At 44.8% G+C, this 57,671-nt stretch carries 52 protein-coding genes and 2 pseudogenes (1 of these 54 running past the window's edge); 25 read left to right on the forward strand and 29 right to left on the reverse strand.

Going from position 1 to position 57,671, the window contains the following annotated elements; all coding sequences use genetic code 11:
* Positions 1-151 precede the first annotated feature (151 nt).
* Together ACEW9J_RS00700 and ACEW9J_RS00705 are read right to left on the reverse strand one after the other, a co-directional pair.
* A complete protein-coding gene (locus tag ACEW9J_RS00700) occupies positions 152-310 on the reverse strand; it encodes an ADP-ribosylglycohydrolase family protein (protein WP_373543233.1) in 159 nt (52 codons plus the stop codon).
* A gap of 16 nt (positions 311-326) precedes the next feature.
* Complete coding sequence (locus tag ACEW9J_RS00705; RefSeq protein ID WP_373543234.1) at positions 327-1,133, reverse strand: Rpn family recombination-promoting nuclease/putative transposase; 807 nt, start codon at positions 1,131-1,133, stop codon at positions 327-329.
* A gap of 160 nt (positions 1,134-1,293) precedes the next feature.
* Between ACEW9J_RS00705 and ACEW9J_RS00710 the strand changes: the two genes are divergently transcribed.
* Together ACEW9J_RS00710 and ACEW9J_RS00715 are read left to right on the forward strand one after the other, a co-directional pair.
* Positions 1,294-2,685, forward strand: coding sequence for an NAD-dependent malic enzyme (locus tag ACEW9J_RS00710; RefSeq protein WP_373543283.1), 1,392 nt, complete (start codon positions 1,294-1,296; stop codon positions 2,683-2,685).
* Positions 2,686-2,874: 189 nt separating this feature from the next.
* Positions 2,875-3,099 (forward strand): ferredoxin-thioredoxin reductase variable chain, encoded by a 225-nt coding sequence (locus tag ACEW9J_RS00715; RefSeq protein ID WP_373543235.1) that lies wholly within the window; start codon positions 2,875-2,877, stop codon positions 3,097-3,099.
* Between the two features lie 140 nt (positions 3,100-3,239).
* Here ACEW9J_RS00715 and ACEW9J_RS00720 read toward each other — a convergent pair whose 3' ends face one another.
* Both ACEW9J_RS00720 and ACEW9J_RS00725 read right to left on the reverse strand, forming a co-directional pair.
* On the reverse strand, positions 3,240-4,331 hold the full coding sequence (locus ACEW9J_RS00720) for a glycosyltransferase family 4 protein (protein WP_373543284.1): 1,092 nt from the start codon (positions 4,329-4,331) through the stop codon (positions 3,240-3,242).
* A gap of 46 nt (positions 4,332-4,377) precedes the next feature.
* Positions 4,378-4,929 (reverse strand): hypothetical protein, encoded by a 552-nt coding sequence (locus ACEW9J_RS00725; protein ID WP_373543236.1) that lies wholly within the window; start codon positions 4,927-4,929, stop codon positions 4,378-4,380.
* A 278-nt stretch (positions 4,930-5,207) separates the two neighbouring features.
* Between ACEW9J_RS00725 and ACEW9J_RS00730 the strand changes: the two genes are divergently transcribed.
* A complete protein-coding gene (locus tag ACEW9J_RS00730; protein ID WP_373543237.1) occupies positions 5,208-5,894 on the forward strand; it encodes a response regulator in 687 nt (228 codons plus the stop codon).
* Between the two features lie 116 nt (positions 5,895-6,010).
* Here ACEW9J_RS00730 and ACEW9J_RS00735 read toward each other — a convergent pair whose 3' ends face one another.
* Positions 6,011-6,883 carry a Ycf66 family protein gene (locus ACEW9J_RS00735; protein ID WP_373543238.1) on the reverse strand — a complete coding sequence of 291 codons (873 nt, stop codon included), beginning with the start codon at positions 6,881-6,883 and terminating at the stop codon, positions 6,011-6,013.
* A 276-nt stretch (positions 6,884-7,159) separates the two neighbouring features.
* Here ACEW9J_RS00735 and ACEW9J_RS00740 point away from each other — a divergent pair, with 276 nt between their 5' ends.
* Together ACEW9J_RS00740 and ACEW9J_RS00745 are read left to right on the forward strand one after the other, a co-directional pair.
* Positions 7,160-8,824 carry an ABC1 kinase family protein gene (locus tag ACEW9J_RS00740; RefSeq protein ID WP_373543239.1) on the forward strand — a complete coding sequence of 555 codons (1,665 nt, stop codon included), beginning with the start codon at positions 7,160-7,162 and terminating at the stop codon, positions 8,822-8,824.
* A gap of 7 nt (positions 8,825-8,831) precedes the next feature.
* Positions 8,832-9,053, forward strand: coding sequence for a DUF433 domain-containing protein (locus ACEW9J_RS00745; protein ID WP_373543240.1), 222 nt, complete (start codon positions 8,832-8,834; stop codon positions 9,051-9,053).
* Positions 9,054-9,300: 247 nt separating this feature from the next.
* Here the strand turns inward: ACEW9J_RS00745 and ACEW9J_RS00750 are convergent, their stop codons facing one another.
* Positions 9,301-10,623 carry a leucine-rich repeat-containing protein kinase family protein gene (locus ACEW9J_RS00750; protein WP_373543285.1) on the reverse strand — a complete coding sequence of 441 codons (1,323 nt, stop codon included), beginning with the start codon at positions 10,621-10,623 and terminating at the stop codon, positions 9,301-9,303.
* Between the two features lie 208 nt (positions 10,624-10,831).
* On the opposite strand from ACEW9J_RS00750, the gene ACEW9J_RS00755 reads away from it, so the two are divergent.
* Positions 10,832-12,496 (forward strand): hypothetical protein, encoded by a 1,665-nt coding sequence (locus tag ACEW9J_RS00755; protein WP_373543241.1) that lies wholly within the window; start codon positions 10,832-10,834, stop codon positions 12,494-12,496.
* On the opposite strand, the gene ACEW9J_RS00760 is transcribed toward ACEW9J_RS00755, so the two are convergent.
* Both ACEW9J_RS00760 and ACEW9J_RS00765 read right to left on the reverse strand, forming a co-directional pair.
* A complete protein-coding gene (locus tag ACEW9J_RS00760) occupies positions 12,497-13,375 on the reverse strand; it encodes a DUF4351 domain-containing protein (RefSeq protein WP_373543242.1) in 879 nt (292 codons plus the stop codon).
* Between the two features lie 163 nt (positions 13,376-13,538).
* A complete protein-coding gene (locus ACEW9J_RS00765) occupies positions 13,539-16,007 on the reverse strand; it encodes a GH116 family glycosyl hydrolase (protein WP_373543243.1) in 2,469 nt (822 codons plus the stop codon).
* Positions 16,008-16,028: 21 nt separating this feature from the next.
* Here ACEW9J_RS00765 and ACEW9J_RS00770 point away from each other — a divergent pair, with 21 nt between their 5' ends.
* Positions 16,029-16,412, forward strand: a complete 384-nt coding sequence (locus ACEW9J_RS00770) for a PEP-CTERM sorting domain-containing protein (RefSeq protein ID WP_373543244.1) — start codon at positions 16,029-16,031, stop codon at positions 16,410-16,412.
* 385 nt (positions 16,413-16,797) lie between these two features.
* Here ACEW9J_RS00770 and ACEW9J_RS00775 read toward each other — a convergent pair whose 3' ends face one another.
* The 8 genes and pseudogenes from ACEW9J_RS00775 to ACEW9J_RS00810 form a co-directional block, all read right to left on the reverse strand.
* A complete protein-coding gene (locus ACEW9J_RS00775; protein WP_373543245.1) occupies positions 16,798-18,366 on the reverse strand; it encodes a phospholipase D-like domain-containing protein in 1,569 nt (522 codons plus the stop codon).
* 111 nt (positions 18,367-18,477) lie between these two features.
* Positions 18,478-21,576 carry a UPF0182 family protein gene (locus ACEW9J_RS00780; protein WP_373543246.1) on the reverse strand — a complete coding sequence of 1,033 codons (3,099 nt, stop codon included), beginning with the start codon at positions 21,574-21,576 and terminating at the stop codon, positions 18,478-18,480.
* Between the two features lie 100 nt (positions 21,577-21,676).
* Entirely contained in the window at positions 21,677-22,729 is a 1,053-nt protein-coding gene (locus ACEW9J_RS00785) for an anthranilate phosphoribosyltransferase family protein (protein ID WP_373543247.1), read from the reverse strand.
* Between the two features lie 10 nt (positions 22,730-22,739).
* Positions 22,740-23,198 (reverse strand): annotated as a pseudogene (locus ACEW9J_RS00790) (LysR family transcriptional regulator substrate-binding protein); the annotation flags it as partial.
* Positions 23,197-23,721 carry a phosphate-starvation-inducible PsiE family protein gene (locus ACEW9J_RS00795; protein ID WP_373543248.1) on the reverse strand — a complete coding sequence of 175 codons (525 nt, stop codon included), beginning with the start codon at positions 23,719-23,721 and terminating at the stop codon, positions 23,197-23,199. The gene ACEW9J_RS00795 and the pseudogene ACEW9J_RS00790, both read right to left, overlap by 2 nt.
* Positions 23,722-23,863: 142 nt before the next feature.
* Positions 23,864-24,040 (reverse strand): hypothetical protein, encoded by a 177-nt coding sequence (locus ACEW9J_RS00800; RefSeq protein ID WP_373543249.1) that lies wholly within the window; start codon positions 24,038-24,040, stop codon positions 23,864-23,866.
* A 114-nt stretch (positions 24,041-24,154) separates the two neighbouring features.
* Positions 24,155-25,459, reverse strand: a pseudogene (locus tag ACEW9J_RS00805) (NF041680 family putative transposase).
* A 349-nt stretch (positions 25,460-25,808) separates the two neighbouring features.
* The gene (locus ACEW9J_RS00810) at positions 25,809-27,368 is read right to left on the reverse strand and encodes a photosystem II high light acclimation radical SAM protein (RefSeq protein WP_373543250.1); all 1,560 of its coding nucleotides are present in this window, start codon (positions 27,366-27,368) and stop codon (positions 25,809-25,811) included.
* A gap of 353 nt (positions 27,369-27,721) precedes the next feature.
* On the opposite strand from ACEW9J_RS00810, the gene ACEW9J_RS00815 reads away from it, so the two are divergent.
* The 4 genes from ACEW9J_RS00815 (at position 27,722) to ACEW9J_RS00830 (ending at position 31,023) form a co-directional block, all read left to right on the forward strand.
* Positions 27,722-28,042: a DUF1830 domain-containing protein gene (locus ACEW9J_RS00815; protein ID WP_373543251.1), complete on the forward strand. Its 321-nt coding sequence runs from the start codon at positions 27,722-27,724 to the stop codon at positions 28,040-28,042.
* A 261-nt stretch (positions 28,043-28,303) separates the two neighbouring features.
* Positions 28,304-28,441 carry a photosystem II reaction center protein K gene (locus ACEW9J_RS00820; protein ID WP_373543252.1) on the forward strand — a complete coding sequence of 46 codons (138 nt, stop codon included), beginning with the start codon at positions 28,304-28,306 and terminating at the stop codon, positions 28,439-28,441.
* A 373-nt stretch (positions 28,442-28,814) separates the two neighbouring features.
* The gene (gltX, locus tag ACEW9J_RS00825; RefSeq protein WP_373543253.1) at positions 28,815-30,251 is read left to right on the forward strand and encodes a glutamate--tRNA ligase; all 1,437 of its coding nucleotides are present in this window, start codon (positions 28,815-28,817) and stop codon (positions 30,249-30,251) included.
* A gap of 262 nt (positions 30,252-30,513) precedes the next feature.
* Complete coding sequence (locus tag ACEW9J_RS00830) at positions 30,514-31,023, forward strand: hypothetical protein (RefSeq protein WP_373543254.1); 510 nt, start codon at positions 30,514-30,516, stop codon at positions 31,021-31,023.
* Positions 31,024-31,247: 224 nt separating this feature from the next.
* Here ACEW9J_RS00830 and menB read toward each other — a convergent pair whose 3' ends face one another.
* Positions 31,248-32,081: a 1,4-dihydroxy-2-naphthoyl-CoA synthase gene (gene menB / locus ACEW9J_RS00835; RefSeq protein ID WP_373543255.1), complete on the reverse strand. Its 834-nt coding sequence runs from the start codon at positions 32,079-32,081 to the stop codon at positions 31,248-31,250.
* 68 nt (positions 32,082-32,149) lie between these two features.
* Here menB and ACEW9J_RS00840 point away from each other — a divergent pair, with 68 nt between their 5' ends.
* The gene (locus ACEW9J_RS00840) at positions 32,150-32,965 is read left to right on the forward strand and encodes a Tab2 family RNA-binding protein (RefSeq protein ID WP_373543256.1); all 816 of its coding nucleotides are present in this window, start codon (positions 32,150-32,152) and stop codon (positions 32,963-32,965) included.
* Positions 32,966-33,262: 297 nt separating this feature from the next.
* Here ACEW9J_RS00840 and ACEW9J_RS00845 read toward each other — a convergent pair whose 3' ends face one another.
* Positions 33,263-34,693 (reverse strand): MlaD family protein, encoded by a 1,431-nt coding sequence (locus tag ACEW9J_RS00845; protein WP_373543257.1) that lies wholly within the window; start codon positions 34,691-34,693, stop codon positions 33,263-33,265.
* A 35-nt stretch (positions 34,694-34,728) separates the two neighbouring features.
* Here ACEW9J_RS00845 and ACEW9J_RS00850 point away from each other — a divergent pair, with 35 nt between their 5' ends.
* Both ACEW9J_RS00850 and ACEW9J_RS00855 read left to right on the forward strand, forming a co-directional pair.
* Entirely contained in the window at positions 34,729-34,935 is a 207-nt protein-coding gene (locus ACEW9J_RS00850; protein ID WP_373543258.1) for a hypothetical protein, read from the forward strand.
* Between the two features lie 5 nt (positions 34,936-34,940).
* Positions 34,941-36,239 (forward strand): chloride channel protein, encoded by a 1,299-nt coding sequence (locus ACEW9J_RS00855; RefSeq protein WP_373543259.1) that lies wholly within the window; start codon positions 34,941-34,943, stop codon positions 36,237-36,239.
* 100 nt (positions 36,240-36,339) lie between these two features.
* Here ACEW9J_RS00855 and ACEW9J_RS00860 read toward each other — a convergent pair whose 3' ends face one another.
* The gene (locus ACEW9J_RS00860; protein WP_373543260.1) at positions 36,340-36,807 is read right to left on the reverse strand and encodes a hypothetical protein; all 468 of its coding nucleotides are present in this window, start codon (positions 36,805-36,807) and stop codon (positions 36,340-36,342) included.
* A 120-nt stretch (positions 36,808-36,927) separates the two neighbouring features.
* Here ACEW9J_RS00860 and ACEW9J_RS00865 point away from each other — a divergent pair, with 120 nt between their 5' ends.
* From ACEW9J_RS00865 to ACEW9J_RS00885, 5 genes are all read left to right on the forward strand, one after another.
* On the forward strand, positions 36,928-37,065 hold the full coding sequence (locus ACEW9J_RS00865; RefSeq protein WP_373543261.1) for a hypothetical protein: 138 nt from the start codon (positions 36,928-36,930) through the stop codon (positions 37,063-37,065).
* Positions 37,062-39,149 (forward strand): AAA family ATPase, encoded by a 2,088-nt coding sequence (locus ACEW9J_RS00870; RefSeq protein ID WP_373543262.1) that lies wholly within the window; start codon positions 37,062-37,064, stop codon positions 39,147-39,149. Before ACEW9J_RS00865 ends, ACEW9J_RS00870 begins: the two co-directional genes overlap by 4 nt.
* A gap of 135 nt (positions 39,150-39,284) precedes the next feature.
* Complete coding sequence (locus tag ACEW9J_RS00875) at positions 39,285-40,067, forward strand: biotin--[acetyl-CoA-carboxylase] ligase (protein ID WP_373543263.1); 783 nt, start codon at positions 39,285-39,287, stop codon at positions 40,065-40,067.
* An 89-nt stretch (positions 40,068-40,156) separates the two neighbouring features.
* Positions 40,157-41,251, forward strand: a complete 1,095-nt coding sequence (locus tag ACEW9J_RS00880; protein ID WP_373543264.1) for a M23 family metallopeptidase — start codon at positions 40,157-40,159, stop codon at positions 41,249-41,251.
* A 333-nt stretch (positions 41,252-41,584) separates the two neighbouring features.
* A complete protein-coding gene (locus ACEW9J_RS00885) occupies positions 41,585-42,139 on the forward strand; it encodes a DEP domain-containing protein (RefSeq protein WP_373543265.1) in 555 nt (184 codons plus the stop codon).
* A 176-nt stretch (positions 42,140-42,315) separates the two neighbouring features.
* On the opposite strand, the gene ACEW9J_RS00890 is transcribed toward ACEW9J_RS00885, so the two are convergent.
* The 6 genes from ACEW9J_RS00890 to rpmG form a co-directional block, all read right to left on the reverse strand.
* Complete coding sequence (locus ACEW9J_RS00890) at positions 42,316-42,648, reverse strand: DUF760 domain-containing protein (RefSeq protein ID WP_373543266.1); 333 nt, start codon at positions 42,646-42,648, stop codon at positions 42,316-42,318.
* A 231-nt stretch (positions 42,649-42,879) separates the two neighbouring features.
* Entirely contained in the window at positions 42,880-43,425 is a 546-nt protein-coding gene (gene scpB / locus ACEW9J_RS00895) for an SMC-Scp complex subunit ScpB (protein WP_373543267.1), read from the reverse strand.
* A gap of 264 nt (positions 43,426-43,689) precedes the next feature.
* Positions 43,690-43,956, reverse strand: coding sequence for a TIGR02450 family Trp-rich protein (locus tag ACEW9J_RS00900; protein ID WP_373543268.1), 267 nt, complete (start codon positions 43,954-43,956; stop codon positions 43,690-43,692).
* A 198-nt stretch (positions 43,957-44,154) separates the two neighbouring features.
* Positions 44,155-46,173 carry a ribonuclease catalytic domain-containing protein gene (locus tag ACEW9J_RS00905; protein WP_373543269.1) on the reverse strand — a complete coding sequence of 673 codons (2,019 nt, stop codon included), beginning with the start codon at positions 46,171-46,173 and terminating at the stop codon, positions 44,155-44,157.
* A gap of 199 nt (positions 46,174-46,372) precedes the next feature.
* Positions 46,373-46,588, reverse strand: coding sequence for a 30S ribosomal protein S18 (gene rpsR / locus ACEW9J_RS00910; protein WP_310427686.1), 216 nt, complete (start codon positions 46,586-46,588; stop codon positions 46,373-46,375).
* A gap of 54 nt (positions 46,589-46,642) precedes the next feature.
* Positions 46,643-46,837: a 50S ribosomal protein L33 gene (gene rpmG / locus ACEW9J_RS00915; RefSeq protein ID WP_310427688.1), complete on the reverse strand. Its 195-nt coding sequence runs from the start codon at positions 46,835-46,837 to the stop codon at positions 46,643-46,645.
* A 127-nt stretch (positions 46,838-46,964) separates the two neighbouring features.
* Between rpmG and ACEW9J_RS00920 the strand changes: the two genes are divergently transcribed.
* The 4 genes from ACEW9J_RS00920 to ACEW9J_RS00935 all read left to right on the forward strand — a co-directional run bounded on the left by ACEW9J_RS00920 (position 46,965) and on the right by ACEW9J_RS00935 (position 51,835).
* Positions 46,965-47,696: a cytochrome c biogenesis protein CcdA gene (locus tag ACEW9J_RS00920; RefSeq protein ID WP_373543270.1), complete on the forward strand. Its 732-nt coding sequence runs from the start codon at positions 46,965-46,967 to the stop codon at positions 47,694-47,696.
* Positions 47,697-47,998: 302 nt separating this feature from the next.
* Positions 47,999-49,396, forward strand: a complete 1,398-nt coding sequence (locus tag ACEW9J_RS00925) for a cytochrome c biogenesis protein (RefSeq protein ID WP_373543271.1) — start codon at positions 47,999-48,001, stop codon at positions 49,394-49,396.
* A 547-nt stretch (positions 49,397-49,943) separates the two neighbouring features.
* Entirely contained in the window at positions 49,944-51,092 is a 1,149-nt protein-coding gene (locus tag ACEW9J_RS00930) for an AAA family ATPase (RefSeq protein WP_373543272.1), read from the forward strand.
* On the forward strand, positions 51,089-51,835 hold the full coding sequence (locus tag ACEW9J_RS00935) for a hypothetical protein (RefSeq protein ID WP_373543273.1): 747 nt from the start codon (positions 51,089-51,091) through the stop codon (positions 51,833-51,835). Before ACEW9J_RS00930 ends, ACEW9J_RS00935 begins: the two co-directional genes overlap by 4 nt.
* Positions 51,836-51,867: 32 nt before the next feature.
* Here ACEW9J_RS00935 and ACEW9J_RS00940 read toward each other — a convergent pair whose 3' ends face one another.
* Both ACEW9J_RS00940 and ACEW9J_RS00945 read right to left on the reverse strand, forming a co-directional pair.
* The gene (locus ACEW9J_RS00940) at positions 51,868-53,304 is read right to left on the reverse strand and encodes a carotenoid oxygenase family protein (protein WP_373543274.1); all 1,437 of its coding nucleotides are present in this window, start codon (positions 53,302-53,304) and stop codon (positions 51,868-51,870) included.
* Positions 53,273-53,437 (reverse strand): hypothetical protein, encoded by a 165-nt coding sequence (locus tag ACEW9J_RS00945; protein WP_373543275.1) that lies wholly within the window; start codon positions 53,435-53,437, stop codon positions 53,273-53,275. The genes ACEW9J_RS00940 and ACEW9J_RS00945 overlap by 32 nt, the downstream gene beginning before the upstream one ends.
* A 118-nt stretch (positions 53,438-53,555) precedes the next feature.
* Here ACEW9J_RS00945 and ACEW9J_RS00950 point away from each other — a divergent pair, with 118 nt between their 5' ends.
* Complete coding sequence (locus ACEW9J_RS00950; RefSeq protein WP_373543276.1) at positions 53,556-53,873, forward strand: hypothetical protein; 318 nt, start codon at positions 53,556-53,558, stop codon at positions 53,871-53,873.
* Positions 53,874-53,913: 40 nt separating this feature from the next.
* Positions 53,914-55,884, forward strand: a complete 1,971-nt coding sequence (acs, locus tag ACEW9J_RS00955) for an acetate--CoA ligase (RefSeq protein ID WP_373543277.1) — start codon at positions 53,914-53,916, stop codon at positions 55,882-55,884.
* Positions 55,885-56,013: 129 nt separating this feature from the next.
* Here the strand turns inward: acs and ACEW9J_RS00960 are convergent, their stop codons facing one another.
* Positions 56,014-57,531, reverse strand: coding sequence for a hypothetical protein (locus ACEW9J_RS00960; protein ID WP_373543278.1), 1,518 nt, complete (start codon positions 57,529-57,531; stop codon positions 56,014-56,016).
* Positions 57,492-57,671: the 3' end of a hypothetical protein gene (locus ACEW9J_RS00965; protein WP_373543279.1), read on the reverse strand. The gene runs 615 nt beyond the window's last position; 180 of the gene's 795 nt are visible here — the last part of the coding sequence; the start codon falls outside the window, past its right edge; it ends in the stop codon at positions 57,492-57,494. Before ACEW9J_RS00965 ends, ACEW9J_RS00960 begins: the two co-directional genes overlap by 40 nt.

The raw sequence follows: 57,671 nt of genomic DNA on the forward strand, positions 1-57,671 counted from the left end.
CAAAACTATCCGTAAACCCAATGTTAAGTTGATTATTGCCCCTTTTCCTGAACACAGGCATCCTGACGACCCGTTTTTCTTCCAACCAGCTTCTCAAACTCTCTTGACAGTTAGCTTACAGGCTTAACTTGTCACTGATGCTATCATCAGACTATGTGCCAGGTCGCTCACTCCAGCAATTTTGACCGTACATATCGACAACAGGCTTTTGGGCTAATTCTTCACGAGTTTGAAACTCAACTGGAACGCCCAGCGCATCTCCCACGCTTAGACCCATCAAACCAGCTAGTATTTTTGAAGATTTCATCATAATACAACTATAGGAATTACCCTAACCAAGATTCCAAATCTGTCACGCTGGTAAAATCTAGCAAAGCCTCACCCAAAGCTTCCAATCGATCGAGATTCAAGGCACTAACTCTTGAGATGAGTTCGGGTGACAAATTGCCGACTTTCAGGGTAAGCTGTTTGAGGACTAAAGCTTGTTCGCCTGCTGCTTGGCCTTCCCGTAAAATAGCCTGATACATCGTTGATTCTTGCATTCCAGGACTCCTTATTAATCGTTCGATTGTCTGCTCCCCCAATTGTAACCCCGCCAAGATACTTGTTGCTGCTATTAAATTACTCTGTTCGCGCCGATCTTCAATCCCTTCCAACTGTCCTACGACTTGAGACAAAACCTCTTCCTTATTTGACGCACGACTCAGAACCGCATAAGGTAGCAACCCTGGCGTACTCAAAAATACTTCTACTGGTTCTTCCCATAGCCGAATTACTCGAAACTGATGAGTCATCACAGGTGTTTCATATTTCGTCTGTCGGACTAAATCCGAACCTGTCGGTTTGAGGTAGATGACTACTTGTTGGATATCTCGCTCTGGAAACTTGCGTCTCAACCGCAGATAATAATCAGCCATCCGAAATGGCATGGTTTCATCGGCGACTGTCTGAAACTCAGTGTGTAAAATAACATCCCTAGATTTTAGCAACATCACCGAATCGGCTCGAATCGGTTCGACATTAAGTTCGGTGGGATTGATAGTTGTCAGAGCGATTGGTTCGCCCAGTAGCCAAGTAGCGAAAGCAGTCGAATATCGTTCGATGAGAAATTTGGAGATGTTATCAATTGCCATTTAGAGTCTAAAGTTGAGCATCTTCAATACTACATCCTACTGCGATTCTCGTTCCAAGAGGCTACGCCAACGAGTGAAGCTCATTTAATTATTGCCGATCGATCCCTAGCGCGAACCTTTATAATTAAGGCTGCTAGTTGTGGACGCTTCAAAAACTGAGATGGTAAATTTAAATCCTACTTCTTCCTTTAGTATTTCCATGCACTTGGAAGTGCCCAATCGATCGGGGATGCTGGCGAGTATCGCTCAGGGTATCGCTTCTGTCGGTGGGAATATCAGTTCCCTCGATATTACCGAGCAGACTCGGATCTTGTCCCAAATCGATGTCACTGTGGATGCTACTAGTACCGAACATGGCGACCAAATTGTCGAGGTAGTCAAGTCGATTCCTGAGGTGCGGCTGACAAGTACATTCGATCGAACGATGCAGCTTCATCGCGGTGGTAAAATTCGGATGGAGAGCAAGATTCCGCTCACGCGTCAGTCGGATTTGGCGATGGCATATACGCCAGGGGTGGGACGTGTGTGTATGGCGATTGCCAATGAACCGGAACGAGTTTATGAGCTAACTATTAAGTGTAATACGGTCGCGATCGTCACCGATGGTAGTGCGGTATTAGGATTGGGCAATTTAGGTGCAGCCGCTTCGATGCCAGTAATGGAAGGGAAGGCGATGTTATTTAAAGAATTTGCCGGACTTGACGCATTCCCAATCTGTCTAGATACGCAAGATACCGAAGAAATCATCAAAACAGTCAAACATCTCGCGCCTGTATTTGGCGGGATTAATCTCGAAGATATCGCCGCGCCGCGTTGTTTTGAAATCGAAGCGCGATTGCGGGCAGAATTGGATATTCCGGTTTTTCATGACGATCAACATGGTACCGCGATCGTCACCCTCGCGGCTTTGATGAACTCGCTCAAACTGGTTAAAAAATCCCTGAATACTGTCAAAGTTACCATTAATGGTGCGGGTGCTGCTGGGATAGCGATCGCTAAATTATTTACCACCGCTGGCGTGGAACATATTTGTATCTGTGACTCGAAGGGAATTATCTCCACTAGTCGCACTGATTTGAATCCTGAAAAGCTAGAATTTGCTGTCGAGCAAACTGGTACTCTGGCTGATGCGATGGTGGGTGCGGATGTCTTCCTCGGAGTCAGTGCGCCAGGAGTCGTCAGCGTTGAGATGGTGAAGTCGATGGCAAAAGATGCGATCGTATTTGCAATGGCGAATCCGATTCCTGAAATCCAACCAGAATTAATCAGCAGTGATGTGGCGGTGATGGCTACGGGACGAAGTGATTATCCTAACCAGATTAATAACGTCTTAGCCTTCCCTGGCGTATTTCGCGGCGCGATCGATTGTCGTGCCAACCAGATTACCATCAATATGTGTCTAGAAGCCGCCAAAGCGATCGCATCATTAATTAATCCCAACGAACTCAGCCGCGAATACATCGTTCCTTCGGTGTTCGACAAGCGCGTCGCTACAGCTGTTGCTTCGGCTGTACAGAAGGCGGCGCGAGAGGAGGGAATTGCTAAATATTAAGGTGAGAAGATAACGTTTGAACTGTGATTTTTTGGATTGACCGATCGGCGATGACTAGCTACTAGAGGCAATAGTAGTTTATCTTTCAGTTATTCTAATCACAGTTCAGACAGCCGCGTACTAAACCATGAGAGAATAGAAGGCTATTAGATAAATTTCGGCAATCGAAAACATAGGTATTTTAAGAACATGCAAGTAGGCGATCGCGTTCGTGTCAGTACATCCGTAGTTATTTATCATCACCCTAAAAATCGCGGTCAAGCTGTCGATATTATCAACCAAGAGGGGATCGTTGATAAAATTGCCACTGAATGGAAAGGTCGCCCTGTCAGTGCCAATTTTCCCCTAGTTGTTAAGTTCGACAATGACAAGCTCCGGGCACACATGCGGGAAGATGAGATCGAGATAATTTAGTTTGTGCTAAATGAGCCTGAGACTGGAAGTCTCGGCTCGGATTGCGAAGTCCGCCTTCGCGGACTGACATATTAGTCCGTGAAGGCGGACTTTGCATTATGAGCGGCGATTTCAATCGCTGTCCTAATCTTTGGCGGTTACTATAGCTCTACTAATCGATCGAACCAACTTTCCATCACATTTCCCCAAGCCGATTGAGAGAAAACTGTTTCGGCTGCATGGCGACAGTCAGCTCGATCGATCTCATCTAACCGATAGATCGCGGATACTAAGCCATCTACACTGTCCGGTTCGACCAAAAACCCTGTTTTATCCGTGATGATTTCAGCAGGCCCCCCGCGCCGATAAGCGATGACTGGGACACCACAAGCAAAGCTCTCTATTGCCACATTTCCAAAGGCTTCGATCCAGCGTGGAGTCATTAACATCCCCCGACAAGTACGAAGGGCTTGTTGTAGTTCATGAGTAGGCAGAAAGCCGAGATATTCGATCGGAGCCTGAGGATAATCGCGTTGGATTTGTTCCCAGTAGGCGAGATCCTGAATTTTGCCCATGATTTTGAGCTTGATACCAGTCCGCTCGGCTGCGGCGACAGCATCTTCGAGAGCTTTCTCTGGGGAAATCCTGCCCAACCAGGCTAGAGCGTCCTCTGGAGTGTCGCAGTACTGATAGACAGCCGGATCGACGCCACTACCACCCACCACGCAGCAGAGATCGGCAAAACTAAAAGTCTCAGCTTGAGTACGCGTACATACGCCAATCGTACCAGGAAAATCGATCGCGACACATTCGATCGCCGCATCGATCGCGGCGATTTGCGAACCCATACTGACGAAATGTGCGATCGGGAGATCGAAAAAAGGCGTGAGATAAAATGGTAGCCAATCAAAGGCAGTATTAAAAATAATGTCATAATCGGCTTGAATCGCTCTCGCTTTTGCCCACATATTGGCTAAAACTGGATTTCCAGGCATAACGATCGATGCGGCATTTTCCTGAGTTTGGGCGGTAAGCTGGAGTTCTCCAGGGATTTGAACGATCGATAGATCCCCCAACTCAGAACCCATCGGGGCAATAATATCGATCCGATGTCCTCGCGATTGCAGTTCGCGGGCGAGATTGGCGATCGTTAATTCTACCCCACCACCCAAGCCGGAACCCAGAGCACCAACTGGAGTAGAGAGGATCAGAATTTTGAGTCTAGGCTGGGGGGATGAAATATTCAAAGGGATCGGAGGATGAAGCGACAGTCTCAATTTTAGCTGAAATTAAAGTTAATTAATTTTGGACAGAGCGGAGACGACGTTTAAATATTTGTTTGGTATCGGTATCGAGTAAACTCCAGATCCCTAAGGTGCCAGAGAAAAAGAAAACAATGCTACACACATACAAAATCGAGATTGATAAAGCCACCCACCACGCCCAGCTTTTGAACTGACGTAAATGGAAAATTAAGACTTCTAATAGCATTCCAACAGCAAAGATGCCCACACCCACCCACAGACTATTTAAGATCGATTGCCAGTCAACCATCACCAACTGTCGATCGGGTATGGCAGTTAAAACATTATAGGGATTACGGAGAATTAATCCTAGAAAAATATATAAATAGATAGTGAAGCTAACATTCCAATGTAAGCGTTTGAGCTTATTCCAATAGGTAATAATCCCGACAATGCCAGTAATCGCGATCGCATCAAACCAGAAGTGTAGATTGGGATGCGGCGCGTGAATACTCCCACTATTAAATACAAACATTAAGATCAGCATACTAATAGGTACGGAGCGCAAACTCCAAATTGTGACCATTAGTGATGTAGGAATTGACATGTTTGTGAGCAGCATCAATCTAAATAATTAATTTAATAATAAAATTGGACTTTGATTAAATCGATCGAATTTTTGAAAGCCATACTGACAGGTCGAGCATAGGTCTTATCTACCTATTTGCCATCATAACAAACAACCCTCAGATGCAATCCGCCAAAGTACTGACACCATCTAAGTCGTTGGCGTAGCCTACCGGAGGTAATCGAGAATCAGCTTAAACCGGACAAGTTTTGTTAAAGTGAGAAGTATAGGCAGCAAGGGAATAGGAACGTAATACGATGGCAGGAAAACTTTTATTAGTAGATGACGAACCAGGATTGCGGGAAGCAGTTCAAGCTTATCTCGAAGATAGTGGGTATGTCGTTCAAGTGGCGAGTAGTGCCAAAGATGCTTGGGATCTATTGCAACAACAGTTACCCGACTTGGTGATTTCTGATGTGATGATGCCGCAGGTAGATGGTTATCAATTTCTCAAACAAATGCGGGACGATGACAGGTTCAAGGCGACACCCGTTATTTTCCTGACTGCTAGAGGGATGAAAGCAGATCGGATTTCTGGTTATCAAGCTGGCGTCGATGCTTATTTATCCAAACCTTTCGATCCTGACGAGCTGATTGCGATCGTCCAAAACCTGATCGAGCGGCGGACTGTAGCGGTAGCCGCCTCCCAAAATCCAGAAATGGAAGGCATCGCCAAACAAATCGCCGCCGAACTGCGGGGGATGCTCAACCCCACTAGTGGCATTATCAAAACACCACCGCCAATCCGGATCGATCTGACTCCGCGCGAGCAGAGCGTCCTCGATCTTGTTGCTGCTGGATTGATGAATAAAGAGATTGCCAAGCAGCTTGAGACAAGTGTCCGAAATGTCGAGAAATATGTCAGTCGTCTGTTTGGCAAAACAGGCACTAATAGTCGTACCGAACTGGTGCGTTACGCGCTAGAGCATGGATTGACTAACTAGACTTCCTGCGAAAGTCAGGCTTTAGGCTTTAGGGGAAACCATAGACGAAAACGATACTAAAAAAAATGATGTTTTTACTTTCGCAGGAGGTTTACTAGATCCTCCCGCCCAATTGTCTATTCCCAATCTTCAGCATCTAATCGTGCTTTAGCAGAAATTGCCTCAGTTGGGGACATTGTGGCTAGATCTTCAGCAACAATTGCTGGTGGTTGAGGATCTGGGTTGCTAGCGGCTGACAACAATAGGGGAGTAGGTGGTTTAACGGCGGTGCCTAAAGGTTTTGTCGCTGGAGATGACTTTACTTCTAGTTTGATCCAAGCTTTCTCTGTCGATTCGACAACATCAACACGCAGTGTCGGTGCCAAATCTTGTTCAGTTTCAGGCTGGGCTGGAGGTAAATCGCTCTCTACAGGTGCGGTTTTCGGAGTGACAGAGGGTTGGACGCTCGGATTTTTTGGCGGGGCTAGAGGTACGCTCTGCGTCGATGTAGCTCTCTGAGGGACTGGCTGGACGATCGAATTTTTTGTCGAGGGGAGATTGCTCTCTACAGGTGCAGTTTTTTGGTTCGCAGAGGGTTGTTGCACGATCGGATTTTTTACCTGGGGTGGGGTGACTGGCTCGGTAGTTTTTGCTGGTGTTGGTGCTGTGGTAGGTTTAGTCGCTTTAGCCGTCGATCGATTTAAACCTAGTCGCTCTCGAAGTTTAGTTGTGCCAGCAATTGGCGATTGTGGACTCACAGGTGCGAGTTGCTGACGCAGCTTGAGAGTTTGCCATCCAAACCAGCCGATGAGCGCAACACTAGAGATTTGCCCGACTAAAATACCGCCCATCACCTGACGAGCGTAAATCCAGAGCGTCAGGGCATATAAAAAGCCAACTCCACTCCAGATAAAATCTTGTTTGCGATGGATTTCTGGAAAGAAGAAAGCGGAAATATACAAGCCAACGCTACCCGTACCGACTAAGACAGCTAATATATGTGCCAGCATGGCGATCGAACACTCCTGAGATTAAATTGTCGCAGCTAAAATATTGGTCATGCCGATCGTGTTGTCAACAGCGAACAGTCTTCCCCCCACAGATCGACTCATCACTATTCTACTACTAGCGTAAGTTGCTAGTCATAACCGCACACAACCGTTAGAACTTAGATGTCGATACAATAGTTGGTAAGGATTCGGCACAAAATGTGGATTGTGGTGAGGAATAGTTCCACTCATCGTCGAAACTTCGCTATTGACATAATTTTCAGGAGTTATTCACCCATGCAGGCTCTTTCCAAAATCGATAGTTCTCGCCAGCGGGAAATTATAGAAGTCCTGTTACATCATGGCTGGGACTTCATGCGTCAAATCCTGACAATTGGGAAAGCTTCCTCAGCGGAGGATCGAGTTGATGTACCACCCCCTGAGATCCTCCGAAGTATTTTGGTAGATTTGGGGCCAGTATACGTCAAACTGGGGCAATTGCTCAGTACTCGACCAGATCTGTTACCACTAGAATATATCGAGGCTCTGAGCGAACTCCAGTCGAATGTACCCCCGATCGATTGGCACGAGATCGAAGCCATCTTAATTCAGCAACTACCCCAAAAACCGTCAGAAATCTTCTCCCAGATCGATATTCAACCCGTTGCCGCAGGTTCGATCGCCCAAACCCATCGTGCCATCCTCAAAGATGGCCGGACAGTAGCCTTGAAGGTGCAGCGTCCAGGGATCGATCGCTTGGTGGCTAGGGATATCGCCATGATAAAGCAGACCGCCAAACTGCTATCTGGCACGGACTTTGGCAAACGTTACGATTTAGTTTCCCTAGCATCAGAATTTAGTACAGCTCTCCAAGCCGAATTAGACTTCACCCAAGAGGCAAGATATACAGAAAAGCTCCGCCAGAATTTATTAGCTGGTACTTGGTTTGACACGACCAAAATTATGGTACCAGAGATCGATCGACAGTTATCCACCCAGAAATTATTAGTCTTAGAATGGCTCGATGGCGTACCAATTCTCGCGGCGCAGCTCACTGGCAAAAATCACAATGGCAATATTCAGGAAGAGCGACAAGCACTGACTGTCCTCTGTTTCCGCGCCTTTTTTCAGCAATATTTAGTCGATGGCTTATTCCATGCAGATCCGCATCCTGGCAACCTATTTTATCTAAATGATGGGCGAGTAGCCGTGCTCGATTGTGGCATGATGGGGCGGCTAGATGCCCGTACTCAGTCGGCTCTGATGGAGATGATCCTGGCGATCGTCAATAGCGATTCCCAGCGGTGTGCCCAAATCACCCTGCAACTCGCCGAACCGATGGGCGAACTAAATCTCTCCCGCCTAGAATGGGATTACGATCGATTGCTCCACAAATACAACAACATCAGCTTGCAGAATATGAATGCCAGCGAAGCCTTCGCTGAAATCCTCCAAGCAGCGCGGCGAAACAATCTCCGCTGGCCGAGTAATATCGGGCTATTTGCCAAATCCTTAGCCAATCTAGAGGGAGTCGGGCGACAATTTAACCCCGAAGTCAATCTATTTGAAGAAGTCCGCCCGTTGATGAATGATATGTTTCAACGCCAACTGCTCGGCGACGATCCGATGCAGTCACTCCTCCGCACGGGCTTAGAATTAAAAAATCTCTCGCTCCAATCACCCCGACAATTAGGCTTTTTACTCGATCGATTTAGCTCCGAAACATTGAAGCTAAATATTACGATTCAAAACCTAGACGGCATTCAAAATAGTGTCGATGATGCCGCCAATCGTCGATCGTTTAGTACGGTAGTCGGTTCCTTAATCGTCGGAGCCGCGATCGTTTCTGCCAATGCTCGAACGCCTGAATTGCAACTACTAAGTAATGTGTTATTCGGGGCGGCGAGTATTCTGGGATTATGGTTGATTGTCAAAATTATTAGGTCTGGAAACTTACTTTAATTCAATTATGCAGCAGTTAGCTCGAATCACATTTAATCCAGCAGTTATGGGTGGTAAACCTTGTATTCGAGGTTTGCGAGTTACGGTTGGTACCATAGTCGGATTAATGGCATCTGGTCGCTCGATCGAGGAAATTTTGCAAGCATATCCTTATCTAGAGGCAGTCGATATAGCAGTCCTAAAGCAGATCCTTGGGTATCGATACTGGTGCGTTACGGCTGAAGCCTAACACACCCTACATCCACATAGCTTTTCATTTAGGATGGCTATATATATGAAGCTTTAGCCTATGCAGCTTGGCGGGTAGAAGAGATCGAAGTACCCCTTGTGACGTGAAGATCCTTATTGACATGAATCTCTCCTCAAGAAAGGAGCTTTAGTAACGATCGATAGTTCGCGTCTGAGGGCAAGAATTCTACCGATCGTCTAAGATTTTATCTAATTATTTTAAATCATGTTTTACGCTGTCGATGAATTTAATCTATTAAAATCTCAGCTAAAATTCGATCGATCTTACTAAATAAAGGTCTTGCCTCAGGATTCGTCTGCAAACAATCTTGCCGTAACTTATCTAATCCATAGAATGCCCACTTTTCAGCCTTAGTCTCTGGCACCTGAGCGCGATCGAGTAAATCTTCTAATAAACAACCAAACGCTCTGACTTCCAATCTTTCCAATGCCAAACTAGCGATCGAATCGTTCAAATCGTAGCTAGAAGCCGCACCAAAATCGCCTAACAAAGTATGACGATCTGCATTTACCAGAATATTGTGAGCGTACAAATCGCCGTGCATGATGCCCTGAGCGTGGAGATGAGCCGCAGCCGACGCAATCCCGATCGCGATCCGCAAAATTGCCGCTACTGAAAAAGATGTCCCCGCAGCATAAGTATCTCTGGTGCAGCTATCCAAACTCGGCGGGTTGCCCAAATTTTGGTAATCGGCGGGAATTAATGATAATATCAAACCCGATCGATTGTCAGGCAACCCATCGATTTTACCCAATGCGCCGACTAAATGTGGATGTCCGCCAGCAGCCAGACAAGCATTCATCTCATCGGCTGGCGTACCATCGCTCGTCATCGAGCCTTTGAAAATTTTGATCGCGACATCAGTTGGCGGCTGTGCTGGAGACTGCCATAAACCTTGGGAAATAACCCCCGATGCACCTTCACCCAAGGTATCAGCGAGGGTTAAATCTGCCCATGAAATGGTGGGTACAGTTGGCGACAGGTTCGCAATACAACACGGATTTCCAGCATAAGCCAACCACGACAGCCGAGGCAATGTAAATAACCAGGTTGGCAAAGACTCCAAGCGATTTGCCGCCAATCTAATCAGCTCTAAATTCTGACAAGCCGCCATCTCATCCGGTAGCGATCGCAATTGATTTCCGGCTAACATCAATTTTTGCAGCTTTTGGAGTCTCCCGATCGAATTGGGTAATTGCTCCAACTGGTTATCAGTCAGAATCAACCACCTGACACCCAGAGGTAGAACATTCTCGCCCAACACCCTAATTTTGTTAGACTTAAAACCCACCATCAACAGGCTCGGACAATCTGCCAATACTTCAGGGACTTCCTCAAAATCATTGTTACTCAGAAAAATAATTTTGAGCTTATTTAAGCGTCCCAGATCGGCGGGTAAAGATTGTAAATGATTATCAGACAGGTTCAATATTTCCAGAGAATCTGCTAAGTCGAAAATCTCAATCGGGAATTCCGTCAAGCCAGCCGCTAAATCCAGCCGTTTTATCCCCTGCAATTGACCGGAGCGCAGCAAGTCGATCGTTTCCATATCTCGGTAACTCATCCATCCTAAACTTAGCCATAATATATTGTAGCGGCGAACTTACCTACTATAAAAACTGGAAAACGCTTTTCAAATGTCTATTCTGCCACCTACTGTCATTCAAGCATTACAAGAAGCTGAGTTAATCCAGAAACACGATCGACTCTGCGATCTAGCTGCGATCGATGCTATTCCGATCGAGCTTTTACAGATATTGACACTGAATAATCAAATCTCGATCGCTAAACAGTCTACTACGGCTGAGAGAATATTGGTTAATCTGGCGACTAATAAAAACAAAGAAATCCGACTATCTGTTTTTAAAAACTCAAATATTACAATGACGGTGCTAAATATTTTGAGCGAGGATAAAGATCGCCAAATTCGTAGATTATTTAGAGTACATCCGAACAATCCCAATCGTCGATCCCATAACAGTCCCTGGCAATTGCGAAAACTTGCTCAAGACGAAAACTATTTGGTACGTGCTCAAGTTGCTCGTAATCCAGAGACACCCATTGATGTTTTGGCATTTTTAGCTAGCGATCTCGTTTATCAGGTACGTGCTGAAGTTGCCCGTAATCCAGTTACCCCAGTTGATGTTTTAAATATTTTAGCTGACGATCCTTATTGTTATGAGTACCGCAATTGTTTTACATACACCATAAGAGAAGCTGTTGCTGGAAATAAAGCAACTCCAGCATATATCTTACGAAAATTATCTAGAGATCCAAGTTGTTCTCATCTAGTAGGACGGAATCCAAATACACCCATAGATATATTGGAAGAATTTGTAAAAAATAATAATGCAGGTGCTATGCGTAGAATGGCTTCTAATCCATCTACTCCAGGTGATCTTCTTGCAAAAATTGTTAGTCTATATCCACATGATATTCAGGACATAATTTTACCTGTCTCTAAGCATTTAAATACGTCTGCTTCAACACTGGCTGTTTTATCTACTTATAATGACAATAATGCTCATTATGTCAGAGTTGGAGTTGCTAGTAATCTCAACACTTCTCCAGAAATACTAGTTAATTTAGCTAGAGATTCATATATACCAAGATATCAGGGCTTCGATCGTTATGCCATAAAAATTGCTGTAGCTAGCAATCCAAGTACTCCTGTCCATAGCTTAGAATTATTATGGGATTCAAAAGATATATTTATTTGTCAGGCTTTAGCAAAAAATCATAGAATACCAATCAATTTGTTGAGAAATATTTCTGAAACAAAAGAATATTTATTTATGTCACATATATCAGGTGACTATAATGATATTAGGTTTAAGTCAATTTCTAGTCTTGACAATAAAAAATATTTGCTAAAAGATATTCAAATAGCCTTGTGTAGTAATCCTCAAACACCTAATGATATTTTAGAAAAGTTGGCAGACTACCAAAGATACAGATACGATCTATTTAGTATTGCCTACCATAAAAGCATACCTATCTCTGTTCTTGAGAAGCTCTCCCAGCTTAAAGCTAGTAGTAAAATAAGAAAAGCAGCACAAGCTCGTCTACGATCGATTTATCGAGAATTAGCATCTAACCCAGAGACATCTACAGAACAACTATGGGAAATGTTGTATCATCGAGATATCGAAATTAGATTAGCTGTGTTGTTGCATCCACGGGGATTGAATTTATTACTCGATCGAGCTTTACAAGTAGAAAATTCATTAAATCGATTTATTGCGGGGCTGCATCCTCAACTTTCAGCAGTACAGAGAGATAAATTATTTTACTCCGATAATTGGCTCGATCGATTGGCGATCGCGTGTAATCCGTCAACATCGATCGAGTATCTACAAAGATTAAGTCAAGATGCTCACGATCTGGTTAGAGATATTGCAAGTCAGAAAATACTAAACTAATTAACAGTTGGTATCTAGCCAAGATGTTAAATCCTCCATTCTAGCAAAGTCTAAAAGAGCATCTCCTAAACTCTCCAGCTTTTCTACATGTAGAGATTTGATTCTGTCCTGAACTTGAACTGGTAGCTCGCCTACCCGACGTTTCAATTGACGCATAATTACTGCTTGCTCTCCACGTTCTTCGGCTGCTTGAATCTGGGCTAGATATAAAGGTGATAATTGCATAATTAACTCCTGCTCTTCTGTTTTTTTACTTTTTTGGGATTCTAAAATGATTCTGAGGTTTCCAAACAGTTTTAAGGCATCTATCCGATATGGACTATCGACAGGTAGCGCAGCTACTTCAGAAATTGCCTGTTGTTGGACTTTACCTTTGCCCAATAACCGAAACCATAAAGTAGCTGGAATCGCTGGTAACTGGTGAATGACGATAATCCCCGTCTTCTGCAATGGTGGCAACAAGTACACACCATTTCCCCAACTTACTTCATTTATAGCACCAAAACCTGTCAATGTTGGTGCGGCTAATGTGGGAGTGAGAATCCACAAGATTGGGAGTTCGGCATCAGTAATCTTTCGTCCATCCTTTTTGGCTTGTCGAACTGTTTCTCGCTGCAAGTCATAGAGTTTCGCCATACAACTCCGAATCTCGGCGGTACTGACTGGGTTTCGGAATGGTTCAAATACGGCAGGTTGCGACGCACATCGAGCGAGGAGTCCAAGGGCTGAGATTCTGGTAGGATCTTTAGTAGGGTTGAAGTAGACATCGATTTCTCTAACTTCACTATCGATGGTGAGAGCGGTTGTCACCTGTCCCCCTGGAGCCAGTAGTGACTCCAGTAAGTTTTTGGCAAATTGGTCGTGGGGAAATTGTGTCATGCGAAGATCGAAGTGCTGTAGGTTGGGTTGAAGAATGAAACTCAACAATTAGGGTGATTGGGTTTCGCGTTGCTCTACCCAACCTACGTAGATGTCTCACTAAATTTTTCAGTCCGCGTAGGCGGACTTTGCATCACGAGGAGTGGTTTTAACCACTTTGAGTCTAGGTAGCAACTTGACTCAAAGTATGATAAATTCCCCAAATTGCCATCGCTCTGAGGTAGTGACTGGCACGAAAAGTGCCAGCGGAGGTAATCGCTTCGGGGGTTCTAAATTGCAACCCATTAGTATATACCTGCTCCACAATTGTCTCGGCTAATTTTAACGCTTCCTCGCGCATTCCCATTTGGACTAAAAATGCAGCAATGCCAAAGTTAATTCCCGTCCATACTTCGAGGGGATGGGTATCTTTAGGATTTGATGGTGAGCCGTCGATTTTGACCCCGTTGGCGGCTCCAAACTTGCCGCCTTGGAAATTGAGAAAACACGAGCGATAGACGGTTTCTAGGGCAGTTTTGGCACAGTCTAGGGGCACGATGTTATCAAGTTCTAGGAGCTTGGCGTAGAATTGACCGCAGAGTTGATCTGCCATGACTACTTCTGAGCCGCTGCCCGTATCGATGCGGTAGAAACTACCATTCCAGAGTTGTTGTTGATAGATGGGTTTGGCTGTATCTAACCAGGCTTGATATTGAGGGATGATTTCGGTGGGGTTGGGCGTGAGTTGTTCGTGGTATTGTGGGGATAGGATTTGACCGATCGCGATCGCCGCCTCTAATGCTGCTAACCATAATCCACCACAATAAGCACTAATTCCTTGTAGTCGCCAATCATCGAAAGTTTGATCGGGTGCGCCGGAGTTTTCAATCATTCCATCGTTATCGAGATCGAATTGTTTCAGGTAGGCAAGTGTATCAACAATTGCACTCCAACATTCGGCGAGAAATTCGATATCGGTTTTACCTGTAAATATATAGGCGCGATAAACTTGAAGGACAAAATCGCTACCCAAATCTTTCCACAGGTTGCAATCTTGATAACAGGTATAATTCGTCTTTTCCCAGGGATGTTCGTTGGGTGCGCCGAGATCGTGGGGGGTGGCGTGAAGGGTTTTTCGGGGTGCCATCATCTCGGATCGATCGATATTTTGGGGACGATCTTCATAGCCGAATGCGGTTTGGACGTAGTAACCGATAAGGCGTTGATTGGTATCTTCGGTATGGATGGCTCTGGCGAAGGCAATTAGGATTGATTTCTCTAATTTCGGCCAGAGTAATAGTACAGAAAAGGAACCATATAGGCGGACATCTAAACTCTCATACCAGCGGTAATCTAAACATTCTAATACGCCAAATTGTCCGACTGGATCGCGATCGTCAGCAGCCGTCCATAATGTTCCGCCATCGGTTAGTAAATATAGCTCATTGAATAACGCCATCTTGAACCAGTTAGGCAGATCCGATCGATCGAGTGTTGGTTGTTGCCAGTTAATTATCTGCTCTTGCCAGGTATCATAATGTTTGAAAGCTGTGCGAACCATCGCCCAACTATTTTCACCCGATCGACCGAAAAAATCTGTGTAGCGGCGATAATAATTTATCCCTTTACCAAATTCAGTAATCGGGAAATCCCACGCGAGAATAAAGGGAATCTTTTTGGTTTTCCCTGGTTTAACTGTAAACCGAATGGTAATGGCTGCGGCAATTCTTTCGCCAGACTTTGCCTCACTTTCATCATCGATATCGGGGAGCGAACCATCAGCAGCAAAACTCTCCCAAATTTTGCCACCGTTGCCGATCGGGTTCCACCGCGAATGATAAAATACTTCTACGCTCGGATTGGCAATACTCGCGATCGACCATTGTCCCTCGCCTTCACTCGGTACGTCCGATTTATGTGCTTTGTCGAGTAAACAACCCACCCGATAATTATCGACAATCCACTGATTATAATTGCCCTCACTCTCACCGATGCGGGGTTGATAATCATAGACGGGACTACCATCATCGCGAATTTCCACCTTACTAGATGGGCTAGTATTTGCAAACCAACCGACGGTATTTTCCCAGGTGAACATAATGCTCAAAGTAATGGGTTTATCCGTCGGATTATGAGCCGTCCATTCAAATACCGCGATCGGATAAGAAGTCTCCTGATAATTATCCGCCCAAATCGGCGAAAACTGTTCGCAAGTTAATTGCGCCTGGAAGACGTTTTCATAGCTGTACCAACTACGGGGATATAAAGCCTGATAATTGCCCGTTCCCTGCCCTGCTGATGTCGTCTGGGGATACCATTGCCACCGATTTAAGCTATCATCTTCAGGTGCTTGTGTAGACATCGCATAAGCCTGAGTATCGCCATTACCTGACTGCTCGAACACGCTAAATTGACAAGCCGAGAGGTTTTTAAAAACGTGTTCGCCGCCATCGATGTGCCATAGATTGAACTCCCCGCGATGGGATCTGCCGATACATCCCGCCCCAAATCCGCCCAATGGCATCCCATGAAATGGCCCATCGTCTAGATTACTCTCATAGCGGACTGTATAGGGTTTTTCCCAGTCTTGATGAAACTGACGTTGCCAAGAAGTAGCAGTAGGAATCGACGGACGGGGCAAGGGTTCGAGCATATACAAGCGGGTGTGGGGAAGATGCAATTCCCTATTGTAGACTGCCGCTGTAAATTAAAGTTATTTGTAGCGATCGACTTAAACGATTTTTTCGATAATAGTGTAGCACGGATCTATTTTACTGGTTTAAAGGCTGACAATAGTACTGTCACCGCAGACTTTACAACAGACGATTTGTCAGGGTTTGAAACTTTTAACTTTGCTAACTTCACCGATTTAGTTTCTGTTAGTTGGATGGATCTTATCAACATCGCGCAGTTTGATAATATTAACGTTACTCCGACTGCTAATGCTACTGAGGTACCCGAACCATTTACGGTGTTAGGGACGATCTTTGGTGCGGGATTTGGTGTTGCACTCAAGCGGAAACTAGCAAAAGATCGAGATAAAGCAGACATCTCGTAGAGTAGAGATCTTTAACCAACCTGTAGGGGCAGGTTTATGCCACTAATTCAAACGTGAAGTTAACCTCCGTACAAACCTGCCCAACCCCACCAGAAGGTTACTAGTGGGTGAGGGCTGGTTTGTACGATAGTTGTCGTTACAGCAGAGATTAATTGCATAAACCAGCCCCTACGGATTTTTGAATGTTCTGGCATTTAAAATGGACATTGAATTTTGAGCTATTGAAAAAGCTGCTAACAGGAACAGGAATTTTTGATTAATATTCGATCTCAATTCTAGACCACCTATTGAAAAATCAACAGAATCTTATGCGATAAACAACCTTGATTGTGAGCAAGTAGATCTGAATTAATTCATCCTCAAATCTACCTTCAGCGATCGAACATTAAACTTCAGCGCAATCGAATAATGTGATGAGTTTGTCGATAATTTCGGGGCTATCGGTTTTGAGTCCGACTTCGCGTTCGCTAGATTTGGTATCGGAAGTCAGATAGTTGTGACTACCCAGCATTGAAAATTTGCGATCGCAAACTAAGAATTTTTCATGAGTGCCCAAAACTTTGAGCTGTAATAATCGATCGTGTTTAATTTGCAGTTCGGATAATTCAGGTAGTGCATTATAATGCCAATCATTCGATTTTAATAATTCAGATTGCGATAGGTATGCTCGATTGTTATCGACATCTTTTAAATGTCCCCAGCCAATCTCGATCGATACGCCGCGCTCTAAAGCGGATCTCATTAAATCGACAACCTCTGAATTAATGGCATATTTAGTCAGCCAAGGACACACTAAAATTAGTCGAGATCGTGACTGTTGTAAGGCATCTAAAAATACTTGACGACTCTGGCTTCTGCCATAGATGAGGTCGTATTTATAATTGGTTGGTAATGATTGCTTAATTACTGTAAATTGTGATAGTATCTCTTGCTGAATTAGCTCGTGAATTTGTGGATTAGTAGTAACTGTTTCGATCGAGTCAATCCGATTTTTCAATCGTAAGCTATAATCGTGTAGGTCGCTGAGACTAGTATCTAGTTCTTCAATTTGCTGGATCTTATCGGCTAAGATTGGATTAGTTGCTAATTGCTGAATTGATAATTTAGTATTGGCGATCGAAGCATGGATATTATCTCTATCTAGTTCTAATTCTGTGAATTTTAAGGCATAGTCTGTTTTACTACTCGAAACCACCGATTCAAGCATCTGAATTCGCTCGTCAATTGCTGTGATGTAGCTACTCATGCTAGCTATTTGTAATAGCTCTTGTCGATCGGCAAAAGCTTGCTCTAACTCTAAAAATCGCCAGCCAATTTGTTTGATGGCATCTTCAGATACTTTGGAATTTTCCTCTAAAAACTGAAGCTTGAGCTTCATTTGCTCGATCGATATATAAATAGAGTCTTTGGCTAAATCTAATTCTAAAAAATTCAGGCTATGCTCTAAAAGTTCCGAGCTGTTATCTGGATCGATTGGCGCAAGCATTTGAATATTACTCACAATTTCGCCAAATTCTCGCTCCGTGGTAACTCGATCGCGGTCGTTAAATTCTTTCTCAAAGTTAGAAAAATTCAAGCTAAGTTGTTTGAGAGAATCTTTGGTTAAGTCAATTTCAGTTAGAAATAGACTATTATCTCTTTTTTGAATTTCTAAAACTACTGTTTCTAGTTGCTGTAATTTTTGCCGATCGGTATTGACACTTGCCACTAATTTATAGAATTCAACGGTGGTAGGAGCCACAGGTAAAATAATTAGTTGTTGTTCTAAGTTTGCCAGACGGCGTTCGAATTTGGCTAATTCTTTCTGACGATTTACTAGACTTAATGAAAGAGAAAGTGTTAGAGGCGTAGCAATGTAAGCTATTTGTTGAGTCACAATCGCCGCAGCAGTTCCTAATATAGATAATCCGATCGCCGCAGATTCTATACTATTAATATATTTTTTAATATTCACGATTTCACCCTTTCCCCGATCGAGCTAGCAATATGATGTATCTATATCCTGTAGTAACGATCGCCAATCGGGATAAAAATTGGTAATTACCTAGATTTCAGATTGCTACAGCTAGGGCGATGGAGCGGCTATGGGGTTTTTAAAAATATCTGTTAAGGCTTGCGATAGGGTTTCCGCCATCACGATCCGGTTTTCGTACGATACAATTACTCGAATTAGGGTAGGCAACTCGTTTTGAGTAGCTTCGAGATAGAGCGGTTCGACATATAATAGGGATTGCTCGATCGGGATGATGAGTAAGTTTCCCTGAACTACCCGCGAACCTTGGCGATTCCAGAGTGAGATTTGACTCGATATCGTTGGATCTTGGTTGATTCGGGCTTCGATTTGTTCGGGGCCGAAGATTTGGCGTTGTTTGGGAAAGGTATAGACTAGTAATTTGCCGTAATTATCGCCATCGGAACGAGCCGCCAGCCAAGCCACTAAATTTGTCCGCTGCTGGGGGGTATAGGGAATCAGCAGGGTGAATTCGGGTACGGGGATGGTGGGTAAGCTGGTAATTAAATAATATGGCTCCACCAGTCGCGGCTTGTCGCCATAGACTTCGGTGGGAATTTGCCACCGATCTTCGCGGTTGTAAAATACCTGCGGATCGGTCATATGATAGGTCATCAACCGCTCTGATTGAATCTTGAAGAAGTCTTGGGGATAACGCAGGTGGCGACGCAAAGTTACAGGCATCGCACTCAGCGGTTTGAATAAATCGGGAAATATTTTCGCCCAGGTGGTAACGATCGGATCGCTCGGATCGGCAATATAAAAGCTCGTAGAGCCATGATAAGCATCGATAACGACTTTGACTGAGTTGCGGATATAATTGATGCCTTCCGTGCCAATATCGGCGTAGGGATAGCGATCGCTGGTAGTATATGCGTCAACAATCCAGTACAGATAGCTAGGATCTTTAGCAGTGGTGGGATTTCCCCGTGCATCTGCCGCTACTAAGTATGGATCTCGATCGTACCGCAAGAACGGGGCGATCGAGCGAATCCGGCGATCGATATTACGGCGCATTAATAGCTTGGTTTCTGGTAAAAATTCCGGCGTGAGTAGCATCCGCCAATCATTCAAATACTTGCCAAATAGCAGCTTGCGCCCCAACGAACCGATATTAATTCCACCCCGCCCGTCGTAAACGTTGTAGGTATTTTCATTACCACTGGGATAGTCTAATTCTTTGACTTTGGTACCAGTCATGATGTAATTACTGTTGCTTTCTCCATAATAAATGCGCGGTTGCCCGATCGGAATACTCGCCCGCGCAGCATCTGTCATTGTCAGGGGATCTCCTCCCTGCGTACCGATATCTTTGACTAAATATTCGGGTAATCCACCCACCGCCACTCGATTGACGGGGCTGAGGGTAAATCCATAACCGTGAGTGTAAATTAGATGTTGATTTACCCAAGTTTGGGCTTGTTTGGGAACGGCGGTATAGTCGAGTTCCCGTGCCGAAATCATTACTTGTTGTTGCTCTGCGGGGGCTAGAGCAACCCCTTGATAAGGGGGGGTTGAGGGGGTAACACCACCAACAACGGAGACGGAGTTTGGTGCTGTGGCGGAGATTTTTACCCCACCCCAGCCCTCCCCTTGGAAAGGGGAGGGGGTAATAGTTTTGTCGGAGCTAGGATCTAAAGAGAGTGAAAGTGGTGTAGGGGCGGCTAAAACTTGCGGTTCGCTAGCTAGAGTATATCGATCGATATCGGCATCTAAAAAGCGATAATAGAGTCTGATTTGTTGGAGTTGACGATTGGTTGCTAGAAGCGGTTGCTTATCCCAGAGTCGAATATTCCGAATAATGCGATCGTTTGCCTTAATTTTCTGCTCGGTCAGATTTGCCTGGGGATCGAACGTATTAAGTGTAATATTATCTAGCCCAAAAGCCTTTCGAGTCAATGAGATCGTCCGTTTGATATAGGGTGTTTCGCGGACTAATTCATTAGGTTGGACGATTAACGCTTGGACGATCGCAGGTAAAATGGTAGTAGTACCGATCGTCATCATTAGATATAAAATCGCCGCCAGTCGGAGCAATCGATAATTTACTCGTGCTGGTAAGTAGATCGATTGCCAGCCTAAATAAACCGCGATCGCCAATGCTAAAATACATAATGCGCCATCTGCTGGTAACAACACATTGATATCGGTATAACTCGCGCCAAATGATACGCCGCGCGGGGAATATAATAACTCATTGCAACCCAACCAGTAGCTAAAACTCACCACTAACATTAAGCCACCACCCAATCCACACAAGTGGCGTTGTCGAGCGCGAGTAAAGCCCCAAAATTTGCCCTGACTGAGACTATCGCCAGCTAATAAATATGTCAAAAGTACGGCGATAAATCCATACAAACACATTCCCATCAGCCAAAATTCCAGCAGCTCTGCGACTGGTAAACCGAAGATATACGCGCTAATATCTCGATCGAATACCGGATCTGTCTGCCCGAAAGCAGTAGGTTGAAAGTAGGGTAAAACGCGCATCCATTGTTGCGAAACCACCCACGCGATCGATATACTCAGGATTAAGGCGATCGAGCCAATTAAAAATCGCGGATAAATCAGCATCGCGATCGCTAATATCCCCACCCCGACTGCTATCGAGCCATGTCCGCCTAATTGCTTGCCGATCTGCCAGATCGCTTCTGGACGAAATAATACTGGTGCAGGTGGCGCAACGGGTAAACTAAAATCGATATCCCATTGACTTACTGCCACCCGCAGATAATGAACCAAGATCGCGCCGATCGACAGGCTTAAACTTAGGGTCAGAGGCAGCAACCAACGGAGATTTAAGACGGTTAAAACTCGCGGAGACTCTAAATCGATGCCAGTGGGTTTTTTAGCTGCTTGCTGTCGATTTAGTTCGGCTAATGTGTGATTTAGTCGTTGTGCTAATGCCAGATTACCCAATAGATAAACCGCTGTGAGGGTAAAAACCACAATTCCCAACAGCCCCTGAGTTTTGAGGCGTAGTAAGTAGATCGGTAAATAGCCGACTTCCTCAAACCACAACATCTCTACACCCAGACGCGCAAAGATTTCGATCGATAGCCACAATCCAAGCAGCACGAGCGGGAATAGCAAATATCTTCGCGTGGTTGGTTTTGAAGGCGGCAACTTTACAACATCTCTAGCAGATTTCATTAAATTAGCTCGATTTGTAAATAGGGCGGCACAAATATTTATAACATTATTGACGACATATCCCTGAATTTAGGGATATAGCAAGATCGATCGAATGTAACTATCGCTCTTGCAAAGACTTCCTCACCTGCTCCAACTGTTGACTAACTGCACCACTAGTCAGTAACTCTTGAGCCAACTTCATCCCCGCAGCCATGTCACTAGCTGCGCCGCAATGCCAGAGATAAAATCCGGCATTCCACAGCACAGAATTTAGTAGCTCTGAAGGTTGTCCCTGAAAAACGGTGGCAAAATTGGCAATTAATTCAGGGGTGGGTAGTAAAGGTGGATTGACATTACTCAACCCGTAGTCATAGTGATGGAGAAAAATCCGCTCTAATTCTTGCCCAGATTTGTGTACGCCGATGATTACAGCTCGATCGCGTGGCAAGTCACTACTCCCTTCTAGCCCCTTGACAGTAGTAATTTTGTGAGGAGTATCGCGGAGTGTCGCCGCCACGAGTGCCATCTGTTCGGTGGGGGGATGGACATAGCCAAAAATCAGGTGTGCATCACCAGCATAAGGGCACCACATTAGCTCTAAAGTAGCGATCGGTGGACGTTTGCCAATCTGATCGCGATAAGGGGTCAGCCCCGCCGCAGTAGGGAAATGAGTAGGCGTATAGATGAAGCCTAAACCCGTTTGGGCGAAGATATCTTGAATTCGATCGAGGGATACATTCGTCCAATCGATCCCCCATTCCTGCCAGATTTCGACCAGTGGGATGCCGTATTTAGTCGGCATTCGATCGCCACCATGCAAAATCACAGGAATTCCCGCAGCCGTCATAATTAAAGAAACTATCGGCGCAATCGGTGCGGTACGCGATCGACCATCGTAAGGTATACCAAAGATTACAGGCGATCGCAGATGACTGGAGACAGGTTGTAATTGGGGGCCGATCTTAGCATAAGTATCCAACATCCCCGCCAGCTCTGCCCCAGTCGGACGCTTGATCCGATGGGCGATCAGAAAAGCTCCAATTTGGGCAGGAGTAGCTGTTTGGAGCAGCATCATCTCCATTGCTGTTGCTGCTTCCTCACGAGTTAAACTTTTCCCCGTATGAGGGCCACTGCCAATTATTTGGACGAATTTCCGAAATCGATCGCTCATCTGTTAGGTGTTAGGTGTTGGGTATTAGTTCCTCTTCATCAGAGCTGCAACTGTCAACTGTCAACTGTTTAGTGACTAGATCGCCAAAGGATTGAATGGGGGGAATTTCCAGTCTATCGCTAGTGGTAACTAGTACAACTTGGCGGGAGAGATTCATTCCGGTTTGGGGAGTAGGTTCGATCGATCGAGCCGCCAAAGTTGGATCGCTATGGACATCTAGCAATGCCGATTTAGGCAATAATGCGATTAATTTGCCCTGTCTGACTACGCCCCGAAAGGCATCGAGCGTATTCAATTCTAGCATCGCCTGAAGTTTACTGCCTTGCTTGCTAAATTGCTCCTGCACCAATCGCTGCATTCCATACCCATCTATAAATACTACTTGAGGGTATTTGACTAATTCTGCCCAAGGTATTTGCTGATATTCAGCCAAGGGGTGTTGTGCTGACATTAACACCTCGATCGGTTCAATCTAGATGTTTGCCCACCTTGAGCCGAGTGGAAACTTGGTGTTCTGGATCGATCCCTTCAAACGTCGGTGGAATCCATACCCGCACCACCAGCAAGATCGCCATCGAAATCAAAAAAGCACAAGTCGCCATCACCAGTTGCCATTGGACTTCTAGGATACCTTTGACAATCACCTCTCGCAGTACCGATACGATCGCCACTTCTACCGATACCCCGATCGAAACGCGCTGCTCTTGCAGATAAATAATCAACAGTCGAAACAGTTCGACTAAAATTAAAATAAATAAAATATCTGCGGTGATATCATGAAAGTTCAAGGTGGTAATTAGCGACAAAAAGATCTCTTTTAGTTGCAATACCATCACACAAAACAATCCAATACACAGAGAAATAGCGATCGTATCTTGCACCAGTTCTAAAACCCGCACAATGTGACCGCGATTGAATTTGGCATACCAGGGGGCGATCGATGCTGTAATAGGGACGGTAGCTTCAATCGGAGCGATAAGTGACTGCTTCATATCTATAGTTCCTGCGATAAGGGACATCGCTCTAAATTAACCTGGAATCTCTCGATCGCGCAACCATTAATTGATGAGATCTTGTGATGAATACGATTGGTAAAGTATCATTGATAGACTATAGATATGAAGATGATAAGCTTTAGCTTTTACGCGCTTTCCAAGTACCGCCATAAACGTAATGAGGGTTATTTTGACTGAGTGGTTGCCAGCAATCATGACAAACAAACTGCCATGTACCAGAGTTCTCGGCTTGAATTCGATATAAAATATCTGAAAGCTGCTGACATCGATCGCATGTCTTTGTACGGATTCTCACCAGCTAGTCACCTCATGTTTATTCACTGGAGTTTAGACTAAAAATGAGCGCAGCTAAAATAGCGGCTTTGCAAAAAGACAAACCGTTGCTAAAAAAATTGTTCTTGTTATGAGATTAAGCGGATACTTTTGGGGACTTTTTAGGTCGAGTCACCCGCTTTTTAACGGTTGGATAACGAGGTGGCTTAGTACGTGTGTTTCCTCTGGTCCAGCCAGGAGATTTTCCCCTGGGTTTGGGCGATCTCGCGGGAGTTCCAATCTCCACCAAAACTGAAAACATCGATTGGGCAACGCGTCCAGGAGATAAGTTAAGAGTAGCAGATTGCCACGGCAATCTAGTTTCGACCACAATATCTTTGGCTAACCATAGTTGCCAACTCATCAAAGGCATGAGATCGCTCCAGCGTTCAGATTGCTCTGGAGTTCTCAAATTAGGCAATGTCCAATGCAATCGTTGCGGTGAGCGAAACGATACCAATGGTCTACACCAAAGCGGCGCAGATACTTGAACCAAACAGTAGCTAAAGGCAATGTTCTTGCGCCCACCCAGGCTAACCACAAGGGCGGAAAGGGCTGACCGCTGGACATCGGTTTGATTCTTTCCACGAGAATCAAATTGATGAGATGTCCTGCCGCACGATAAAAATGCAAGTTTTGCCACTGACGAACTTTGACTTGTCCCAGTTGTGGATGCTCGTCTATTTCCATCATGGCATCTGCCTGTGACCAAGTTTCAGGGTCATTGAGTTGCATTTTCTGCCCATGTTTACGCGGTCGGCCACGACCGCCATAAGCTGGTGGCTCAGACCATAAACAGGCGTTCCGCCTGAGCCGCATCAGTGAATCAGCCTCAATCTCTGCTTGTGCCAGCACCCATGTTGCATTACCGTATTCTCGGTCTAATACTGCGAGTACTGGATTTGTGATTTGTTTACAGACTTGCTTGAGTTGCTCTGCTGCTTTGGGTATTGGTGCTTCTGCGCTACTAATGCGTTCATGTAGCAATGGTAGTGCCCAACTACCCTGTTCTTCTGGAATCCAGGCTATTGTGCTGTACCCTTGTCCGACGATTACTCCTTCTTGATATTCATGTGTTCGATCTTTCAATGTTTTGGCATCTGGCCTACCCCATGCTGCAAAAGTCAATGGCCACCAATACATGTTCTGTTATTGGAACTTGTTGCTCCAACTGCTTGATGTACAGCATCATTAGCTTCTTTCGCTCTGGTCTGCTGTCTTGCAATGCTTCATAGATGCTCGACCATTGACGAGTGAATAATGGGCTTAATGAAAATTCGGCTAAACATGCCGCATTTCTTGTTGTCATTACTGCGTCCATCAACTCGAATGTAGCATCTTTGGCTTTTACCAGTAACTCGTATGCTGCTTGACGAAATTCCTTTAATGCTTCACTGTTCATCTCAGGGACTGGATGGGTTTTCTTTTTCACCCTCATTCTCTCCCGCTTCGGTAGCCTCTGTTCTTCTTTGGCTACCGTTCTCTCTTTTTTAGTCTAAACTCCAGTTATTCACAACAACGCTAAATAGTCGATCGTCGATAGTTAATATAGCAATCCTAAATGAAAAGCTAGGTTGATGTAGGTTTTGTTAGGCGTAAGCCGCATGAGCACCAGTATTTTAAACCCTTAGTAAAGCCACCGCAAGAGCGAATCGCTGTCAACTGTCAACGATCGACTGCTTAATAAATATCCGCCCGATCGAGATCTAAATGTGTCGATCGGGCTGCCAGAATTATTGCTAGAATACTATCTAAACCTTAGTTAACTGCTTCACTTCCACAGGTGCTGTAAGTGCTGCTTCCAGCTCTGACTTACCGAGTCGAGCTTCAAGAATATTCATCACTTCCCGTCCAAAATCATTAGGGTTATCGCGGAAGGCTTGGAGACAAACTTCCCCAAAAAATGAGCCTAATGGTTCGGGATTCCAGAGGAGTTTTTTGGCTACCCAAGGCATGTGACTCATTGGGTTATATCCAGGTTTTATTACATCATTTTTGAAGGCATATTCTTCTAAATGAGTGTGAGGTTGTAAGCCAATGAAGAAGATCGCAGGTTCGACTTTATCTGCACCAAAGATCTTTTCCATTTCACGGTGATAGGCGATCGTTTGGCGGATCGTTTCAAAACGTTCGTCAATCACATTAAATGAGTAATTGATCGATACCATATCTTCAAAACCAGCAGCTTTGAGATCGCGACAGTTTTGTAAAACTGTGCGGAGATTGTACCCCATCCGCATCTTGCGGACTAGTTCCTGAGAACCGCTGGTAATACCGATCTCAAAATAATTCATCCCCGTTTTTACCATCAGTTCGCAGAGTTCGGGAGTCAAATTGTCAGCTCTAATATAAGCTGCCCATTTGATATCCTCCATCCCGCTAGCTACAATTTTTTGCAGTAGTTCGATCGCATCATCGATATATCGCCGTGCTGGGATAAACTGAGCATCGGTAAACCAGAAATTCCGAATCCCGCGATCGTAAAGTTGGCGCATTTCGGCGACGACTTCATCAGCCGGATTGATCCGCACCTGTTTACCTTCAATGACTGTATAGACACAGTAACAACAGTTGTGAGGACACCCGCGTTTTGTTTGTACCCCTACATAGAAATCCCGATCTTGGAGGTAGTAGCTAAATTCCGGCCAAATTGTCTCGATATAATTATAGTTACATGCCGTCTTTTCGATCGGTGTCGGCGGTTCGTGTACCAAGCCTTTGCGCGGCGCGTCGCCAACGATATAGCAGCGTTCGCTACTGAGATCTTCAACTCTAATAATCTTTTCGAGCAACGCTTCTCCCTCGCCGATCGAGACGATCGCACCTTTTGGTAAACTCTTAGCTAACTGCTCGTAGAATACGCTCACAGCACCACCACCGACAACTAATTTCGCAGTGGGATGATATTTTTTTGCGCGTTTTAGTCCGCGCTTAATCAGCGACATATTCCGCCACAATTCGGTATAGTGACTAGTCAACATCCGCGCCCCACCTAAGGCACCGCGTAGCTTCTTTAAGGGGTTGCGATCGTAGAACACCTCAAAGGAGTTCTGAAGCGGATTTCCACCGCGTCCGCCGACGGGTGCATAAATTTGGATATCCCGCCAGGAGTAAACCAATAAGTTTGGCTGGAACTGGTCGATGGCGGCATCCAGTGCACTACCATAATCTAATGGTGGTACCGCTCCCACGTCAAAGATCCGTTGCTCGACATCAGGGAACTGCTTGTGAACGTGATCTGATAAATATACAACTCCGATCGGGAAAATTGGATTGCAAGGTAGGCGACAGTAAAGAATTCGGGTATTCATAATTAGGAAATTAAGGGGAGTTAGACTCCAGTTAGTAGTTAAATATATATATTGTTTTTACAATGTCTAGACGGTTGAGCCGATCGATCTGCAATACGTCTCAATAGCATCGGGATCTCAGCCACCGCATCAACTGGGATTTATGAACGTCTTTAATATAACTTTACACAAAATTCGAGGGGAAAGGTAGGCTCTGAGTGAGATTAGATGGACATTTGCCATGCCGATGTACCTTGAGCGCGAACGCTCCCCAGCAGATTCAAAAAGTAGTAGACTTTACAGCTTTGAGCTAAATAGGAGTGATACCTTGAGAGTGTAAATCTTTTTCTGGGCACCAGGTGAAATAGATTATTATGCCTCACACTCTCGATCCCTTACCTCAAGACAATGCTGATGAGATTTTTTGCTGCTATGTCAATAGCACCAGCCAGATTCAAATTGCCAGAATTACCAATGTTCACAATTGGTATTTTGAGCGAGTTGTTTTTCCTGGGCAACGACTCATATTTGAAGCACCCAATTACGGTTATCTAGAAATTCATACTGGCATGATGGCTAGTTCCATTTTATCAGATAAAATACCTTGTCAGCAACTAATCGTTTTGGGAGAAGATGAACCTCACCCTTTCGCGATGCCGACGGCTAATAATGGTCTAGAATATGCTCATCAATAATTTCATTAGATCTATTCGATCGATCCATCGCTGAGGGACTCATTTGCATTATCATCACCACCATTCGATCGCATTTAATATCGATCGTCGAGCTTGCAACCGTCTCAAGCTTGACAATTGGCTCAGGTTGAAGGATGTATTCGATTTCATCCTGGGATCGAACCCGATCGAGTCAGTCTTGTGCGTACTCTCCTCGACCCCAGGCATGGTAAGATATATACCAACTATAACAACCGTGTTGGAAACAAGGATTAACGAAATATGGACGCAGCACTCCTAATTGCCAAATTGCCAGAAGCATACGCCATCTTCGATCCCCTCATCGATGTTCTGCCAATTATCCCAGTGTTATTTCTAGCTCTAGCCTTCGTTTGGCAGGCTGCTGTTGGTTTCCGCTAAGTAAAGTGAGGATTTGTGAGATCCATTTACTCGCGAGTGAGCGGATCTTGAAAGCTACAACCGAACCAAAACTTTGCGTTAACAAGACATCCTTTTGGGGGTGTCTATTTTCGTTGGAGCGTGTAGATGGAGTACTACAGCAATCCTAAATGAAAAGCTAGGTTGATATAGGGTGTGTTAAGCACAAGCCGTAACGCACCAATAGACTAAAGCCTGACTTTCGCAGGAAGTCTAATGTCTAATACTAAGGATCTGATTTAGGATCGCCATAGCAGTAAATGCGATCGAATAGTTTTTTCTGGCGCAGATCGATCGAGATCTCTACAAACAGAACCATTTACAATCAAAGATGTACCGCTCAAAATAATTAGCCGTGACAGTCAGAGTTCGCATCGCTCCCAGCCCAACTGGTAACTTACACATCGGCACAGCCCGCACCGCCGTCTTCAACTGGTTATTCGCCCGCCATCATGGGGGCACATTTATCTTGCGCGTTGAAGATACCGATACAGAACGCTCTAAACCCGAATACACTCAAAATATCCTCGATGGTATGCAGTGGTTGGGTTTAAATTGGGATGAAGGGCCATTATTCCAATCCCAACGCCTAGATTTATATCGTCAGTCGATTCAAACCTTATTAGACAATGGTAGTGCTTATCGTTGCTACACTAGCACTGAAGAACTTGATACGCTCCGAGCAGCACAGGAAGCCAACCATCAAGCTCCACGCTACGATAACCGCCACCGCGATCTCACTCCCGAACAAGAAGCCGCCTTTATCGCCGAAGGTCGTCGTCCAGTAATCCGGTTTAAGATTGATGACGATCGCGAAATTACGTGGCTAGATTTGGTTCGAGATGAAGTTACCTGGAAAGGTAGCGATTTGGGTGGCGATATGGTGATTTCCCGCGCTGCTGACGAACACGATCTAGGACAACCACTCTACAATCTAGCGGTAGTCGTCGATGATATCGATATGCAGATTACCCACATTATTCGCGGTGAGGATCACATTGCCAATACAGCCAAACAAATCTTGTTGTATGAAGGGTTGGGTGTCGCAGTTCCCACCTTTGCCCACACGCCCCTAATTTTGAGTGACGAAGGCAAGAAACTCTCGAAGCGCGATGGCGTAACTTCGATCGATGATTTCAAGCAGATGGGCTATATCGCACCAGCATTGGTCAATTATATGATGCTCTTGGGTTGGTCGTCACCGGATGCTGAGGAGTTGTTTACGCTCGATGTAGCAGCTCCACAGTTCGATTTGGATCGAGTGCATAAAGCTGGGGGAAAATTTGATTGGGATAAACTCAACTGGATTAATAGTCAGTATATCCACGCGATGCCCGCCGAGCAGCTATTACCAGAATTAATTCCCTATTGGCAAGCTGCGGGATTCAAATTAGATCCAGATGCAGATCGATCGTGGTTACTTCAGCTTACCAGCCTGATCGGTGCTAGTTTGGCACGTTTAGATGAGTGCGTCGAAATCAGTCGCGTATTCTTTACAGATACCGTGATGCTTGATGAAGAAGCTGCTACCAAAATCGCTCAACCAGGTGCTAAGGAAGTTTTAACTAGTCTCCTGACAGCGATGCAAGCCAAGTCAGATTTTACCGAGATTGAGGCACAGGAGCTGATTAAACAAGTGACAAAAGAGCAAAATGTTAAAAAAGGTGTAGTCATGCAAAGTCTCCGTGCTGCCCTTACAGGCGAAGTTCACGGCCCAGATCTGATCCAGTCTTTGCTGCTATTACACCAACATCATTTGGCGGTGCCACGCATCCAGCAAGCTTTGGGCTAATTAAAAAAGATGTCAGATCTCAAGGGGAATGGAGTGTGTGGCTTTCGTTAACCCCTTAACTCTCATAAATTTCATGTAACTGCTGGGGTTGAGGGGATCTCAGCAGTTCTGTCTGCGAGCTTCTTAACCCCAGCAGCTTGCACCCAGAAACCTCACAATTAGACTTTTGAGGCACTATTTGAGTAAGTGTAAATTTTTGGGCTATTTGTGTGTAAGTTAAGATTGGACATATTTATCGATCCAATATCTCGATATGACACGCATGAAAAAATTATCTACAGCCGCATTAATTATCTCCTGGCTCTTGGTTGGAACTAGTATTAGTCAGGCTCAGACTGCAAATTCTAACCAAAATTCTAGCGTCGGTGATAACTCTAATGGGAACACCAACGCCCAAACCAATCAAAATAATAATCTTAGTAATGGTGGTCAGGCCAATAGCCAGCAGATTAATAATCTTTATCCCAATATTCCACTCAGTCCTGTAATTCAGAATCCGATCAATACTGAAAATGACTTTGGTCTGAATTTGGGCGGCGCACTTAATACCTACGATGGTCGGAATATGACCTTATATATAGGAATTACCTATCAGCCAGGGCGCACAGACGATCACAATGCGCGGATGGCAAAACTCAAATCAGAAACCCAAATACTTGAATCTCAAAAACAAATTACCCAAACTCAACTCGAACTGCTCAAGCAGCAAGTTGTCGAGCAAGAAATTCGGCTACGGAGAATGCAATCAAAGGAACAAGCTGCACCTAAGTAACGCCAGTTCGGGTTAAGGATATTTGCTTCGTTTAAGCACCGCACTCGATTGAAATCGGGGCAGATGAAGCAAAGTCCAGTTGTTGCCGCTCGCGGCAAAAGCCTGCTTTGTGCGCTGTCTTGTCGTTGTCTTGACGCATCGACCTGGAGGTCTCCTCCAGGTCGATGCGTCGCTTTTACGTCGATCGGATATTTCTGCTCTAGAATTATTTTCAGTACCGCTATCTAAGGCAACCAGGGATACTGCCGGAAATTTGGCTGTCGCTTTTCTAAGAATGCTTGCTTACCTTCAGCACCTTCTGCGGTCATATAGTAGAGCATAGTGGCATTACCTGCCAGTTCTTGTAAACCAGCTTGTCCATCACAATCAGCATTGAGAGCGGCTTTGAGACAGCGAATCGCGATCGGACTTTTAGCTAATATCTCCTGTGCCCATTCTACCCCTTCAGCTTCCAATCGGTCTACAGGTACCACACAATTGATTAAGCCCATATCTAAGGCTGCTTGAGCGTCATATTGACGGCACAGATACCAGATTTCGCGCGCCTTCTTTTGCCCGACAATCCGCGCCAAATAACTCGCCCCAAATCCCCCATCAAAACTGCCTACTTTCGGCCCTGTTTGTCCGAAGATGGCATTGTCAGCAGCAATTGTCAGATCGCAAATCAGGTGTAACACATGACCGCCACCGATCGCATAACCCGCAACTAGAGCAATTACTGCCTTGGGCATCGATCGAATCAACCGTTGGAGATCCAACACATTTAGGCGTGGAATCCCGTCGGCACCCTGATAACCCCCCTGTCCGCGCACCGATTGGTCGCCACCAGAACAGAAGGCGTATTTACCGTCTGTATGGGGGCCTGCACCTGTGAGCAATACCACGCCGATACTAGTATCTTCTCGCGCATCACAAAAAGCATCGTACATCTCAAATACTGTCTGCGGACGGAAAGCATTTCGCTTTTCAGGACGATTGATGGTCACTTTTGCGATGCCATCGGCTTTATGATAGAGGATATCAGTGTATGTTTTGACCGATCGCCAGGTGATTTCCATGCTTGGGATGAGACTCTTAACAATGCCTAGTTTACCTCAATCCCGATCCCCTATCCCCCATTTTCTACATGGCTATTTGGCAAGCAGATATTTCTAGTCGTCCTCAGCAAAACGAACAGGGAGAAACCATCTGGGAACTAGTCATCTGTGCGGCGGACGGGGGATGGTTCCACACGGCGATCTGTTCCCAAAAGCAGGTAAATTCTGAGTGGATTGCGGCACAGTTAAAATTAGCTGCGACAGACAAATTACCCCAAGTTATCCAAGTTTTTCGCCCGCAAAGTTGGGGATTAATTCAGACTGCTGCTGCGAAATTAGGGATTGAAGTAGTCGCAACGCGGCGAACGGTTGCTTTGAAAAAATTGTTGCAACAGCAGGTTCAAAATTATGGTGGTTCTAATTATCAACCACTAGCGATCGAGTCGCCACCACCATTACCGATTCCCGATTATTTAGTGGGTGAAAAGTGGCAGTTTGTGACGCTCACCGCCGGACAATTGGTAGCAGATTTTGCCGATCGACCCCTGCCGATCGTCTCGATGCCAGACTATTTATTACCGCCGCATTGGGGGCTAGGAGCTAATGTAGCCATCCCTGGCGTAATTATTTACGGGGGTAGACAATCGATGCGGTTAGCGCGGTGGATCGCCGAAACCGAGCCTGTGAGTCTTAATTATTTAGGTGACGATCCTGGTGGTTTAGTTCTGGATGCAGGTTTAGCCGATCGATGGGTAATGCTAACATTCAACGATTCAGAAGTCAGTCAAGCCGCTAAACTTTATGAAGCGCGGAAACGGCTCGTACACGGCTTACATTTTCTGTTAGTAACTCCCGATGATTCGGGTATTACCAATAGTGGTATTTGGCTGTTGCAAAGCAACTAGCGGGGGTTGGCGCAGTTGCTACGGTGACACCGGAACGGAAGCGGCAACTGTTTAAGCTCATGTTGCATCACTATTAATACTTCTCGGTTAAGCTAAAACTAGGTAGTCCGCGAAGGCAGGATTTTGCCGCTTGCGGCAACAACCGGACTTTGCATCACTAGCTGCGATTTCAATCGTCAGCAGTTCTTAACCGAGAAGTATTGGCATCACTATAAAATACTCTAATCAAACGTAGATCTAGGGCACCCCTACAGGTTAATTGTGTAGCAAGGTGCTGGTGCAAGATGTGAGTAATCGCTAATTTTTTGGGTTTGTAGTTGGTGTTGGCGTTGGCGGAAGATTGTTAATAAGATCGGGAATAGTAATCTTACCATCACCACCTGTAGTAGATTCTTTCCCCTGGACGATCGGATTGTTAAAATTTGGGCTAACAAAATTTTGACCTGAAGAATTTGGGATTGGTAATCGACTAATACGATCGAGCGATCTATTAAGTGGCTCGATCGTTTGGGCTAGTTTAACTTGCTGCTCCAATTGCTCGGTGGAGGAAACTAATTTCCCCAAACCATTGACTAAATTCCGCAGATTGGATCTAAACTCTGGACTACCTGTGAGATCGTCTAGATCTGCTGTGATTTTTTGAGTATTTTGAAATGTCGACCGAGCAGAATCTAATGTTTGTTGCAACATCAACACAGTTTTCGGATCGTTTAAGTTAGCTGTAGCACCTTTGAGATTGAGCGTGGTTTGATTGGCATTACTCAATACACTCTCTAAATCCTTCACCAATTTGTCTGTATTTACTTTCGATAGTGTCGAGTTAAGTTTGACGATCGAGGGATTTATTTGATTGACTGTTTTGCGTAGATCGAGGCTAAGTTTATCAAAGTTATTTAAGGAAGATGAGAATGTTTGACGATTTTCTACAACTAAACTATCGAGCGATGTTGCTAATTTCTTATATTCAGCCGCCGTTGCTGTTAATTGGGCGGCAGTAACATTAAATTTATCAGCACTTTGACCGAGTTTGGTACTAGTTCGATCGATTGATGTCGTTAAAGTATTCGCCTTAACTGATAAATTTTTTAATCCAGACTCGACAGATTTAGGTAAACTCGAAAAATCACTACTTACCTTATTTAGACTTTTACTCAATCGCGAGAAATCTTCGGCGGCTGCTCCTGTCTTAGCTAGCGTATTATTGAGATTTCTCACCACCTCAGGATTATTGTACAACTCAATTAATTTTGTGCCCCGTTCGATCAATTCATTGAAACTCGCACCGATCTCTCCATTGATCTTAGTATTATTACAAAGAATCAGATTGCGATCGCATTTACTATCCAATGCTTTAGCAAGCGAAGTAGTATTAATTGGAGTCTTACTCCGAGGGGTAATTTCGATAACTGGTTCGCCGATTAGCCCAGTTTGACTGACTCGTACATTCACATCTTTAGGAATTATCAGATTGGGATCGTCCATCTGCATTACGGCTTCAACCCCATTGACACCAGGTTCGATTTTGGAAATTTTACCAACCCGAATGCCGCGAAATCTTACGACACCGCCAATCTGAAGTCCTGGTGCTTGAGCAAATTGCGCGATAATATTGTAAGTCTGACTTCCAGGTGTCAGTCCTTTGAGCCACAAGAAAATCGCCCCAAAGACTCCTACCCCAGCGATGAGCATCAATCCAACTGAACCTTCTCGGACTGCGCGTGATTGCATTTCGATTTTTTGCTCCTAAATTGAAAGTTGTCTAGATGGAACGAGCTACAGTTACCGCCATCTCAGAGGAATGTTCATTACTAACAGCGTCGAGCGATGACAACCTCTATATTACCTCGTCGATATCGCAATTATGCCCGATCGGTAATAACTTGCGATCGTTTATACTAGCAATTTGGCTCGGTTACTCAGATGAGGACAGGATCGCCACCCGATCGCGACAATATGGCAAGTATCTATAAAATATATGACTCAGTGGCGGCGACTCAAACCAGTTCAAGCTATTCGCGCTGCGATCGAATGGTTCTCGATTGGATGTGCGATCGGGATCCTGACTGGTACATCATCAGCCGCCCTCCTATTTATCTTGCAGTGGGCGACAGATTGGCGACAATCCCACGATTGGATCTTACTGTTACTACCCTTGGGCGGGTTGTCGAGTGGACTGCTTTACCATTATTTAGGTAAAAGTGTCGAATCAGGTAATAATCTGTTGCTTGCAGAAATTCACAATCCGCAGACAGTAGTGCCGCTGCGGATGATACCGTTGGTATTATTAGGGACGACGATCGCCCATGTCTTTGGGGCATCGGTGGGACGAGAAGGCACCGCGGTACAGATGGGTGGAGCTTTAGCCGATCGACTCATACATATTTCTCGATGGCGTGGCGCACAGCGGCGGCTCGTGCTGATGGCAGGGATTAGCGGTGGAGTTGCTTCCGTATTTGGGACACCTTTAGCGGGAATGTTGTTTGGGCTGGAAGTATTAGCATTTGGGAAGCTTCACTACGACGGATTATTTGTTTGTGCGATCGCGGCGATCGTTGGCGATCGAGTTACCCTAGCATGGGGATTGCACCATCAAGTGTACCGAATCCCGCTCGTCCCCGAATTGACAATTTGGGGACTGCTGACAGCTATTGTCACAGGCGCAGTATTTGGACTCACCGCGATGTTGTTTGCCAAACTGACAGATAGAATTAATAGTTACTTCAAAGCCAAAATTAGTTATCCGCCCTTACGCCCTTTCGTCGGTGGAATTTTGGTCGCGATCGCGATTGGGCTTCTCGGTACGACTAAGTATATTGGCTTAGGTATTCCGACGATCTTCAGTGCTTTTAATACTCAACTGCCACCGTGGGATTTTGCGGCCAAAATTGGGTTTACTGCACTAAGTTTGGGGGCGGGATTTAAAGGGGGTGAGGTAACGCCACTATTTGATATTGGCGCAACCTTGGGCAATGCGATCGCGCCACTAACGATATTACCCGCAACATTACTAGCTGGGATGGGATTTGTCGCCGTGTTTGCTGGAGCCGCAAATACGCCATTGGCTTCGACCGTCATGGCGATCGAATTATTTGGCGATCCTGTCGGTGTCTATGCAGGGATTGCTTGTATCTGTAGCTATCTGTGCTCTGGACATGCTGGCATCTATCACGCTCAACGTGTGGGTGTGAGTAAATATACCGCACTCAAGCATCATGAGGGGCAAAGTATTTATGAACTGGCGATCGATCCGAGTGTGGATCGAAATGATGACTAGAATCAAATGGGTTCGATCGAACCCACTTAAGTTCCTGCCAACAACATCAATCTGTAGGATTGCTCCGCTTTATGCCCGCCCTCTAAAGTTTAAGCTGAAGTTAGAATCGTAAGCCAGCACCCAAGATGACGCTGGTGCTACGATTATTACTGTCAAATGGAATCGACACCGAACCTAACAAGGCAATGCTTTCGCTGACGTTGAGGTCTGCACCAACTTGGGCGAAACCAGTGGTTCTACTATTTGAGCCACCTGTTTGGAAACCCACACCCAGACCAATAAATGGGGTAATGGGTATCGATGCTTGACGCAGATCGAAGTCATAAGTCAGACTAGTACCAAACTCGGTGCCACCAGATGGAAATGTGATAAAAGGGCGGAGCGAAACATAGTCAGCAATACCCAACTTACTATCGACTCTAAATACAGTCTGTCCGCCACCAAAACCAACTGCGGGCGCAATGTAGTTGTTGCCGATACCACCAGCCATAGCTGCTGTAGGAGCTTGAGTAATTGCCGCCGCGATGAGACTAGCGAGGATTGCGGGTAGGAGTAAAAGCTTTTTCATGTGAGATAATAATTGTTGCGAGTATAAAATTAGACGGTTCGCCTCGGGCTTTAGTTCCACCCAATTAGTTTGCCCAGAATCCGGCGTTTCAACGTTGGTACCAAATCGCTACTCAGTAACATGACCCAAAACCTTACACCCGAAGTCCGGCAAATCATCGAGCGCGTCCTCCAACTTGAAAAAGATCGCCTCGATCGCAAAAAAAACTCACCAATTAATGATGATATCCTCAAAATCATTAAAGAAGTCATCGTATGAAACTGACGACAATTCGCCTGTGCAATTTTCGCCAGTTTTATGGTGAAACTCCTGAAATCCACCTGGCTACTGACGATGAGCGCAACACCACGATTATTCACGGCAATAATGGCGCAGGTAAAACGACGATCCTCAATGCCTTTACCTGGGTACTCTACGAAAAATTTACTGCCGCCTTTGCCGAATCCCAACAGTTAGTTAGTAAACGCGCCATCGCTGAAGCAGATATTGGTAGTGCGATCGATTGTTGGGTGGAAGTTGCGTGGGAACATGAGGGAAAGCGTTATCGTGCCAAACGGATGTGTCGCGCTTACAAGCAGCAAACTGGGGTAAACGTCGTCAACAATGAGTTGCTCTATCTATACATTGGTGATGCGGATGGTAAATGGCTCCATCCTCAACAACCGCCTGACGAAATTATCGGGAGAATCTTACCCGCAAGTCTACATCAATATTTCTTTTTTGATGGCGAACGGATCGAGCAAATCGTCCGTCAGGATAAAAGACTCGAAATTGCTGAAGCTACCAAAATTCTCCTCGGTGTGGAAGTACTGAATCGATCGATCGAGCATTTGGGCAAAGCGAAAAAGACGCTAGAAACTGAGCTTGCCCAAATTGGCGATACGACTACCAAAGAGTTGCTCAAATCTCAGCAGCAGTGTCAACAAGAGATCGATGGGATCCAGCAACGCGAAGCTGAAATCAGTCAGGAGATCGCCACCTTCAACCAGATCGAGCAAGAAATCGATCGATATCTACTCGAACTTACTGCCGCCAAAGCCACCCAACTACAACGGCAAGAATTAGAGCGGACTAAAGCGATCCACCAAACCCAACTCCATCAAGCACAGACAGCGATAAAACAGTCGATCTCAACTCAAGCTTATACTGTATTACTGACAGATCTCACTCAAGATTTTCAGAATATTGTCGCCGAATTGCGCGATCGCGGCGAACTAAATCAAGGGATCTCTCGCGAATTTCTCAGTCAACTCCTTCAGCACCAAAACTGTCTATGCGGTACGAAATTAACTCCTAATACTCCCGCCTATACTCAAGTACAAACTTGGCTGGCTCGTGCCAGTATTGCCGTAATTGAAGAGACCACCATGCGGTTGATTACTCAAGTTGAAGATCTCCAAACTAAAGATCGCGAATTTTGGCAAGCGATCGCCCTTCAGCAGCAAATTGTCACTACGGCTAGAGCGGAAATTAGTCAGCTAGAGATCGGTATCGACAATCTCGAATCTCAACTCCGTCAAGATACTAATAGTGAGATTAGCAACCTTCAGAAACGGCTTGACGAGATCGGTATTAAAGTCCGTGACTTAACACTCACTCAAGGTCAGCACAAGCAGCAAGTTATCCACCTGGAAGGACAGATTCAATCACTAGCCAAGCAGATCGCCAAACAACAAATCAATCAAGATCGTCAAGGTTTAGCTCATCGTCGTATCCAAGCAACTACAACAGCGATCGCCCAATTAACGATGATGCGTCATCAGCAAGAACAACAATTCCGGCTAGAACTCGAACAGCGCGTTCAACAAATCTTTCAATCAATTTCTGCCACTCCATATCTACCTAAAATCACTGAAAAATACGAACTAATATTAGTTGAAACTACTAGAGGTGTCGAAACCACTGTCGCCGCATCGACAGGAGAAAATCAAATTCTTAGCCTCTCATTTATCGGTGGCATCATCGACTCTTATCGTAAACGCCAAGCCGTTCGCGTCCAAGACTGGAGCGAGCAAAAATTGTTAGCAGTACCCCAGAGCAATACCTTTCCGATCGTCATGGACTCCCCATTTGGCAGTCTCGATCGCATCTCCCGCCGCCAGATCTCCCAGATCTTGCCTCAATTAGCCAATCAACTCGTTGTACTCGTAACCAAGACCCAATGGCGCGATGAAGTCGAAACCGAAATGCAGCCAAAAATTGGTCGGCAATATATATTGACTTACTATACTTCTAAGTTAGATTGTCCTGAAGATTATTTGGAGCTAAATCATCATCGGTATCCTCTGATCCAGCGTAGCCCAAATGACTTTGATTATACAGAAATTATAGAAATAACTTAATCCTTGACCAGTGTCACCTCAGACATCTAGCGTAGGGGGTGAATGGTGAATGGTGGATGGTGAATGGTGAATGGTGGATGGTGGATGGTGATTTGATGCAAAATGTGAGTTATTGAATATTGGGGATTAGGATTCATGGATCGTCAAAAGATACTAGATTTGCTAGCAGAAGATCGTTCTTTAGGCTTAGATTTCAATATTCATATCTTTGATATCCTGACATCAACTAATGAAAAACTATCTCAATTAGTTACCGAAGAAAATGTGGCTGTGGGCACGATCGTTATTGCTAAAAAACAAACAGCCGGACGCGGACAAAGAGAGCGAAAATGGGATTCCGCTGAAGGTGGCTTGTATCTATCACTATTAATATCTCCAGACTTACAAGCGATCGATATACATCAATTGACGATCGGGATTATCTGGGGGATCGTTCATCAATTGAGACTACAAGGGATTCCAGTCGCGATTAAATGGCCGAATGACTTGATGCTAGCCGATCGAAAACTCGGAGGAATTCTCACCGAAACTCGGATTTCTCATGGTAAAGTTCAATCGGCGATCGTGGGGGTAGGTATTAATTATGCTAACTCAATCGGGGATAAGGCAATAAATTTAGCTCCCAGTAATGATTATCAGCCAAATTACCGAAATTTCTCGATCGAGATGTTAACAAGCTGTACTATTAGGGGAATCATAAGCGGGTACAAACGTTGCACTCCAGTAACGATCGACAGTTTGCTGTTGGACTATCTAGAACTACTCACTGTTCGTGGACGCTCAGTAAAAGTGAATGGTAAGTTAGGCACCGTTTTGGGCATCTCGCCACAAGGAGAGTTACGCATCGGTTTCACGACTGCCACAGAGATAATTGAAACCTATCTCGTACCTGGTACATTCACATTGGGCTACGATTAGGGACTTTGGACATCCGAAATTAATTAGTTTTGCGATGCCAAAGCGGATAAATAGTTCTGAACAATGACTGCGTTAAATTACAAATAATTATGAGCAGCAAGGCAGAAAAAACATCGCATCACTTATACCACCAGCCTCGGTTGAGTATCTTTTTCCGAAATCCTCTACTATTAGAGATTGTCGCTTGGCTCGTTAGTCTTGGCTTTATTGGGAGCACTGGAGTTGTTTGGGCAGATCTCAAACCAATATCTACATCTAAAGCGGAAGCACAGGCACTCCAAAACGCATCGACATCGGCTGAAATTGTTGCCACAGAGCGACAAATCTATGGTTATCGAGTAGTACCAAAAGTTGTGAGCCTCCCAACAGCTAAATCTATCTCGCCACGGCTCGATCGATCTAGAGCGATTTCAACTGCGCCGCAGCGTCCGACAATTTCTACTCCAGGAACATCATTGGCTGGCATCACACCAATGAAGTCCCCCGCAATGGGAACGCTCACTGCCCAGTCAGAGCCAAGATCGATGGACATTATCACCGCAGGCTCGATCGAGATTCTCGTACCCGCTCCCAAAACTCAGCGGATTGAAGTCCAACCAGTGGCTCGATTGCCCCAAATTAGTGAGATTAAAACAGTCCCAACCGTATCCACGATTCCCAGTGTCCGCCCATCACAATCCCCTGTAGCCTTCGCCAACATTGGGCAAAATGAGCTGTCGGAGCTAATTTATCCACTCTCCGCTCCCGCACCAACGACATCCAACTTTGGCTGGCGGACGCACCCAATTACAGGTAGTCGCCGCTTTCATTCCGGCATCGATATTGGCGCACCGACTGGCGCACCTGTTGTTGCTGCCGGATCTGGCACGATCGTGTCTTCCGGTTGGGTAGGTGGTTATGGTAAAGCAATTGTGGTTCAACACAATGGCGTTCAGCAGACTCTCTACGGTCATCTGTCCGAAATTTTTGTCCAACCAGGTCAGATCGTCGAACAAGGTACTGTCATCGGACGAGTAGGCAGCACAGGCAACTCAACTGGCCCTCACTTACACTATGAAATCAGGGTATCGACTCCTGATGGCTGGATTGCTGTCGATCCTGGTGAAAATATCAAGTACGCTCTAGATTATCTCCGCCGCTCGATGCCATTTGCCCAACGAGATTTGCCCCCTGGTTATAACTAAATCTCGATCGCCGATCTGGGTGACGAGGGGTAACGCTAACTCGTAGGAGCGGTGATTCACGCCTGCCCTTTAAAGGTTAAGCTCGATCTAGCAACCATCAAGGCTATTAGAACAGTCGATCGGATCTTGGTAGCGATCGCTACCAAGATATTTTTATCAAGTTAACATCGACCAGATCGAGGGGTATATTAATTAATATCGAGGTCGATAGCAATCTCTAATCCGCTCACTCAAATAGCCAACGGCTATTCTACTGTTAGGGCATCATTCACTGCCGATATCATCGATCGTCGGTCATAAATTTAATTTAGTCCCATTAGGAAATCAGGTGACATGTTACTCAAGTCACAAGACGTAAGTTATTGTCAACTCGTACGTCAGTTTGGCACTACATCAGAAATCGTGAACGGGGTAAATTATCAAAGCAATTTATTTGTGCGTGGTAATTCCTACCCTCAACAGCAGCGTCAGGCAGCAATTACAGAAATGCGCCGCAGTTATCTCGATCCAGAACCCGCAGTGGCTTGCCTACTAGTAGAGGATAGAGATATTGTGACGATCTGGCATGAAGATCGATACATTATTAAAGTAGTTGAATCGGCGCGCGAGATAGTTGAGTATTTCAACTTAGCTCAATTAGTTCAGGAAATGCGCTCTCCCCAAGGAGTCAAGATCGAGAATCGATCTCAAAGTTTTCGGCTACCCTATCTCCGCTGTCTGATTGGCAGAGAAGGAGTAGATTGGATGTGTACTAGACTAGCGATCGATCGTCATCAGGCTGTTGCCCTCGGTCAAAGATTAATTGATGATAATTGGCTCAGAAACCTCTCCAATCAACAGCCTTTTGAGGATGGAGACTTATTTTACCAGTTTTGTATGGACAAGTGAAATTATTAAAATCGCTCGTTTACTACCAAGTCTAACTAGTCCACCTACGCAGACTAGCCTAATCAATATTGCGGCGAGATACGTATTAGTCTTACTTCAAGGTGCCTAGACTGCTAAGGTCACAACTTAGGTTATACAGCAAAGGCACCCCCTACAGGTGCTTTGTAGGGGTAGCTTTACTCTTGTTCGATCGAGCTAGAACCCATTAACATATCTTCTAGTTCCATCCGCTGTTCCATTTGGCGTAGAAAGTATCCAGTCATCATCGCCGAACCAAGGAGATTGGCTAGGTTGTCACGATCTGTGGTGACTTGAACACCAAAGCCTTCGCTGGGCAACATTCCGAGCAATCCCTGAATGTTGTGGGTGATAATATCTTTTACCTGAGGGGTTGTCGCCTTAGCGATTTGGGCTAAGACTTCTGGGGATTGATGTTGGAGATACTTGAGTAAGTTATTTACTTGAGCATCTTCAGATTTGCGTTCCAGAAAATCAGAGTTAAATGCCATTATTGCTTAGAAGGATCGAGGTGGTAATTGGTTTAGTTTAGACGATTCCCTTTTGAGGAGGGTCGCAAGAACAACTCGATATTCTTATGATACTGTCTTATCGAGTCGATCGGATTGGTAATATTACTGGTATTATTATGCCCTCAGAACGGTTATCCGCATTCACCCACTCAATATTAAGTTGAAGGCACAGCAAGATGGGCTACGAGTAGGCTGCTAATTATACACGATCTATTCTGACTCGGTAGTGAAATCCACCCGATGGATCTCATCAGCCGGAGTAGCCAGAGTAGCGGCTACGGCTAGTTGTGGTATCGGTAAGTCATTGAGTTCATAGGTGCGGTGAAATTTGTCAGTCACCTGCAATAGTGCAGAGCGACTCCCCTGTTGACGGCGTTTGCGAACGAATCCTACTTCGACTAGTTCTTGAACGTGCTGATAAGCACCACTACCGCGCAATTCTACCAGATCGGTTTGGGAAATCGATCCTTTGATGGCGATCGCGGCTAAAGTTCGCAGCGCACCCGTACCAATTTCGGGCGGAATCATTTTGTCGATCAGAGTTTGGAATGAAGCCCGCAATTGGAGTGTATAACCCTGGGGTGTTTCGACGACTTCTAGCGCACTATCGCGATGGTTGTAATCATCCATCAACTCGATCATCGCAGTTTCGGCGGCATCTCGATCGCACCCCGCACACTCAGCGATAAAGGCTAAATCTAGGGCTTGTCCCTTGAGATATAAGATGGCTTCGATTTGACTGGCGAGACGAAACATTCTTTAGGTATTAGGGATTAGGCTTTAGGCTTTAGGCTAGGCTTTAGGCTTTAGGCTTTAGGCTTTAGGCTTTAGGCTTTAGGCTTTAGGTTTTGGGGATTAGGCTTTAGGGGTTAGGTATTCTCACACCTTGCACCAATACATAAAGACTAGTAGATCTGAGGGTACCCACGAGGGGCACCCCTACACAATTAACCTTTAGGGGTGCCCCTCGTGGGTACCCTGGGTCTAGACTAGGCACTCTATTTGTTGAGCAACCCAATCTTACTCTATAAGCACCAACTCATCGTTATTGCCTAATCCCATTTCCGCCAGAGATTGCCAACCTGGTTTCCATTGGCTGGTATCTTTGATCGCTTGGGCATTGATCCAAAATCTCACGTCAGGATCGCAAGATGATACCATCTCGGCAAATATCCACTTGCCATCATGTTTGCGATTGACTACTTGAAAGTGTCGCCATCCCCACATCTTTTGGGTAGCTGTCCATTTTGAGCCGAGTAAATGAGGAAATTTCTGTTTTTTTGCCATAGTTCGTAGTGTTAGACACTACCTTAAAATATTAACAGGAGTGCCAACGATTGAAATCGTGGCTCATGATGCAAAGTCCGCCTACGCGGACTAATAAACAAGTCCGCGTAGGCGGACTTTTGCCGCTCGCGGCAACAACCGGACTTTGCAGCACTAGGAGCGGTTTCTAACCGCTTGGGTAATAGATAGCAACTTGGGTTAATTACTCGAATCGATCGATTGATTAGTGACTTCGCGCAGATGAATGATATCCTGACGTGGATCGACTAAGGCGACTTGCACCTGGATCTGTTCGCCTGCACCTATCCACCGATTGAACTTCATCGCTAACTCAATTCCCAATTCTTCGATCAGAATCAGCGCGAGACTTTCATCTTCGCGTAACCAGCGTAAGAATAAAGCATCCCACTCACGATCGCCCGATCGATTGAGGTATTCTAGTGTCCAATAGCGATTGGTTTGACGTTCCACCATAATCGCTTCATAGATATTCGTCCCCAATCCCAGCATGATTTCCTGCAATCGTTCGACGGTGAAAGGTAATTCATCGCCGCGCAGGTGTGCTTTGATTTGGTAATGAGCGAGTAAATCTGTATAACGTCGAATTGGTGATGTTACCTGCGAGTAGGTGTTTAAACCCAAACTAGCGTGTCTAGATGGCGTAGTTGCCATTTCACTCCGGGGCATACAGCGACGGATGGCACAGGAACGTGCAGGCCCAACTGGGATCAGAATTAGTTCTTCTTCAGGTGGTAGTTCGGGTTGGGGTTGTCCGCGATAGGGGAGGGGGAGGGAATTGTCTTGTCCGTATTTAGCCGCGACTTCTCCAGCCAAAATCATCATTTCCGCAACTAGTTTGCGAGCACGATTGTCTTCGATCAGATCGATCGAGACTTCACCCTCACTCACTTTCACTGTAGACTCTGGCATGTTGATATTGATCGAGCCTTGCGATAGTCGCCACTGAGTGCGGAGTTTGGAAGCTTGAGCGATTGACTCGATTTCCATCTCGCCAGGAATCCGTAATTGGAGCATTTCCTCAACGTCTTCATAAGTCAGGCGATAAGTCGGTTCGATCGTACTCGGAGTTATCTCATATTCGCTTGCGGCACCGTTCGGATCGAGAATTACCCCAAAACTCAACGCGCAACACTTTTGTCCCTGCCGCAAGCTCATGGGGCCTGTAGCCAGGTCGGGCGGAAACATCGGAATCATCCCCGTGGGGAGATAAATTGTGACAGATCTTTTTCGCGCTTCTAGATCGAATTCATCCTCAGGCGATAATAACCGAGTGGGATCGGCGATATGAATCCACAACTTTTGTCGCCCATCTGGCAAAATTTCCACACTCAATCCATCATCGATTTCTTGAGTACTCTCATCATCGATCGTGTAGACTTTCAGGTGTGTCAGATCGCGGCGGCTGGTTTCGTCGAGATCGATAGGTGGATTAGTTAGTAATTCATGCGCCACAGTTTGCATCTTGTGTGAGAAGTGAAGGGGAGTCTGAGAACGACGCAGATGGAGATTTTCATGGATACTCCACCAACCCAATTCCACGAGCAGCGAGAATACTGATGGCTGAGATTGTGTGCGGTTGAGAGCTGTCAGATATTCGCCCAGTTTTTGCGGCGGAAGATCGGGATTGAGCACATACTTTTCAAAGACTTCTAGTCGCTGTTTGTCGGTATCTTCCCACTCGACGGGCGTACCTGCTAATTGCTGCTGAACGCGGCTGATAAATCCTTGCTGTTCGCCCTCGCGTCGATCTTTGACAGTGGCTTGGTGTTTGAGTTCGGTAACTTGGGCGCGATTGCGGGCTTCGTATTTATCTTCTTTTTTGTTCTTGAAATAAACCTTATCGTCTGAGAGCAGAACGTGAGCAGCGTAACATAAAGCCGGAGTGCGATCGGAATATAATAAGTCAGCCAAAGTCGGCGGATCGATAGTTTCCCCATCTTCTACCAACATTTCCCAAGCTACTTCCAAGCTGTCGGGGTCGATATTTGGTGCGACTGCGGTGGTAAATTTATCGATTTCTGCTGGTTGTTTGCAAGTAACTCCCGCAACTTCATAGGTGATGTCGCGCGGATGGAGCGTATGCGATTGAGTCCGATTATCGATCGCAATCCAATGTTTTTTTCCTTCTGGACGATCGGCAATGGCTAAACGACGTTCTCCATTATGCCAAAATTCAACTAGAGTTCCCTTCTCCACCCCTGTCTCTTCCCTTGTAACGGTGCGTTGTTACGTGTTATTTGGTTGTAAATCTAGTATCTATCGCCGATCGACAGCGTCTTCTCTAGTGTAAGGTCAAGATCGAGATCGTGACTAGTGTTGGCGCAGGAATGTGAAGGTATGAAGTTTGCTGGAAACATTAAGCTGCTAGCAACCCTCATTCCTCATCCCTAGCTAGTTAGCCTTCAACGTTGATAAACGGCATCAAAGCGATTTGACGCGAACGTTTGATCGATAGAGTCATATCTCGTTGTTGCTTGGAAGTTAAGCCCGTAATTCTCCGAGGTAAAATCTTGCCACGTTCGGTCACGAATTTGCGTAGTAAGTCTACATCTTTGTAGTCGATCGGTTCTCCGGGCTTGATGGGTGATAACCGTTTGCGAAAATAAGCCATTTTTTTAGAAAGATAGTGGATAGTGGAGAGTAAATAGTCGAAAAATACTAATTACTATTTGATCTCTTTGTGTGTCGTGTGCTTGTTGCAATAGCGACAGAACTTGCTCAACTCTAGCCGTGCGGTGGTATTCCGACGGTTCTTCATAGTTGTATAGCGGGATACACCAGCCGAGCGTTTAGCAGTATTGCTACGACACTCAGTGCATTCCAGCGTGATGATAATCCGAACGCCCTTTTTGGCTGCCATACTCTTTACACCAACGTGGGAATAAAATAAACACAGTCTACAATTATCTCATGACTCTTGCTCGATCGGCAACTAGTTGTAGCTATGTGCTAACTATTGTTGGTAAAAATTCTAGAACTTTATCCTCATGCTTGACATCCAGACTACACTATATCAACTCGAACACTTTGCCGATCGATTAGTCACCGAACAATTGACACAGATTACGTGGGTATCTGTAGTCACGATCTTCTCAGCGGGATTGCTCACCAGTTTGACTCCTTGCACATTATCGATGTTACCGATTACGATCGGTTACATTGGTGGGTATCAATACCAAAGCCGTTGGCAAGCCGCGCTCCAATCGACATTTTTCTGCGCTGGAATCGCCACAACTCTGGCTGGATTAGGGATCTTTGCAGCGGTAGTTGGTAAGATCTACGGTCAAATTGGCTTGGGATTGCCGATCTTTGTCAGCATCGTCGCAATTCTGATGGGGTTAAATCTGCTCGAAGCTCTACCCTTCCAACTCCCCGATTTTGGCGGGATGGATTGGATTCCCAAAGATTTACCCAACGGAGCGCGTTCTTATCTACTGGGGGTAACGTTTGGGTTAGTCGCTTCGCCTTGCAGTACGCCAGTGTTGGCAACTCTATTGGCTTGGGTAGCTAGTACTGGAAACATTGGACTGGGTGCGGGATTTCTCTTAGCATACACATCTGGTTATGTGGCACCATTAATATTAGCAGGTACATTTACGGCAGTAATCAAAAGATTATTGGAAGTGCGTAAATGGTCTGGATGGATTACCCCAACTAGTGGTGTGCTATTGATTGGGTTTGGGGTATTTTCCTTATTAACTAGAATCCCTAACTTTTAAATTAGTTGAGAGTTGATAGTTGATGTAGCAGTCCTATTTAATTTGTAAGAAGATCGTAGGGTGTGTTAGCGACAGCGTAACGCACCTAATTGAATAGCTCGATTCTTATGCCGCCTAAATAACGATATCAGCAGATAGTGGTGCGTTACGGCTTGCGCCTAACACACTCTACCTCAGTCTACATCTACCTAGCTGCTCAAAATAGGATTGCTATAGCTAAAATCTAACTGGTGGGAAGTGCCCACTCCATATATTAAATAGCCTTAAAAATCCAAAATCCAAAATCTAAAATCTAAAATCGAATGGCGATCGAATCTAACGTAACTTCAAATAATTTCTGGCAAATGCCCCAACAATGGTGGCGTAAGAAAATTGTACCAGTTATCGCCAATCTTAAATTTGCGATCGCCTTAGTACTAATTATTGCAGTTTTGAGTATTACTGGTACCGTCATCGAGCAGGGAGAAACGCCAGCATTTTATCAGGCTAATTATCCCGAACATCCAGCATTATTTGGCTTTGTGACTTGGAAGGTAATTCAAGTTATCGGATTAGACCATGTATACCGAACTTGGTGGTATCTGGGACTCTTAGTTCTGTTTGGAATTAGTCTGATGACTTGTACTTTTACCACTCAGTTACCGATGCTCAAGTCGGCGCGGAAGTGGAAGTTTTATGACAATCCTAAATTCTTTCAACGGTTAGCTCTGAGTGCTGAGATTGACGATCGAGATTTAGTTGCGCTCACCGCACAGTTAGCAGTTAAGAAGTACAAGATTTTCACAGAAGGTGATAAAGTCTATGCACGTAAAGGGTTAGTTGGTAAGATTGGACCGATTGTCGTTCATATCGGGATGATTTTGACCTTACTAGGTGGCGTGTGGGGGGCGATGACAGGTTTTGTTGCTCAAGAAATGGTACCGAGTGGCACAACTTTTCAAGTTAAAAATATTCTCGATGCTGGGCCGTTGTCAAATAGACAAATACCTAAAGATTGGTCTGTTAAAGTTAATCGATTCTGGATTGAATATACACCATTGGGCACGATAGATCAATTCTATTCCGATCTATCAGTAGTCGATAATACTAGTCAAAAAGAACTCGACCGACAAACAATCCATGTCAATAAGCCACTAAAATATCAAGGAGTTTATTACTACCAAACTGATTGGTCGATCTCTGGAGTAAAAATTCAACTGAATAATAGTCCGATCTTTAGACTACCGATGGCTCAACTAGGGGACGGGGTTCAAAATCGGATTTGGGGAACTTGGATTCCGACTAAGCCAGACTTGAGTGAAGGTGTTTCGCTGCTAGCCAAGGACTTACAAGGAACATTACTAGTTTACGATACCAAAGGACAATTATTTTCGAGTGTCCGAGCTGGAAACTCGATCGAGATTAATGGCGTGACGCTAAAAATTATCGATTTAATCGGTGCTACTGGACTACAAATTAAAGCCGATCCTGGTATTCCGATCGTTTATTTGGGCTTTGGGTTACTGATGCTAGGAGTAGTGATGAGTTACTTTTCACATTCCCAAGTTTGGGCGGTAACTAAGGATGGCAAATTGTATCTAGGTGGCCGAACAAATCGCGCTCAAGTAGTATTCGAGCGAGAAATGATTGAAATCATCGATCGACTCCAAACAGGTGAAGCCAAAGCTAAAGGTGAGGTAATGCCCACCGCAGTAGGCTAGATCGAACTTGAATCGATGTTGGCGTTGGCTGTGCGCCCACTACGATCCACAGCCTCCATAAATAGCAGAATTGTCATTGTCAATTATCCGTACCTATGTTAGATTAAGTCCAGGTAGTAAATTACTCGTTGTTCCGAACAGCTAACCAATTATTATATTTGGAGGTGGTGCCCATGATAGAGAGTAGTACACGTTTGGGTCTCGAAACTGGAGTTAGCCGGCTGAGTGCCGGGACTGTCCTCTAGTCATCTGTAGGTCTTTTTCTACATCTATCTAGATTCACTCCTGCTCCGTCGAAGAGTTTCTCCCGGCAGCCAGGTTCCAGTGAACGGACCCCCTAGACCGCTCCTAATTGTTAGTACTGAGATTTTAGAATCTTACTAACATTTAGGAGCGGATAGTTTTTGAGGGGTGAATACACTAAATGGGCTAAAATATATCTAAATTAATTAAAATATCGATCCGATCGCTCAGCCTATAGGTTAGCTCTTTCATAATTATCACTTTATTTAAAAACTATTAACTGAGTCTGTTTACTCTAAAAGAGATGTTACATAAACTACGAGTTCAGCACTATAAAAGTCTTTTCGATCTTGAAGTTGAGTTAGAACCATTGACTGTATTCATTGGGCCGAATGGTGCTGGGAAATCGAATATTTGTGAATCTTTGGTAGTGTTGTCTAATTTTCTTCAAAGACTTATTGCAAATAATGATAATACTTTTGTCAAGAAGTTTTTCTTAGAATCTTTTGGAACCACTGGTCAATCCCCATATGTCGAATCCAAATTTTGGCAAGGAAAGTTAGATCGCTTATCCTTCTATGTTAAAGATTCTAGCTATTTAGAGAATGAATCCTCTGAAAACAATGAATTATTTCCATTAATGTCAGATATATCAATTAATTTTGATTATATTCAACAGGCAGCTTCAATCGAGGCTGATGGAAATCCTGGTACTGGACTAAAAAATACAACAGCAGATTTACGACAATTTCTAGTTAATTATCGATACCCAAATTCTCATCTTGCAAATTCATTGAAGCAAGTCAGTATCTATGATTTTTCCCCAACAGCTTTATCAAGCAACACTAGTAACCATCAATTGGCTAGTAGCATGGATAGAACAGGAAAGGGAATCGCTTATGCTCTAGCAGATATTTTACTGACGAATAGAGATAGATTTAATGAATTAGAGCACCGTTTAACCAGGCTTGTTCCTAACATCAAAAGAATTTCGTTACTGCGGACAGAAAATCAATCTTTCTCATTAGAATTAATCGATAGATATTCAGAACATCATATTCCTGCTACTGATATATCGGATGGAACATTAAGAATTCTAGGATTTCTAACCGCGCTATATCAAGAAAATACTCAAAGTATTATTTGTTTTGAAGAAATAGAAAATGGAATTCATCCGTGGCTGTTACATAAGATGGTAGAGCTATTAAAAATTGTTTCCACTGAAGGCATCACTGGTAATCCCGTTCAAGTTTTAATTACGACATACTCACCAGTTTTGCTAAACTATGTCGAGCCACACCAAGTTCGCGCTGTCGAACTAGATAAAGAGGGTAAAACTCAAGTTCATGCTTTACCGACAGACTCTGTTCGCTTCCAGAAAGCTTTAGAAGCTTATGATAGAGACTTGGGCGAACTTTGGTTTACAAATGTGTTTGGAGGAAATCCAGCATGATGCGCCCACTTAGGATTGGGCTAATTGCGGAGGGGGAAGCAGAATTGGGATCGAGTATTCCCTATATCAAACCAGAAGAAGGCGGGAAAATTATCGAACGCGAAAAAGAAGGTGCATTACATACCTTAATTAGAAGAGAACTTAACACTTGTGGTTTGCCAGATTGTGATTTTGTCCATAGGCATCCATCAATCAAAGAAGCACAGAAGAAGACGTTACGGAGAGGACATTCAATTCTCGATCGCAAATATCTAGCCCAGGTAGTTAGTATTTGGAAACCAGAGGAAGTCGATATCATCGTGATTGTAGTTGATGCAGACGATAAACTATTGCAACGGCAGATTGATTTAGAAGCGGAACTAAAAGTCATTCGTGATAATCACTTAGATGATAATGAGCGATCGATTGTCGATCGCAGTACGGGTGGTTTAGCAATAAAAAATTTTGAAGCATGGTTGTTAGCTGATACTCAGACAATTTCCAGCATGTTGGGCGTGGAAGTCGAACAATTTAATAATACAGAGAATTTAGACAATACAAAGGATATTTTGGACAATGCAATTGCTCAATCGACATATCTCGATCTAGAAATTAACAATCAACGTCCACTTCAAATTAGATGGAATTTAGCAGCACAAATAGATCTAGCCATCATCAAGACTTGTTGTCCAAATGGGTACGCAGATTTCATAAAATATTTGATAGAGGTGGCGAAAAATATTACAAATTCACTAAACGAGTAAACAACAGCTTTTTATATATGGATTAGATTATTTCAATTCCCTTTCCAGGTGCCATGAAAACCCATCGGTACCACACTGGGTAAGCCCAATCGACACACGGGCGATTCATCCAACCTGTCGCAGTCACAGATCCAGACTTCACTTTGATGATTTTTGCCATCATAGACGACTGTGACAATCCAGCCTCGGTTAGCATCGAATTTATCGACAACATGAATCGGTTCGGTAGGATACAGATGACTAGCGAGATCGGCAGTAGTTAAAGTATTTGTCTGTCGATCGAATCTTCCAATCGTACCGACTAATTCTCGGCTGAGAACTGCATCTGGCTTGTGAACAGCTAAATATGTATATCGCCATTCTTGCCCGACTTGGGAACTTTCGACAAGTGGAAATTCACAACTGCGATCGCTTAATTGTTCGCTGCTAGTCAGTTTACCAGCAGTCGGATCGATAACTAGTTGCCAGAGTGCCCCGATTGCTTCAGTTTGAGTTGTACCAGAAGCAACTTCTCGGAGAAACTCATTAGTGCCAAAATCCCGATAGCGGACTAAATCGCAGACAATATTACCATCAGCATCGACAAACCCATTACCGAAATGCCATTGATACCACGGCTCGGTAGTGAAGTTATTAACTAGACTCAGATCCTCACGATCGAATACCATTATCTGTGTGCCTAATTCTGGCTTCCAGCGCATCGATTCACTATAACTAGCCAATCCAAATAAAATCGGTAATGGTTGAATCTCGATCGGTGGTAAACAAAAAACTAAATACTTACCAACCATCAAAAAATCATGAACTATTGTTAGTCTGGGTAATTTAGTTTGAGTAGACTTGATGACTTTACCACTGCGATCGCTCACGTAGAGATTAAGTTTTGGTTGTGCGCCGATTGAGATGCCGAAATTATATATATATCCAGAAATTGGATCGACTTTGGGATGTGCGGAATAAACTAATGGAGTGAGATCGCTACCTAAATTATCGGTACCGATCGTTGCTAAAGTATCTAAATCTAGAGCGTGCGGCTCGGCACCTTCCCAGAGTGCCAACAATCGATCGGGTAATGCCAAAACCGACGTATTTGCGGCACTTCCGAACGATTTACCCCAACGTTCCCAGAGATTGCCAGATGGTCGCATTCCATAGTTACCATACAACCAGCGATCGACTTGACTTTCTTCCTGATATTTCTTGGTCTGAACATAGCGGTAGACCCCACTAGCAGCCCCGTCAGCAAACTTGACAGCCAAAATTGCCCCATCCCCGTCAAACCAATGCCCGACCCGTTTACCGCCGCGTTCGAGTCGTCCGGGGCCATTTCGATAGAGAGTACCAGCTAATCCTGCTGGAATCGCACCTGAGAGGATTGGTAGTTGTGTCTGCGGAAATTCAGGAGCGGGTTTAGCTAAAGCCTGACCCCACAGCGGTTTAGTGGTAGATGGTCTTGAAGTAGTTGTCATAGGTAGATAACTGTAATTTGGGTGCCGATCGACTGACAAATCTATAATTAAATTTTACAGCAGTTATCTGGAATGTGAGGGATAACATAAACTTGTAGCAAGCACTCGGCGATCGATCTTTCAATGCAGACATTGCATCTAGATGATTTATTTCAATCGTTGATACTCTCTTTCCAGCACTAATAGATTTAACGACTGTCTAGATGAATTGGTCGATCGATAAAAAAATATTAATACTGAGGCTAAAAAACATGAGTGAAAATAATGATGCCATCCTCCAAGCCATTCAGGCAGGATTTGCTAATGTAGAACGCCAGTTTACAGATCTACCGATCGGCAACAGTCGGATTGAATCTAGGCTAGCTAATCTTGAAACTGAAGTAGCTGAAATCAAAACTAAACTCACTAAAGTTGAAAATCGGATGCACACAGTCGATCTCCGTCTAAATGCAGTCGATCTGCGACTGGTTGATTTTTCAGAGGATATTCGTGGCTTGCAAACTCAACAAAATCGAATCAACGAATATCTTTTCAGCCGCCCACAATATCTGTGGTCTACTAGGCGATAATTAACTACTAATAGTCGATCGCCTATACTCAATCTCCATTATGTCAGATATATCAATTGAATCTACGCTTCAAGAAGAGCGGCTATTTAGCCCCTCAGCAGAGTTTTCCCAAGCCGCTCAGATTAAGAGCTTGGCGGAATATGAAGAAATTTATGCCCGCGCCCAAGCCAATCCCGAACAGTTTTGGGCAGAACTGGCGACAAGCGAACTGCATTGGTTTAAAAAATGGGACAAAGTTTTGGATTGGCAACCCCCATTTGCTAAGTGGTTTACAGGCGGTAAGATTAATATCTCCTACAATTGCCTCGATCGACATCTGACTACTTGGCGCAAGAATAAAGCCGCACTAATTTGGGAAGGTGAACCAGGCGACTCCCGCACCCTCACCTATGCTCAGTTGCATCGCGAAGTTTGTCAGATGGCAAACGCGCTCAAACAGATGGGTGTAGTTAAAGGGGATTTAGTCGGGATTTATTTACCGATGATTCCTGAAGCCGCGATCGCGATGTTGGCTTGTGCGAGAATTGGGGCAGTACATACCGTCGTATTCGGTGGCTTCAGTGCCGAGGCTTTGCGAGACAGGTTGGCTAATGGTAAAGCTAAAGCTGTAATTACCGCCGATGGTGGCTGGCGCAAAGATGCGATTGTCCCTCTGAAAATCCAGGTAGATAAAGCTCTAGAAAATGATGCTTGTCCGACAGTCGAAAAAGTTTTAGTCGTTCAGCGCACCAAGCAAGACATCTCGATGATATCCAATCGCGATATCTGGTGGCATGAAATTCAGCCTACCGTGTCCGCTGACTGTCCCGCTGTAGAAATGGATGCCGAGGACATGTTGTTTGTGCTCTACACATCCGGCAGTACGGGCAAACCCAAAGGCGTAGTCCACACCACAGGTGGCTACAATCTCTACAGCCACATCACCACCAAGTGGATTTTCGATCTCAATGATACCGATGTCTACTGGTGTACCGCTGATGTCGGTTGGATTACTGGACATAGCTATGTCGTGTATGGCCCATTATCCAACGGCGCGACTACCGTAATGTATGAAGGGGTAACTCGTCCCTCGCAGCCTGGATGCACATGGGACATCATCGAAAAATATGGCGTCACCATCTTCTATACCGCCCCCACCGCCATTCGCGTCTTCATGAAAATCGGCGAAGAATTGCCCAACGCCAGAAATCTTTCCTCCCTGCGCCTCCTCGGTACTGTCGGCGAACCCATCAACCCCGAAGCCTGGATGTGGTACCACCGCGTAATTGGTAAAGAAAAATGCCCGATCGTCGATACCTGGTGGCAAACTGAAACTGGGGGAATCATGATTACCGCGCTTCCTGGCGCAATCCCTACAAAACCAGGCTCCGCCACTCGCTCCTTCCCTGGCATCATCGCCGAAATTGTCGATCTCGATGGGAATACTCTCCCCGCCAATAATGGTGGCTACTTAGCTGTCAAATATCCCTGGCCCGGAATGATGCAGACAGTGTATGGTGATGATGAGCGATTCCGCAAAACCTATTGGGAACATATCGCCCCCAAAGATGGCAAATACATGTATTTTGCGGGGGATGGAGCGCGTCAGGACGCGGATGGTTATTTTTGGGTGATGGGACGCATCGATGATGTGCTCAACGTCTCAGGGCACCGTCTGGGCACGATGGAACTCGAATCTGCTCTCGTCTCTCACCCCGCCGTCGCCGAAGCCGCCGTTGTCGGCAAACCTGATGAAATCAAGGGTGAAGAAATCGTTGCGTTTGTGACTTTAAATAGTAATTATTTGGGTGATGAAAGTTTAGTTAAGGAGTTGCAAAAACACGTCGGTGTCGAAATTGGGGCGATCGCACGTCCTGGTGAAATCCGCTTTACTGATGCGCTACCCAAGACTCGATCTGGTAAAATTATGCGCCGACTATTACGCGATTTAGCAGCAGGGAAGGAGGTTTCTGGTGATACTTCGACGCTAGAAGATCGTAGTGTTCTGGATAAATTGAGAGAGAGTGACTAGATGAATTAAGCAGCGACGCACGATCGGTAATTCTATCTATCTACGTGCGTCTTATAGCAATCCTAAATGAGAAACTTAACCCTAGCTGACGTTATTTATGGTTTGAGTAGAATATAGCAATTTAAGTTATTAACAGATTTGGTCTAGGTAACCTTTTTGTTCCAGCTTCCACTGCTTGGGCATATTTGCTTTTGTAATAGTAACGATCGCGGGTTTAAATAGTGTGAAGTTGGTACTGTTATTCGCGCCATTAAATAGTAATGATAACACCTCTAAACATTTATCGTAATTAGGGAAGTCTATTTTCGGCACTAGGTAATGAGTGCTATTGTCGAATGGGACAATCCAATAATGTCCGATGTTATCTTCTACTAGTTCGATGGTTTGACCATTATTTCTCCTCAAACTGGCAGTTGAAACCATGTACGATCGCAAAAAATATTTCTCACCAGAATTATAAAGACTAGCGAAAGGTGATGTTATTTTGTTAGCAATTGGTTTGCTTACAGTTCGATCTCCTAAACTTTGCTGTTGTGGGGATGGTTCTAACATCAAAATATCAGCATCGATCGTTTCTATTTTTTGATGGATAGATGCTGGTTGAAGTTTGGCTATTTCTTGGGCTACTAATAGTTGGACTCGCGCCACGATCTCTCGTTCGCTTTTGTCTTGCTGACGCTGCCGTCGTTGGCATTCAGCTTTGAGTTTTTCTAGATCGATTTTCAGCGAGGTAATTTCCTTTGAATCAATCGCCTTCGGAGGGTTAAAATTCTGGTTGGTGGCGTTCGATCCAATCTGAAGCTTTAAAGCAGTTATTTCTCGGTCGAATCTTGTGGATCGATAGTTAGACTCAGCTAGTTGAGATTTAAGTGTTGTTATTTCCTGTTGTTTTATCGCTAATTGTTCAAGAATTTTAGTAACGATCGATTGTAATTTTGCTTGCTTGTCAGTGAGAATTTCAGTATCTTCAAATTTCACATGCCCTTGTTCGATTTGCAAGATCCGATCGTTCAATTTCACTAATTTTGATACTAGATCTTCGATGACATTATTTGTAGTGGTATATTGCTGGATTTGAGTATTAGTTAGTTTACCTCGTTCGACTAGTTTCCACGTCAGTGGTTCGACGATCGGTAGGATTTGGACTAGTGCGGGTGCGACTAAAATACAGTTATTGTTACTAGAATCTGGCACTATATCTCGATCGAAACTAGCAGATAGAGATGGCATTCGATCGATCGATAAAGCTTTGGTAGGATTGGGCACTAACCATCCCTTATCTGGCTCGGATTGGGTAGGAACAATCCAATAATTTCCCCGGATAAAGCGATAAAATGTAATATTGCGATCTTGACGAATGAAGCTATCCTCGCTGAGGATAACATCGATCGCATAGGCATTGAATAGATGTGGTAGATCGTTATACAGTTCGATAAATCGATCTTGTTGTAGATTTAGGGTTGGAGGAATAGACGCGATCGCATTATCGAAAATTTGGGTGACGGGTTGGAGATTGACGGGAAGTTCGCCACGAGTGAGGGCAGAGACAAGATTATTTAGATAAATCTCTAGTTGTTGAATTTGTCTGGCGACGGCACGAATTTCTGTCATAAAAATTTCAACTCTCCCCGTTCCTGAAGTCGCCATGTTTGCGGATTAGTATTAGGATCGATCGATACTATTGCTGGTTTAACTAGTTGAATATTTTGATAATCAGGCGTATAATTATGGGATTCAAAAATCGAAGTAGTAGTTGTATAACTGTGTTGGTTGATATACTTGCCTCC

The organism is Chamaesiphon sp. (assembly GCF_041737865.1).
Taxonomy (GTDB): domain Bacteria; phylum Cyanobacteriota; class Cyanobacteriia; order Cyanobacteriales; family Chamaesiphonaceae; genus Chamaesiphon.

What these genes read in the sequence shown, in the direction of transcription:
- ACEW9J_RS00700 (WP_373543233.1), bottom strand. Translation starts at nt 310, where the DNA reads ATGATGAAATCTTCAAAAATACTAGCTGGTTTGATGGGTCTAAGCGTG.
- ACEW9J_RS00705 (WP_373543234.1), bottom strand. Translation starts at nt 1,133, where the DNA reads ATGGCAATTGATAACATCTCCAAATTTCTCATCGAACGATATTCGACT.
- ACEW9J_RS00710 (WP_373543283.1), top strand. Translation starts at nt 1,294, where the DNA reads ATGGTAAATTTAAATCCTACTTCTTCCTTTAGTATTTCCATGCACTTG.
- ACEW9J_RS00715 (WP_373543235.1), top strand. Translation starts at nt 2,875, where the DNA reads ATGCAAGTAGGCGATCGCGTTCGTGTCAGTACATCCGTAGTTATTTAT.
- ACEW9J_RS00725 (WP_373543236.1), bottom strand. Translation starts at nt 4,929, where the DNA reads ATGTCAATTCCTACATCACTAATGGTCACAATTTGGAGTTTGCGCTCC.
- ACEW9J_RS00730 (WP_373543237.1), top strand. Translation starts at nt 5,208, where the DNA reads ATGGCAGGAAAACTTTTATTAGTAGATGACGAACCAGGATTGCGGGAA.
- ACEW9J_RS00735 (WP_373543238.1), bottom strand. Translation starts at nt 6,883, where the DNA reads ATGCTGGCACATATATTAGCTGTCTTAGTCGGTACGGGTAGCGTTGGC.
- ACEW9J_RS00740 (WP_373543239.1), top strand. Translation starts at nt 7,160, where the DNA reads ATGCAGGCTCTTTCCAAAATCGATAGTTCTCGCCAGCGGGAAATTATA.
- ACEW9J_RS00745 (WP_373543240.1), top strand. Translation starts at nt 8,832, where the DNA reads ATGCAGCAGTTAGCTCGAATCACATTTAATCCAGCAGTTATGGGTGGT.
- ACEW9J_RS00750 (WP_373543285.1), bottom strand. Translation starts at nt 10,623, where the DNA reads ATGGAAACGATCGACTTGCTGCGCTCCGGTCAATTGCAGGGGATAAAA.
- ACEW9J_RS00760 (WP_373543242.1), bottom strand. Translation starts at nt 13,375, where the DNA reads ATGACACAATTTCCCCACGACCAATTTGCCAAAAACTTACTGGAGTCA.
- ACEW9J_RS00765 (WP_373543243.1), bottom strand. Translation starts at nt 16,007, where the DNA reads ATGCTCGAACCCTTGCCCCGTCCGTCGATTCCTACTGCTACTTCTTGG.
- ACEW9J_RS00770 (WP_373543244.1), top strand. Translation starts at nt 16,029, where the DNA reads ATGCAATTCCCTATTGTAGACTGCCGCTGTAAATTAAAGTTATTTGTA.
- ACEW9J_RS00780 (WP_373543246.1), bottom strand. Translation starts at nt 21,576, where the DNA reads ATGAAATCTGCTAGAGATGTTGTAAAGTTGCCGCCTTCAAAACCAACC.
- ACEW9J_RS00785 (WP_373543247.1), bottom strand. Translation starts at nt 22,729, where the DNA reads ATGAGCGATCGATTTCGGAAATTCGTCCAAATAATTGGCAGTGGCCCT.
- ACEW9J_RS00795 (WP_373543248.1), bottom strand. Translation starts at nt 23,721, where the DNA reads ATGAAGCAGTCACTTATCGCTCCGATTGAAGCTACCGTCCCTATTACA.
- ACEW9J_RS00810 (WP_373543250.1), bottom strand. Translation starts at nt 27,368, where the DNA reads ATGAATACCCGAATTCTTTACTGTCGCCTACCTTGCAATCCAATTTTC.
- ACEW9J_RS00815 (WP_373543251.1), top strand. Translation starts at nt 27,722, where the DNA reads ATGCCTCACACTCTCGATCCCTTACCTCAAGACAATGCTGATGAGATT.
- ACEW9J_RS00820 (WP_373543252.1), top strand. Translation starts at nt 28,304, where the DNA reads ATGGACGCAGCACTCCTAATTGCCAAATTGCCAGAAGCATACGCCATC.
- ACEW9J_RS00830 (WP_373543254.1), top strand. Translation starts at nt 30,514, where the DNA reads ATGAAAAAATTATCTACAGCCGCATTAATTATCTCCTGGCTCTTGGTT.
- menB (WP_373543255.1), bottom strand. Translation starts at nt 32,081, where the DNA reads ATGGAAATCACCTGGCGATCGGTCAAAACATACACTGATATCCTCTAT.
- ACEW9J_RS00840 (WP_373543256.1), top strand. Translation starts at nt 32,150, where the DNA reads ATGGCTATTTGGCAAGCAGATATTTCTAGTCGTCCTCAGCAAAACGAA.
- ACEW9J_RS00845 (WP_373543257.1), bottom strand. Translation starts at nt 34,693, where the DNA reads ATGCAATCACGCGCAGTCCGAGAAGGTTCAGTTGGATTGATGCTCATC.
- ACEW9J_RS00850 (WP_373543258.1), top strand. Translation starts at nt 34,729, where the DNA reads ATGGAACGAGCTACAGTTACCGCCATCTCAGAGGAATGTTCATTACTA.
- ACEW9J_RS00855 (WP_373543259.1), top strand. Translation starts at nt 34,941, where the DNA reads ATGACTCAGTGGCGGCGACTCAAACCAGTTCAAGCTATTCGCGCTGCG.
- ACEW9J_RS00860 (WP_373543260.1), bottom strand. Translation starts at nt 36,807, where the DNA reads ATGAAAAAGCTTTTACTCCTACCCGCAATCCTCGCTAGTCTCATCGCG.
- ACEW9J_RS00865 (WP_373543261.1), top strand. Translation starts at nt 36,928, where the DNA reads ATGACCCAAAACCTTACACCCGAAGTCCGGCAAATCATCGAGCGCGTC.
- ACEW9J_RS00870 (WP_373543262.1), top strand. Translation starts at nt 37,062, where the DNA reads ATGAAACTGACGACAATTCGCCTGTGCAATTTTCGCCAGTTTTATGGT.
- ACEW9J_RS00875 (WP_373543263.1), top strand. Translation starts at nt 39,285, where the DNA reads ATGGATCGTCAAAAGATACTAGATTTGCTAGCAGAAGATCGTTCTTTA.
- ACEW9J_RS00880 (WP_373543264.1), top strand. Translation starts at nt 40,157, where the DNA reads ATGAGCAGCAAGGCAGAAAAAACATCGCATCACTTATACCACCAGCCT.
- ACEW9J_RS00885 (WP_373543265.1), top strand. Translation starts at nt 41,585, where the DNA reads ATGTTACTCAAGTCACAAGACGTAAGTTATTGTCAACTCGTACGTCAG.
- ACEW9J_RS00890 (WP_373543266.1), bottom strand. Translation starts at nt 42,648, where the DNA reads ATGGCATTTAACTCTGATTTTCTGGAACGCAAATCTGAAGATGCTCAA.
- scpB (WP_373543267.1), bottom strand. Translation starts at nt 43,425, where the DNA reads ATGTTTCGTCTCGCCAGTCAAATCGAAGCCATCTTATATCTCAAGGGA.
- ACEW9J_RS00900 (WP_373543268.1), bottom strand. Translation starts at nt 43,956, where the DNA reads ATGGCAAAAAAACAGAAATTTCCTCATTTACTCGGCTCAAAATGGACA.
- rpsR (WP_310427686.1), bottom strand. Translation starts at nt 46,588, where the DNA reads ATGGCTTATTTTCGCAAACGGTTATCACCCATCAAGCCCGGAGAACCG.
- rpmG (WP_310427688.1), bottom strand. Translation starts at nt 46,837, where the DNA reads ATGGCAGCCAAAAAGGGCGTTCGGATTATCATCACGCTGGAATGCACT.
- ACEW9J_RS00920 (WP_373543270.1), top strand. Translation starts at nt 46,965, where the DNA reads ATGCTTGACATCCAGACTACACTATATCAACTCGAACACTTTGCCGAT.
- ACEW9J_RS00925 (WP_373543271.1), top strand. Translation starts at nt 47,999, where the DNA reads ATGGCGATCGAATCTAACGTAACTTCAAATAATTTCTGGCAAATGCCC.
- ACEW9J_RS00930 (WP_373543272.1), top strand. Translation starts at nt 49,944, where the DNA reads ATGTTACATAAACTACGAGTTCAGCACTATAAAAGTCTTTTCGATCTT.
- ACEW9J_RS00935 (WP_373543273.1), top strand. Translation starts at nt 51,089, where the DNA reads ATGATGCGCCCACTTAGGATTGGGCTAATTGCGGAGGGGGAAGCAGAA.
- ACEW9J_RS00940 (WP_373543274.1), bottom strand. Translation starts at nt 53,304, where the DNA reads ATGACAACTACTTCAAGACCATCTACCACTAAACCGCTGTGGGGTCAG.
- ACEW9J_RS00945 (WP_373543275.1), bottom strand. Translation starts at nt 53,437, where the DNA reads ATGTCTGCATTGAAAGATCGATCGCCGAGTGCTTGCTACAAGTTTATG.
- ACEW9J_RS00950 (WP_373543276.1), top strand. Translation starts at nt 53,556, where the DNA reads ATGAGTGAAAATAATGATGCCATCCTCCAAGCCATTCAGGCAGGATTT.
- acs (WP_373543277.1), top strand. Translation starts at nt 53,914, where the DNA reads ATGTCAGATATATCAATTGAATCTACGCTTCAAGAAGAGCGGCTATTT.
- ACEW9J_RS00960 (WP_373543278.1), bottom strand. Translation starts at nt 57,531, where the DNA reads ATGGCGACTTCAGGAACGGGGAGAGTTGAAATTTTTATGACAGAAATT.